General features: G+C 67.5%; 40 protein-coding genes. 21 read left to right on the plus strand and 19 right to left on the minus strand.

Annotated elements, in window-relative coordinates; genetic code table 11:
- The 3 genes from Q0627_RS00905 to Q0627_RS00915 all read right to left on the minus strand — a co-directional run.
- Positions 1–558 (minus strand): amidase family protein (locus Q0627_RS00905; RefSeq protein ID WP_298807187.1); only part of this gene is annotated, 558 nt, incomplete at its 3' end.
- A 106-nt stretch (positions 559–664) separates the two neighbouring features.
- Entirely contained in the window at positions 665–1,216 is a 552-nt protein-coding gene (locus tag Q0627_RS00910) for a hypothetical protein (RefSeq protein ID WP_291016589.1), read from the minus strand.
- A 134-nt stretch (positions 1,217–1,350) separates the two neighbouring features.
- On the minus strand, positions 1,351–3,756 hold the full coding sequence (locus tag Q0627_RS00915) for a DEAD/DEAH box helicase (RefSeq protein WP_291016591.1): 2,406 nt from the start codon (positions 3,754–3,756) through the stop codon (positions 1,351–1,353).
- Positions 3,757–4,075: 319 nt separating this feature from the next.
- On the opposite strand from Q0627_RS00915, the gene Q0627_RS00920 reads away from it, so the two are divergent.
- From Q0627_RS00920 to topA, 3 genes are all read left to right on the plus strand, one after another.
- Positions 4,076–4,279: a cold-shock protein gene (locus Q0627_RS00920; protein WP_005193408.1), complete on the plus strand. Its 204-nt coding sequence runs from the start codon at positions 4,076–4,078 to the stop codon at positions 4,277–4,279.
- 128 nt (positions 4,280–4,407) lie between these two features.
- Complete coding sequence (locus Q0627_RS00925) at positions 4,408–5,028, plus strand: hypothetical protein (protein WP_291016604.1); 621 nt, start codon at positions 4,408–4,410, stop codon at positions 5,026–5,028.
- A gap of 262 nt (positions 5,029–5,290) precedes the next feature.
- Complete coding sequence (gene topA / locus Q0627_RS00930; protein ID WP_298807200.1) at positions 5,291–8,422, plus strand: type I DNA topoisomerase; 3,132 nt, start codon at positions 5,291–5,293, stop codon at positions 8,420–8,422.
- A gap of 17 nt (positions 8,423–8,439) precedes the next feature.
- Here the strand turns inward: topA and Q0627_RS00935 are convergent, their stop codons facing one another.
- From Q0627_RS00935 to Q0627_RS00945, 3 genes are read right to left on the minus strand one after another with little or no spacing between them, the layout of a single operon-like run.
- The gene (locus tag Q0627_RS00935) at positions 8,440–8,826 is read right to left on the minus strand and encodes a PIN domain-containing protein (RefSeq protein WP_291011222.1); all 387 of its coding nucleotides are present in this window, start codon (positions 8,824–8,826) and stop codon (positions 8,440–8,442) included.
- Entirely contained in the window at positions 8,813–9,076 is a 264-nt protein-coding gene (locus Q0627_RS00940) for an AbrB/MazE/SpoVT family DNA-binding domain-containing protein (protein ID WP_291011220.1), read from the minus strand. Before Q0627_RS00940 ends, Q0627_RS00935 begins: the two co-directional genes overlap by 14 nt.
- A gap of 52 nt (positions 9,077–9,128) precedes the next feature.
- Complete coding sequence (locus tag Q0627_RS00945) at positions 9,129–10,601, minus strand: adenylate/guanylate cyclase domain-containing protein (RefSeq protein ID WP_291011227.1); 1,473 nt, start codon at positions 10,599–10,601, stop codon at positions 9,129–9,131.
- A 173-nt stretch (positions 10,602–10,774) separates the two neighbouring features.
- On the opposite strand from Q0627_RS00945, the gene Q0627_RS00950 reads away from it, so the two are divergent.
- Entirely contained in the window at positions 10,775–12,079 is a 1,305-nt protein-coding gene (locus Q0627_RS00950) for a DNA polymerase III subunit delta' (RefSeq protein WP_291011217.1), read from the plus strand.
- Between the two features lie 10 nt (positions 12,080–12,089).
- On the opposite strand, the gene Q0627_RS00955 is transcribed toward Q0627_RS00950, so the two are convergent.
- The 5 genes from Q0627_RS00955 to Q0627_RS00975 are packed head-to-tail and all read right to left on the minus strand — an operon-like array spanning position 12,090 to position 15,859.
- Positions 12,090–13,700, minus strand: coding sequence for a polyamine aminopropyltransferase (locus Q0627_RS00955; protein WP_291011214.1), 1,611 nt, complete (start codon positions 13,698–13,700; stop codon positions 12,090–12,092).
- Entirely contained in the window at positions 13,700–14,125 is a 426-nt protein-coding gene (locus Q0627_RS00960; RefSeq protein WP_291011212.1) for a DUF350 domain-containing protein, read from the minus strand. Before Q0627_RS00960 ends, Q0627_RS00955 begins: the two co-directional genes overlap by 1 nt.
- A gap of 9 nt (positions 14,126–14,134) precedes the next feature.
- A complete protein-coding gene (locus Q0627_RS00965; protein WP_291011210.1) occupies positions 14,135–14,641 on the minus strand; it encodes a DUF4247 domain-containing protein in 507 nt (168 codons plus the stop codon).
- 13 nt (positions 14,642–14,654) lie between these two features.
- On the minus strand, positions 14,655–15,230 hold the full coding sequence (locus tag Q0627_RS00970) for a DUF2617 family protein (protein ID WP_291011208.1): 576 nt from the start codon (positions 15,228–15,230) through the stop codon (positions 14,655–14,657).
- Positions 15,230–15,859, minus strand: a complete 630-nt coding sequence (locus Q0627_RS00975) for a DUF4178 domain-containing protein (protein WP_291011205.1) — start codon at positions 15,857–15,859, stop codon at positions 15,230–15,232. Before Q0627_RS00975 ends, Q0627_RS00970 begins: the two co-directional genes overlap by 1 nt.
- A gap of 45 nt (positions 15,860–15,904) precedes the next feature.
- Between Q0627_RS00975 and Q0627_RS00980 the strand changes: the two genes are divergently transcribed.
- On the plus strand, positions 15,905–16,222 hold the full coding sequence (locus Q0627_RS00980; protein ID WP_291011202.1) for a hypothetical protein: 318 nt from the start codon (positions 15,905–15,907) through the stop codon (positions 16,220–16,222).
- A 40-nt stretch (positions 16,223–16,262) separates the two neighbouring features.
- On the plus strand, positions 16,263–16,385 hold the full coding sequence (locus Q0627_RS00985; RefSeq protein ID WP_291011199.1) for a hypothetical protein: 123 nt from the start codon (positions 16,263–16,265) through the stop codon (positions 16,383–16,385).
- Here Q0627_RS00985 and Q0627_RS00990 read toward each other — a convergent pair.
- On the minus strand, positions 16,364–16,876 hold the full coding sequence (locus Q0627_RS00990) for a hypothetical protein (protein ID WP_291011197.1): 513 nt from the start codon (positions 16,874–16,876) through the stop codon (positions 16,364–16,366). The two genes, Q0627_RS00985 and Q0627_RS00990, sit on opposite strands and share 22 nt — an antisense overlap.
- A 531-nt stretch (positions 16,877–17,407) precedes the next feature.
- Here Q0627_RS00990 and groL point away from each other — a divergent pair.
- Complete coding sequence (gene groL / locus Q0627_RS00995) at positions 17,408–19,033, plus strand: chaperonin GroEL (protein WP_291011194.1); 1,626 nt, start codon at positions 17,408–17,410, stop codon at positions 19,031–19,033.
- A 194-nt stretch (positions 19,034–19,227) separates the two neighbouring features.
- Positions 19,228–20,331 carry an oxygenase MpaB family protein gene (locus Q0627_RS01000; protein ID WP_291011192.1) on the plus strand — a complete coding sequence of 368 codons (1,104 nt, stop codon included), beginning with the start codon at positions 19,228–19,230 and terminating at the stop codon, positions 20,329–20,331.
- A gap of 25 nt (positions 20,332–20,356) precedes the next feature.
- On the opposite strand, the gene Q0627_RS01005 is transcribed toward Q0627_RS01000, so the two are convergent.
- Complete coding sequence (locus Q0627_RS01005; protein WP_291011190.1) at positions 20,357–20,722, minus strand: PLDc N-terminal domain-containing protein; 366 nt, start codon at positions 20,720–20,722, stop codon at positions 20,357–20,359.
- A 97-nt stretch (positions 20,723–20,819) separates the two neighbouring features.
- On the opposite strand from Q0627_RS01005, the gene Q0627_RS01010 reads away from it, so the two are divergent.
- From Q0627_RS01010 to Q0627_RS01020, 3 genes are all read left to right on the plus strand, one after another.
- Positions 20,820–21,665, plus strand: a complete 846-nt coding sequence (locus Q0627_RS01010) for a tyrosine-protein phosphatase (RefSeq protein ID WP_291011189.1) — start codon at positions 20,820–20,822, stop codon at positions 21,663–21,665.
- 162 nt (positions 21,666–21,827) lie between these two features.
- Positions 21,828–22,505, plus strand: a complete 678-nt coding sequence (locus tag Q0627_RS01015; protein ID WP_291011226.1) for a DUF4166 domain-containing protein — start codon at positions 21,828–21,830, stop codon at positions 22,503–22,505.
- A gap of 55 nt (positions 22,506–22,560) precedes the next feature.
- Entirely contained in the window at positions 22,561–23,457 is an 897-nt protein-coding gene (locus Q0627_RS01020; RefSeq protein WP_298807212.1) for a hypothetical protein, read from the plus strand.
- Positions 23,458–23,460: 3 nt separating this feature from the next.
- Here Q0627_RS01020 and Q0627_RS01025 read toward each other — a convergent pair whose 3' ends face one another.
- On the minus strand, positions 23,461–24,213 hold the full coding sequence (locus Q0627_RS01025) for a class I SAM-dependent methyltransferase (RefSeq protein WP_291011185.1): 753 nt from the start codon (positions 24,211–24,213) through the stop codon (positions 23,461–23,463).
- 170 nt (positions 24,214–24,383) lie between these two features.
- Between Q0627_RS01025 and sfnG the strand changes: the two genes are divergently transcribed.
- From sfnG to Q0627_RS01045, 4 genes are all read left to right on the plus strand, one after another.
- Positions 24,384–25,559: a dimethylsulfone monooxygenase SfnG gene (gene sfnG / locus Q0627_RS01030; protein ID WP_291011183.1), complete on the plus strand. Its 1,176-nt coding sequence runs from the start codon at positions 24,384–24,386 to the stop codon at positions 25,557–25,559.
- A gap of 33 nt (positions 25,560–25,592) precedes the next feature.
- Positions 25,593–26,795: an acyl-CoA dehydrogenase family protein gene (locus tag Q0627_RS01035; RefSeq protein WP_291011181.1), complete on the plus strand. Its 1,203-nt coding sequence runs from the start codon at positions 25,593–25,595 to the stop codon at positions 26,793–26,795.
- Positions 26,796–26,836: 41 nt separating this feature from the next.
- Entirely contained in the window at positions 26,837–28,012 is a 1,176-nt protein-coding gene (locus tag Q0627_RS01040; RefSeq protein WP_291011179.1) for an SfnB family sulfur acquisition oxidoreductase, read from the plus strand.
- 91 nt (positions 28,013–28,103) lie between these two features.
- Entirely contained in the window at positions 28,104–29,279 is a 1,176-nt protein-coding gene (locus Q0627_RS01045) for a glycosyltransferase family 4 protein (protein WP_291011176.1), read from the plus strand.
- Here Q0627_RS01045 and Q0627_RS01050 read toward each other — a convergent pair.
- On the minus strand, positions 29,189–31,171 hold the full coding sequence (locus Q0627_RS01050) for a hypothetical protein (RefSeq protein ID WP_298807217.1): 1,983 nt from the start codon (positions 31,169–31,171) through the stop codon (positions 29,189–29,191). The two genes, Q0627_RS01045 and Q0627_RS01050, sit on opposite strands and share 91 nt — an antisense overlap.
- Positions 31,172–31,191: 20 nt before the next feature.
- The gene (locus tag Q0627_RS01055; RefSeq protein ID WP_291011172.1) at positions 31,192–32,118 is read right to left on the minus strand and encodes a CoA ester lyase; all 927 of its coding nucleotides are present in this window, start codon (positions 32,116–32,118) and stop codon (positions 31,192–31,194) included.
- Positions 32,119–32,396: 278 nt separating this feature from the next.
- Between Q0627_RS01055 and Q0627_RS01060 the strand changes: the two genes are divergently transcribed.
- Positions 32,397–33,683: a polysaccharide biosynthesis protein gene (locus Q0627_RS01060; RefSeq protein ID WP_291011170.1), complete on the plus strand. Its 1,287-nt coding sequence runs from the start codon at positions 32,397–32,399 to the stop codon at positions 33,681–33,683.
- Here Q0627_RS01060 and Q0627_RS01065 read toward each other — a convergent pair.
- Entirely contained in the window at positions 33,623–34,774 is a 1,152-nt protein-coding gene (locus tag Q0627_RS01065; RefSeq protein ID WP_291011168.1) for a DUF3068 domain-containing protein, read from the minus strand. The genes Q0627_RS01060 and Q0627_RS01065 overlap by 61 nt on opposite strands.
- Before the next feature lie 278 nt (positions 34,775–35,052).
- Here Q0627_RS01065 and Q0627_RS01070 point away from each other — a divergent pair, with 278 nt between their 5' ends.
- The 3 genes from Q0627_RS01070 (at position 35,053) to Q0627_RS01080 (ending at position 37,096) form a co-directional block, all read left to right on the plus strand.
- Positions 35,053–35,274 (plus strand): hypothetical protein, encoded by a 222-nt coding sequence (locus tag Q0627_RS01070; protein WP_291011166.1) that lies wholly within the window; start codon positions 35,053–35,055, stop codon positions 35,272–35,274.
- A 40-nt stretch (positions 35,275–35,314) separates the two neighbouring features.
- Positions 35,315–36,529, plus strand: a complete 1,215-nt coding sequence (locus tag Q0627_RS01075; protein ID WP_291011164.1) for an acyltransferase — start codon at positions 35,315–35,317, stop codon at positions 36,527–36,529.
- A 270-nt stretch (positions 36,530–36,799) separates the two neighbouring features.
- A complete protein-coding gene (locus tag Q0627_RS01080; RefSeq protein ID WP_291011162.1) occupies positions 36,800–37,096 on the plus strand; it encodes a hypothetical protein in 297 nt (98 codons plus the stop codon).
- Between the two features lie 83 nt (positions 37,097–37,179).
- Here Q0627_RS01080 and Q0627_RS01085 read toward each other — a convergent pair whose 3' ends face one another.
- Positions 37,180–41,805, minus strand: a complete 4,626-nt coding sequence (locus tag Q0627_RS01085) for an alpha-(1->3)-arabinofuranosyltransferase family protein (protein WP_298807221.1) — start codon at positions 41,803–41,805, stop codon at positions 37,180–37,182.
- Between the two features lie 65 nt (positions 41,806–41,870).
- Entirely contained in the window at positions 41,871–42,065 is a 195-nt protein-coding gene (locus Q0627_RS01090) for a DUF2613 domain-containing protein (protein WP_291011158.1), read from the minus strand.
- A 196-nt stretch (positions 42,066–42,261) separates the two neighbouring features.
- Between Q0627_RS01090 and Q0627_RS01095 the strand changes: the two genes are divergently transcribed.
- The gene (locus Q0627_RS01095; RefSeq protein ID WP_291011156.1) at positions 42,262–43,494 is read left to right on the plus strand and encodes a glycoside hydrolase family 3 N-terminal domain-containing protein; all 1,233 of its coding nucleotides are present in this window, start codon (positions 42,262–42,264) and stop codon (positions 43,492–43,494) included.
- A 99-nt stretch (positions 43,495–43,593) separates the two neighbouring features.
- The coding region (locus Q0627_RS01100; RefSeq protein WP_298807226.1) for a TetR/AcrR family transcriptional regulator at positions 43,594–44,006 on the plus strand (413 nt) is incomplete at its 3' end.

Consider the following 44,006-nt stretch of genomic DNA (forward strand, 5'->3'; position numbering starts at 1 on the left):
CCCCCGGGGGCGGTGGCGGGGGGGGGAAACCGGGACCCACCCCCCGCCGCGGGGGGCCCCGGCGGGGGGACCGACCCGGGCGGCCCCCGCCGCACCCGACCCGCCCGACGAACCTCCGGGCGTGTGGCCCGGATTCCAGGGATTGCGGGCGGGGCCGAACAGCGTGGGTTCGGTGATCCCCTTCGCCCCGAACTCCGGGGTGTTGGTCTTGCCGAAGATCACCAGCCCGGCGTCGAGGAAACGCCGGGTGACGTGTGCGTGTTCGGCGACGGGGAGTTTCGACAGCGATCGGGAACCGCACGAGGTCGGATACCCCTGATAGTCCTGTGCGAGGTCCTTGATCAGGAAGGGCACCCCGGCGAACGGGCCGCTCAGCCCGGGATCGGCCGCCTGGGCGTCGGCCTCGTCGATGTCGATGACGATCGCGTTGAGAGCCGGATTGACATCGGCGGCGCGACGTCGTGCGAGTGTCAGCAGCTCAACCGGCGTCACTTCCTTCTCGACGACGAGTCTTGCCAATTCGGTGGCATCGAACGCACGGTATTCGTCGAGGTTCATGGAATTCAGGGTAGGGCGGTGACGGACCCGGGGGACGGCATAGCGAGATTTTGGTGATAGCCACAGACAAGACTTCGTTTGCCGGTCGGCGAAGCGCGTACCGTCGTCAGCCGATGCGGTCGGCGTCCTCGTCGACGACGATCCGCCGCGGATAGACCCGGCGCGAGCGCATCGGGGTGAACCATAACTGCCCGAAGCGGGTGGTGGTATCGCCGCGGTAGGCCAGACCGTAGTCGCTGCCGACGTCGGCGATCGGGATGAACGGTTCGACGGCCCGTACGAATGCCGACCAGTGGATGACCTCGCCCTCGGTGAGGAAGCCGCCGGCGACTGCCTGGTGCTCGCCGGTGTCGTCGCGGGTGGCCAGGTACACGTCGCCCAGCGCCGGCGCGAGCCTCGGCCCCACGATCGCGCTCTGCAGATACCACTGTGCGGTGGTCACGACGGTGCGGTCCAGGCGCGCATCGCACCACGCGTAGTGGATGTCGAGGGCGTCGAGGGCCTCGTCCTCGGTGTCGAAAACGTCCAGCTCGCCGATGGTCGAGGGCAGGGCGTCGGTGTTGGTCGTGGGCCGGGCGAGGAGAAAATACACCTGCTGACGGGTGGTGATCAGCCGCGCCGAATCGACAGGCGGTGATGCCTCTGATTCGTCGTACATGGTGTGTCCTCGTCAGCGGTGGTGGCGTGCCGCATGCCCGAAGGCCGCCACGTGGAGCTTTTACGCAGACCTTACTGTACAGCCGAGTGGCGGCGCCCACACCGGCGCTCGGTCGGGGGTCGGTGCGGAGGTCCTCAGCCGGTGCCGATGAGCGATTCGATCAGCGTGAGCACCGCGATCGCACCCGCCTTGTCGAGGGGTTCGTTTCCGTTGCCGCACTTGGGCGACTGCACGCACGACGGACAACCCGACGCGCATCGGCAGGCACTCACGGCCTCGCGTGTCGCACCGATCCAGGCGGCGAACGCCTCGTGGCCGCGTTCGGCGAATCCGGCTCCGCCGAGGTGGCCGTCGTAGACGAACACCGTCGGGAGCCCGGTGTCGGGGTGCGCGAGGGTGGACACGCCGCCGATGTCGCCGCGGTCGCAGGTGGCCACCAGCGGCAGCAGACCGATTGCGGCGTGCTCGGCGGCGTGCAGTGCGCCGGGCACCGCTGCCGCGTCGACGCCCGCATCGGCGAGGGCTTCCGGAGTGAGGGTGTACAGCACGGCCCGCGTCGGCAGCGTCTGCTCCGGCATGTCCAGGGGGACCGAGTCGAGGACTTCCCCGGTGAGTAGGGTGCGCAGATAGCCGATCACCTTACCGGTCACCTCCACCTCCGCGAAGGCGACGGTCAGGGGTCCGTACCGGTTCTCGGCGATCACCCGGCCGACCGATATCCCGGTGGTTTCGCGTGCCGACGTCGTCCAGTCGGGTTCCTCGGGATGGGTCAGGGCCAGCCCGTCGTCGAGGTCGAGTTCGTCGACGACGAACGTCTCGCCCTGATGGATGTGCACCGCGCCCGCGTAGACGGTCGACATCGCGCGGACGGCGTCGACGGTGCCCAGCAGCCGCCCGGTGCTGGTGTCGACGATCAGTACCTCGGTACCACTTCCGCCACGGAGGTTCACCTGGGCGTGCGGATCTATTCCGGCACCCACGTACCAGCCGGCGCGGCGTCGCTTGAGCGCTCCCTGAGCGGTGAGTTCGTCGACGACGGCACGGGCGTCCCACTCATCGACATCGCTTTCGGTCAGCGGCAATTCGGCTGCCGCACATAGTAGATGCGGTCCCAGGATGTACGGATTGCCCGGGTCGGTGACCGTCGCCTCGACGGGCTTGTCGAGCAGCGCCTCGGGATGGTGCACCAGGTAGGTGTCGAGCGGGTCGTCGCGCGCCACCAGCACCACCAGTGAATCACCGGAGTGGTGCTGGCGTCCCGCGCGTCCGGCCTGCTGCCAGAACGAGGCGACGCTGCCCGGATAACCGGCGACGATGACGGCGTCGAGGCCGCTGATGTCGACGCCGAGTTCGAGCGCGTTGGTGGTGGCCACGCCGGTCAGTTCGGCGTCGTTGATGGCCCGTTCGAGGGCGCGGCGGTCGTCGGCGAGATATCCGGCCCGGTAGGCGGCGACCTTGCCGACGAGTTCGGGGGCGGCCTCGGCGAGGATCTGCCGGGCTTGGCGGGCGGTGAGTTCGGCGCCCACCCGGCTGCGGGTGAAGCAGAGCGTACGGGCCCCTTCGATAACGAAATCGGCCAGGAGCCGGGCGGATTCGGCGCCGGCCGCGCGACGGACGGGCGCGTCGTTCTCACCGGTGACGCCCGGGATGAAGCCGGGCTGCCAGAGGGCGACGGTGCGCTCGCCGTGCGGTGAACCGTCGTCGGTCACGGCCACCGCGGGTTCACCGAGGAGCCGGGTGAGCGATTCGGCCGGCCGGGCGACCGTCGCGCTGGAGGCGATGACCACCGGGTCCGCGCCCGCGGCCCGTGCCACCCGGAGCAGCCTGCGCAATACCAAACCGGTGTGCGAGCCGAAAACCCCCCGATAATGGTGACATTCGTCGATCACGACGTAGCGGAGGTTGCGCAAGAAGTGCCGCCAGCGGGTCTGGGTGGACAGAATCCCGAGGTGCAACATATCGGGATTGGTGAAAATCCAGCGGGAATGCGCCCGCGCCCACTGCCTGATGTCCGGTTCGGTATCGCCGTCGTACGCGCACGGCTGCAAATGGCTGAATTCGGGCCGGGTAGCCGTCAGGGTGGCGACGGCGCGGATCTGGTCGGCCCCGAGTGCTTTCGTGGGTGCGATGTACAGCGCCGTCGCACGGGGTTCGGTGAGCAGTGCGGTGAGGATCGGCAACTGGTATGCCAGCGACTTTCCCGATGCCGTCGGCGTGCTCACGACGACGTGCGAGCCGTCATGAGCGAGGGACGCCGCTCGTGCCTGGTGGACCCACGGCCGCGAAATCCCTTGCTGCGCCAGGGCTTGCACAAGGGCCTTTGGTACCCATCCCGGCCAGTCGGCGAAATTTGCTGTGGTGGAATCGATTACAGATAGGTGAGTCAGCGTTGGGTCTTTGGTCCCGACGTCGTCGGTGGTGTGGCCGGAGCCGGTGACGTGACTGTCGACCGCTATACCGGACCCGGAGAGGACGTGGGAGAGGAGTTGTTCGCCGTAGGAGGGGCCCCGGCTGCCGCCCGATTGTTGTGTGATCTGCATTACTCGATCGTCAGTGTGTATGCTGTTCGGTTTCGTGGACGCCGATATTACGCCCGTGCACGAAAAGCCCGCCAGATGGCAAGGTTTATGCACAGTTTGGTGCGCCGACTATCGCCCGGGCCCGGAACGTGATTGACTAGGTGACGGTCGCAGCTTTCGAGACCGCCGGAGCACGGGGGTAGCGAGATCGATGTTGCGGTCGTGGTACTGAAGTTGGTTTGCGGTTCTCCGCGGGGCTCTTACGTATGGCGGTCGGAACCGGCCACGGCGCGGTACATCTCGCGTCGGCTCAGTTGGAATGCATGAAAAGGATTCAGTAATGGCACAGGGGACTGTGAAGTGGTTCAACGCGGAAAAGGGCTTCGGCTTCATCGCGCCTGACGAGGGTAACGATGACGTGTTCGTCCACTACTCGGAGATCCAGGGCTCGGGCTTCCGCACCCTCGAGGAGAACCAGCGCGTCGAGTTCGAGGTCGGCCAGGGCACCAAGGGTCCGCAGGCCACCGGCGTCCGCGCCGTCTAGGAAGCAATTCGCACCTGCGAAGCCGCTTCGAGCAGCCGCTCCCGACCTTCGGTCGGGGGCGGTTCTCAGTATCTGGGTCAAGCACGGTGTCTGGGTGGGATGAGCGTCAGGGCAGTAGGGTCGGTGAGGTGGTGCAGTTGTCGTTATTCTCGGCGGACATCGACGAGCCGGCTGACTCCGATCTCGCCGGTTTGCTAGCGGCGCACGGCCAGTCCCAGCACACCGACACCGGCACCCGCATCTCGATCGCCGTCATCGAACCATGGCGTGCCCAGGCAATCGTCCGCGAACTTCTCGCCACGGGGCTGCCGGCCGAGATCAGCGCCTCGTACGAGGGACATCCGGTGGCCCGAACCATGCCCAGCAGCGAACTCGACGACTTGGCCGGCCGCTGGACGTCGGGCGCGGTCAAAGCGGTGCCTGCGGGCTGGGTCCCGTCACCGCGGGCGCTGCGCCTATGGGTGCTGGCCGCCGGCCGACCGGAGGGCGACCGCTACCTGCTCGGGCTCGATCCGCACGTTCCCGAGTCGCACGCCCCGCTCGCCACTGCGCTGATGCGGGTGGGGATCGCGCCCACTCTCGTCGGCACGCGAGGTCCCACGCCCGCGCTGCGTATCGCCGGTGGCCGTCGTCTGCAACGGTTGCTCGAATACGTGGGACGTCCACCCGCCATCGCCGGTGCGGCCGCGGCGTGGCCGCACGGCTCGGGCGATACGCACGGTCTCGACGCCCATACCGCCGCGCACTGATAACCTGGCGCGGGCGGCCCTCCGGACGCGGTAGGGACTTTCGTCCCAATCTTGCGACCAGGGTTACCGTTTTGACCTGCGAAAATCCCGGACACAGGAATATTGTTCGCGTCGATTGGCGTCACACACGACACGTCGCCGGGTAATGGTGATGTGCACACGACGCTATACATAAGGTACAAACCGTTCCAGACGACCAACGTTCGTATCGGTGGGCTCACCGCCCGCCGACCTCCCCCAGATGACCCGAGAAGGACCCCCGGTGGCAGAGACCAGCACCGCTTCGCCCGCGAGCGGGAAAGCGATTCGACGGCTTGTGATCGTCGAGTCACCGACCAAGGCTCGCAAGATCGCCGGCTACCTGGGGCCCAACTACGTCGTCGAGTCCTCCCGCGGTCACATCCGCGACCTGCCGCGCGGCGCCGCCGACGTCCCCGCCCGTTACAAGGGCGAGAAGTGGGCGCGCCTCGGGGTGAACGTCGACGACAACTTCGAGCCGCTGTACGTGGTGTCGCCGGACAAGAAGTCGACGGTCACCGAACTCAAGTCGCTGCTCAAGGACGTCGACGAGCTCTACCTGGCGACGGACGGTGACCGCGAGGGCGAGGCGATCGCCTGGCATCTGCTCGAAACGCTCAAACCGCGGATCCCGGTCAAGCGGATGGTGTTCCACGAGATCACCGAACCGGCGATCCGCGCCGCCGCCGACAACCCGCGCGACCTCGACAACGACCTCGTCGACGCCCAGGAGACCCGGCGCATCCTCGACCGCCTGTACGGCTACGAGGTCTCGCCGGTGCTGTGGAAGAAGGTCATGCCGAAGCTGTCGGCGGGCCGCGTGCAGTCGGTGGCCACCCGCATCATCGTCGACCGTGAGCGTGAGCGGATGGCATTCACCTCCGCCGACTACTGGGACATCGCCGCGACCCTGGACGCGGGAGAGGACGCCACTCCGCAGACCTTCTCCGCCCGGCTCGTCGGCGTCGATGACGCCCGTGTGGCCACCGGCCGCGACTTCGATTCCACCGGTCGGCTGAAGAAGACCGACGGTGTCGTCGTCCTCGACGAGGCCCGCGCCCGGGCCCTGGCCGCGGGCCTGCAGGGGGCAGCGCTGACGGTGGCCTCCGTCGAGGAGAAGCCGTACACCCGCAAGCCGTACGCGCCGTTCATGACCTCGACGCTGCAGCAGGAGGCCGGCCGCAAACTGCGCTTCACCTCCGACCGCACCATGCGGATCGCGCAGCGTCTGTACGAGAACGGCTACATCACCTACATGCGTACCGACTCGACGACGCTGAGCGAGTCGGCGATCAGCGCCGCGCGCGCCCAGGCCGCCGACCTGTACGGAGCGCAGTACGTGCACGCCACCCCGCGCCAGTACACCCGCAAGGTGAAGAACGCGCAAGAGGCGCACGAGGCGATCCGTCCGGCCGGCGAGACCTTCCGTACCCCCGGCCAGGTGGCAGCGCAGCTCGACACCGACGAGTTCCGGCTGTACGAGCTGATCTGGCAGCGCACCGTCTCCTCGCAGATGGCCGACGCCAAGGGCACCACGATGAGCCTGCGGATCTCGGGCACCGCGGCGTCAGGGGAGACCGCGACGTTCGCCGCGTCGGGGCGCACCATCACCTTCCCCGGCTTCCTGCTGGCCTACGTCGAGACGGTCGACGAGCAGACCGGCGGCCAGGCCGACGACGCCGAGTCCCGCCTGCCCAACCTGGTGCAGAGGCAGGGCCTGACCGCGGCCGATCTCACCGCCGACGGCCACTCCACCAACCCGCCCGCCCGGTTCACCGAGGCATCGCTGGTGAAAGTGCTCGAAGAGCTCGGCATCGGCCGCCCGTCCACATACGCCTCGATCATCGGCACCATCCAGGACCGTGGCTATGTGGTCAAGAAGGGCAGTGCGCTGGTCCCGTCATGGGTGGCGTTCGCCGTGGTCGGGCTGCTCGAAGGCTATTTCCACAGCCTCGTTGACTACGACTTCACCGCCTCGCTGGAGGACGATCTCGACCAGATCGCCTCTGGCAACGAGAACCGCACCGACTGGCTCACCGAGTTCTATTTCGGCCGTGACACCGCCAAATCCGACATCGCGCGGACCGGCGGCCTCAAGAAACTCGTCGGTGTCAACCTCGAGGAGATCGACGCCCGCGAGGTCAACTCCATCAAACTGTTCGACGACGACCAGGGCCGCCCGGTGTTCGTGCGGGTCGGCCGGTTCGGGCCGTACCTCGAACGCAACGTCGCCGGTCCCGATGCTCCGGAGGAGTTGCAGCGGGCCAACCTGCCCGCCGAGATGACCCCGGACGAGCTGACCATCGAGGTCGCCGAGAAGCTGTTCGCCACCCCGCAGGAGGGGCGGGTGCTCGGCGTCGACCCGCTCAGTGGTCATCAGATCGTCGCCAAGGAAGGCCGGTTCGGGCCGTACGTCACCGAGATCCTGCCGGCCGACGACGACGATGACGGTGACAAGGGAGAGGGTGGCGAGCCGCTCACCATCCCGGCCGGACCCACGCCGCGTGACGGCGGAACCGGTGCCGACGTGGTGCCGCTCGATGCGCCCGCCGGCACGGGCGCGACCACCACGGCCACCAAGACGGTCCGCAGGACCGCCAAGAAGGTGGCCAAGAAGGCCGGCCCCAAACCGCGCACCGGATCGCTGTTCAAGACGATGGACATCGCCACGGTCACCCTCGACGACGCGCTCAAGCTGCTGTCGCTGCCGCGGACCGTCGGCGTCGACCCGGCCTCGGGTGAGGAGATCACCGCGCAGAACGGCCGCTACGGCCCGTATCTGAAGAAGGGCACCGACTCGCGTTCGCTGGCCGGCGAGGACCAGCTGTTCACGGTCACCCTCGACGACGCGCTCAAGCTCTACGCCGAACCCAAGCGACGTGGCCGACAGGCCGCCGCACCGCCGCTGCGTGAGCTGGGCAACGACTCGGTCAGCGAGAAGCCGATGGTCATCAAGGATGGCCGCTTCGGTCCGTACGTCACCGACGGCGAGACCAACGCCAGTCTGCGCAAGGGTGACGAGGTCGCCACCATCACCCCCGAGCGGGCGATGGAACTTCTCGCCGATCGTCGCGCCCGCGGCCCGGTGAAGAAGGCCGCCAAGAAGACAGTCACCAAGAAGACCACCGCGGCTAAGAAGACCACAGCGGCCAAGAAGACGACAGCAGCCAAGAAGACCACAGCGGCCAAGGTGACTGCGGCCAAGAAGACCACGGCTACGAAGACCACGGCCGCGAAGACCACCGCGGCGAAGAAGACGACCGCAACCAGGAAAACGACCGCTACCAAGACCGCGGCGGCGAAGAAGACCACTACCGCGAGGAAGACGACAGCGGCCAAGAAGGCCGTCGCCGACGACACGACGCCACCCTGGTGAACCGGCGTTGATCGGAGTCAGTGCAGTAGTTGAGCGGCACTGGTCTGGTTCGCCAGCTTGCGGTCAAACGTGTACAGCGGGGTGTTTCCGGTCAGGTTCGCCAGGGAGGCCAGGTAAGTGTCGGTGATCGAAAGTTTGGGTCGCGTGCGGTAGCCGGTGAGTGCGTCCTGCCAGACAGCTCGGTTCACGTCGAGGTTGGCGATCGCGAGAACCGCGTCGATGGAATCGGCGATGGTGTCCCGAGAGAGCCGCATAACGCGTTCCAGGACGTAGACGGTCTCGGTCAGCACCACGTCCGGAACAACACAGTTGCTGCTGTCGAGTAACCGCTGCGCCGCAGCGGTGTGCTCGGGAACATCGTCGAGCAACCAGCGCAGGATGATGTTGGTATCAATTGTCGGCACGGAAGTCCTCGGCGCGTGCGGTCCAGCCATCGCCCGCGGTCGGGATCGTGCCCCACGTGCCGTGCTCGACAGCTTCCTTCCGGATCCGTGCGCGCAATGTATCGATGCTCTGCGGTGCGTCGATCACGAGCGAGTTGCCTTCCACCCGGACACTGACCTTCTGCCCCGCGTGTAGACCCAGCGCGCGCCGGGCCTCGGCGGGCAGCGTGATCTGTCCTTTCGAGGTAATAGTCGCATACATTGATGTCATGTAAGGATTCTAAGTAAAGTAAGGAGTGCCGGCAACGGTAACGCCGGCCTGGTCAATTCTCGTCTGCGGTCGGGTCGGTGGGCACCTCGTGGGGCCGGGCGAGGAGGGTTTCGATGCCGCGGCCACGCAACTCGACGCCCTCGCCGATCTCCCAGTGCGTCGACTCCTCCGCCGAGGCCAGGAACACCGCGCGCGCCGAACCGAGGACCCGCGTCGGCTCGTCCTTGGCGAGTTCGGTGAGCCGGGCGGCCTCGTTCACCGGGTCGCCGATCACCGTGTACTCCAGGCGTTGCTCGGAGCCGATGTGCCCGGCGATGGCCTTGCCCGCCGAGACGCCGATACCGATGTCGGTGTCGCCGAGTGAGTGGTACAGCTCCTCGCGCAGTTCGCGGGCCGCGGCGAGGGCGCATCCGGAGAAGTCGTCGAGGTCGAGCGGGGCGCCGAAGATGGCGAGGGCGGCGTCGCCCTGGAACTTGTTGACGAAGCCGCCGTGCTTGCCGACGACCGACACCACCACCCGGAAGAACTCGTTGAGCAGTTCCACCACTTCACGCGGCGGATGGTCGACGGCCAGCCGCGTCGAGCCGACGATGTCGACGAACAACACCCCGACGTAGCGTTCCTCGCCGCCGAGTTCGGTGCCCGTCTCGATCGCCCGGCGGGCCACGTCCTCACCGACGTAGCGGCCGAACAGGTTGCGCAGGTCCTGGCGTTCGCGCAGGTCGGCGACCATGTCGTTGAACCCGGCCTGCAACAGGCCCAGGTCGCTGCCGTCGTAGATCTTCACCGACGCGTTGAGGTTGCCCGCCGACACCTCGTTCTGTGCCTTGCGGAGCTGTTTGATGGGGTCGTTGATAGCCCCGACCACGCGGGTGATGGCGATTGTGCTGAAGATGAGCGCGGCGGTGGCCATCCACACGATCGGACGCTGGATCCCGACGGCGTCGGTGTTGACCCAGTCGAGTCGTTCCAGCGTGATCAGCAGCACGATGACGGCCAGCGGAACCCCGACGCTGACCGCCCAGAACACGGTGATGCGGGTGGTGATACTCGGCGCCGACGCGCTGTCCGGGTCGTTGGCCATCGCGGCGACCGTGATCGGTCGCAGTACCTTCTCCACCTGCAGATACCCGAGCACGCACGTCACGAGCGCACCGATCAGGGTGGCGACCGCCCCGATGAACGCGTTCTTCTGCGACACCGCCAGATTGGTGATGGCGAAGACGCTGCCGCCGACGATCCACATCGCCAGGTTCAGACGAGTCAGCAGTGCCGGCAGTTGCAGGGCGCGATGCCGGGCGAACTCGTCGTCGAGACGCGAACGCCGTCGTTGCCAGATCAGCACCGGCAACGACAGCCGGATGGTGAAGTAGCCGCCGACGATGGTCGCGATCAGCAGGTAGCCGATGAACACGGCCTGCGATGTGCCGGCGACGTCGTTGAAGGTGAGCGCGTCCTGGGTGGGCATGCCGAAGCGCAGGAACGCGAAGGTGAACAGCGCGCCGACAAGGTTGGCGCGCAGCATGTCGAGGGCGAGCAGAGGCCAGGGCGTGTGCACCAGCCAGCGGGCAAGGTGTACGCCCTTCGACCATTGTGATCGGCGCTCTACCACGTCACCACGTTAGCTGGATGCTTGCAAAAGTTACACACTCTTCGGTCGTTCAGCGGAGTCTGACCAGGAGATTACAGTGAACAACTGTGACGAATGTCTTTGATCGGCTGATCGGGCAGCGTGCCGCGGAGGTCGACCTGCGCGCCGCCGCGCGTGCGGCACGGGGTGTCGCGGCCCGGCTCGACGAGGCCGCCGCCGGTGCGGTGTCGATGTTCGCCGACCCCGACCCCGACCCCGGCGCCGACGGCGCCGCGACCGATGCGTTCGATGCCGCGTCGCGGGCGTCGATGACGCACGCCTGGTTGTTCACCGGACCACCCGGATCGGGCCGGTCGGTGGCGGCCACCGCCTTCGCCGCCGCCCTGCAGTGCCAGGCCGGCGACCCCGCCGATGTCGGCTGCGGCGAGTGCCGCGCCTGCGTGACCGTGATGGCCGAGACCCACGCCGATGTCCGCCACGTCGTCCCCGACGGCCTGAGCCTGTCGGTGGCCGTCGTCCGCGACATCGTGCAGCTGGCCTCGCGCCGTCCCGGTACCGGCCGCTGGCAGATCGTCATCGTCGAGGACGCCGACCGGCTCACCGAGTCCGCGGCGAACGCGCTGCTCAAGGTTGTCGAGGAGCCGCCCGCGCGGACCGTGTTCCTGCTGTGCGCGCCGTCGGTCGATCCCGAGGACATCTCGGTCACCCTGCGCTCGCGCTGTCGGCACGTCGCGCTCGGCGCTCCCGCGGTCGACGCCATCGCCCGGGTCCTGATCGAGCGCGACGGCATCGACGAGGCCAAGGCCCGCTGGGCGGCGTCGGTGTGCGGCGGTCACGTCGGCCGTGCCAAACGTCTGGCCACCGACGACGACGCCGTCGCCCAGCGCGAACAGGCTCTCGGTCTGGCCCGGGCCGCCACCCGCGACTCCACCGCCTACGCCGCGGCCGAGGCGCTCGTCCGGTCCGCCGACGAGGCCGCCAAAGCGCTCAGCGCCCAGCTCGACGCCGCCGAACTCGAAGAGTTCAAGACGGCACTCGGTGCCGGTGGTGAGGGCAAGGGCACCGCCCGCATGCCGCGCGGCAGCGCCGGCGCCCTCAAGGACCTGGAGAAACGGCAGAAATCCCGTGCCACCCGCGTCGGGCGCGACGTCCTCGATCGGGCCCTCGTCGATCTCGCCGCCCTGTTCCGTGATGCGCTGTTGCTGTCGATGGGTGCCCACGTCACCGCGATGCACCCCGACAAGACCGACTCCATCGTCACCGGAATGGCCGGATATGCGAGCCCCGAGCAGCTCCTGCGCTGCGTCGATGCCGTCCTGGAGTGCCGCGAGGCCCTGGACCAGAACGTCAAACCCAAATTCGCCCTCGACGCGATGGTCGCGAAGGTGAATCTGGAGATGCGGCGGCCATAGGAGACACGCCCTAGTACAAGCTCCATTCGGATTGGGCGTACCGCAGGATCCTGGGGTCCATCAGCGTCGACGCCGGCACGTCCAGTTTGTCGCGGTCCTTCGGGAACGTGGTGGCGGCGGTCAGCACGTCCTCGGTGAGAAATCGCAGCGGTGGATGCTTCTGGTACATCGTCGGCCAGACGGGACTGTCGCTCGCCAGCACGAAACCCCAGTCCCCGAACGACGGCACATCGACGTGGTACGGGATGGTGTGCAGGTCCGCGGCCCGCAGGGTGGCCACGATGCACCAGAACGAGCGCGGCGCGAAGTACGGTGAGCCGGCCTGCACCACCATCCGCCCGCCCACGGCCAGGTGAGCCTTGGCCAGCGCGTAGAACTCCACCGAATACAGTTTGGCCGTCGCCGATTCATCCGGGTCGGGCATGTCGATGATGATCACGTCGTACAACTGCCGGCTCTTGCGCAGCCACGAGAACGCATCCGCGGCGACGATGGTCGCGCGCGGATCGGACATCGACCCCCGGTTGAGTGTGCGCAGCCGTCGATCGTGGCGGGCCAGCGAGATCATCTCGGGGTCGAGTTCGACGAGCGTGGCGGCGCGGACATCCGGGTAAGCCAGCACCTCCCGCAGCGCCAGACCGTCGCCGCCGCCCAGGATCAGCACCGAATCGCCCGGGTGGATCTGCGCCGGATGCACCAGCGCCTCGTGATAGCGGTACTCGTCGATCGAGGAGAACTGCAGGTCGCCGTTGAGGAACAGCCTCGTGTCGGGTCCGGCCGAGGTCTGACGTTCGGTGATGACGATGTCCTGGTACGGGGTGCGTTCGGCAGCGACGATCGGGTCGCGGAACAGCGCCTGACGTGCGGTGACCTCGAACCGCCCGGACAGCACCAGTGCCGCCACGAGCACCACGATCACCGCGGCAGCACCGGCTCCCAGCATGGTCGCGACGGGCGGTCGCAACGACCGCCGGAACACCACGAACACCAGAAAACAGCCCGCGACGGCATTGACGAGTCCGACGATGATCGCCCCGCGAAGCTGCCCGAACCACGGCAGCAGCAGGAACGGGAAACACAGCCCGCCGACGAGCGCGCCGATGTAGTCGACGGCGAACATGTCAGCCACCGCCGACCCGGCGTCCTGCCTGCGGATCTTCTGCAGCAGCACCATCAGCAGCGGGATCTCGGCGCCGATCAGCAGACCGAGCACGAACGCCACCACCACCAGGGCCGGCGTGTACAGCTCCAGATAGGCGAACGCCCAGTACAGCGCCATCACCGACAACCCGCCGAGCAAAGCCAGCGACAGCTCGATCACCGCGAACGCGATCGTCGCGTGTCGCTGCAGCGGCTTGGCGGCGAGCGACCCGACACCCATCGCGAACACCATCACCGACAGCACGATCGAGGCCTGCGTGGCGGTGTTGCCGATCAGGTACGAACCGAGCGACACCAGCGCGAGTTCGTACACCAGACCGCACGCGGCGCACACGAAGACGACGGCCAACAGGGCGGCACGGGCGAATCCGCGACCCCCGAGCCACCCCCGCGGCGGTTGAGGTGCGAGGTCGCCCGGCGACCGGGCCTCGAAACCCGGTGAGCCGACGTCGCTGCTCACTACAGGATCGACACGGCGACGATCACACCGATCGCCACATGCAGGGTGGCGTGCACCCAGACCGCCGGATGCGGGTTCTCCTCCAGCAGGATCTCACCGAGCTTCCCGGGGGTGAGCAGGTCGACCAGCACGAACGCCAGCGCCATGACGGCCAGCCCGATCAGCGCGTACACGATCGTGTAGATAAGCCCCTCACCGAGACCGCCCTCGCTCGCGACGATGGCCGCAGCCACGATGATCGCCTCGCCGGCCAGGTTGGAACTGACCAGCACCGCGGCGTTGCGGTTGCGCGCGCCCCACAGGTGGTCGCTCAGTCTGCCCGGCGTGAGCGCGTCGATCACGACGAACGACACCGCCATCAGCACCACCCCGACACCCGCGTACGCGGCAGCCGAATACGAGTTCTCGATCAGATTGTCGAGCATTGTTCTCCTCTACTTGCCGCTGCCACTGCCGCCGCCTCGATTGCTGCTGCCGGACCCCGAATACGCCGGTGTCGGCACCCAGTGCCTGCCCACGTAATTGTGATAGTGGGTGTATCCCGTGGTGTAGTCCTTGCTGACCATCACCCGCGTCTGGTCGGTCCCGTAGTCGAAGAGGCCGATCACGTAGTCGGGGTACTGCAGGAAGGTGCCGGACTGTCCGCCGGTCGTCAGTGTGGCAGGGGTGGCCGTGCGCTGGTCGATGGGTTTCTCCGCATTGCGGATCTGCGCGGCGACCGTCGCCGGTGAGCCGTCGGCGACGTACGCTTTCACCGCACCCTCATCGAGGGCGGCATGGTGTGAATAGTGCGACGTCACGTAGTTGCGTGCCCCGCTGCGCGTGACGTCGGCGGTGCAGGTGGCGGTCATCGCCAGCGCCGCGACCACGATGATCACGCCGATGATGATGTTGCGGATCCGGTTGAGCCGGTGCCTGGGATCCGGGGTGCCCGGGGTCATCGCTGCGCCCGGTTCACGACTGTGCCTCGCTGTGTGCCGGTCCGCCGCGCCACAGCGAGCTCGACGTGACGACGACCTCGCCGGTCTGCGGATATGTGTGCCAGGTGCGCCAGACGACCAGTGCCTGCGACCCGGGCGTGTCCGCGCCCGGGCCCGCGAGTACGGCGGTGAGCGCGAGCGGCGATCCGGGGAATCGTCCGACAAGCGCGGGCAGGCCGCGGCTGTGATGCTCGTCGGCCTCGCGGACAATGGTCTCCACGATAGTGGCCAGGGCATCGGCGCCCACTATGTCGGTGCGGGCATTGAAGTAGTAGCCCGATTCCTGGAACGACAACGGCAGATCCGAGGTGACATCGGGCAGGCAGGCGACGGTCTCCAGCAGATGCGCGGACTGCCCGACAAGCACCTGATGGCTGGCGCCGAGCAACCGTAACGACACGGGCAGACCGGCCACCATGCCGTCGACCTGGGCCAGCGGTTCCTGCAGGGGTGTGGTGAGGGAGAACCCGAGCGCGCTCGCGCACGTATCGGCGTAGGCGACGGGCAGTTCGGTTTGCGGGGGCGGTGTGCCCGGTACCAGGGGAGTCATCACATGCCCCGGGTGGTCGACGGATAGATGCGGTAGTCGGTGTGGTGCAGCACCTCGCCGCGCGCGGCCTCCCAACCGCTGCCGAAGTTCTCGAACGACAACCGCCGGTCCCCGCTTTCATAGTCGTGATAGGCCATGAGACCGCTCGGCGCTACGCCGGTGGTACCGGTGGAGGTGAACCGCGCCTGGCCGGACTCGGCGGAGGCGTAGCGGCGGCCGTCGAGGTCGAGGGTGTATGGGCCCGGGCTGATTGTGTGCGGGCCCAGTTCCTGCCAGAGCACCACCTCGAGGTCGGGATCGTCCTCGACCGAGATCCAGCTCTTTCGGCCGGTCCCGGTGTCGACGAAGTTCTCGGTCCACTCGTAGCCGTCCTGGCTCAGCCGCAGCGTGCCCCGGACGGCGTAGGTGGTGCCGCGGATGTCGATCATGTCGCCCGGCACGAGGTTGCGCGGGTTGCCGTGGACCGCGTCGTCGTCGGCGCCGGCGAAAGGGTCGCGCGGAGCGTACGCTCGTGCGGCCACCGAATCGGCCTGTGCCTGCCGGGCCTGACGGTTTCCCAGATAGTTGAAGATGACGACGACCGCAATGATCGCGAGCAGTGCCACGGCGACGATCAGCAGGTACTCCATTGCGTCGACAATACTGTGGGTCCGAGAGGCAGTAGCCTGGCGCTTGTGCGACTGTGGAGACGACAAGCCGAGCCCGCCGGGACGGCCGCGCTGACCGTGCGGACAGTGGTCGACTCAGGGCGGCTCTCGGTGACTTGGGCGGCCCCGGTCGCTGACGCAGGCGAGTACGCACACGCCCGCGTCTTCCTCGCCGCCGCCGGCTGCGCCCCGGAATTCCTGGGCGTGATCGCGCCGTCCGCGACCCTGACCGTCGACATCGGTCCGGGCACCTATACGGCGATCGCCGAGTCCTACAGCAGCGGAAGCTGGGGCGGCGGCCGGCTGTCGGGCATAGGCCGCAGCGACGAGTTCACCGTCGGTTGAGGGTTGCGCCGCGCCGTAAACCTGAGGCGCGATTCAACTTGTGACCGGCAACACCGATTTCACCGTCGGCCTCGGCTGCTACGACGAGGTGTTCACCTACGACGAGCTCGACAGTCTGCCGGCCGACGCCCCGCACATGGGCTATCCGAGATGCTGCCGATAGACCGGGGACGAGTCGCTGACCGTGATGACGTCGGTCAGCCCACCGCGCGTCCCTGTGTCATCGACGACCATGAGTAGGTAACGCCGGCCGGGAGTCAGACCGCGTACGACGAAGGTGTACTCGGAGAAATCTCCCATCGACCCGGGGCCGATGCCGACGCTCGTGACCGGGACCTCTCCCGCACTCCGGTAGCAGCCCCTCCGGGCCTTGTCAACGAATACTTCGAAGTACCGTTCACAGCGCGGTGCGGTCGAATCCCGAAACAGAGCCGCCCTGGGTGTTGATGTTCCCGTGACCTTTATCTCGGCGCGGTACTTGGAATAGCCGGGGAGGTGGACGACCTGACAGTTCTTCACGGTGCACACGCTCGGGAAGGTGGTGAGTCCGGGGTTGAGCTTCATCGGCGCCGCATCCGTAGCACCGGCCCACGGTCCGGTGGCACCCGAAGCGGACGCCATGATCGCACATGCGACGACGATCTTTCGTATCACGATTGCTCTCCTTCGTATGGAGGTCCGGGGAGTTTCTGCGGACGTCCGGCCTCCTGATTGTCATAGCTGGGATCAGCCGGGCGGATGGAACGGTTGGATCCCCGAGTCCGGCCACATCGCGGCCTGCCGATGCCGGTCCCGGCAGCCTGGTGAACTGCCGTGTGCTCAGTGTCGGGTCACCTGGTCGCGTGGACACGAGTAGTCGACTACTCGACTTTCGGGCTGCATGTGGCTCGGGGCTGCGAGGTGTTCAAGCCGGACCCCGATGTTCGCGTCGTCGCGTGGCTGTCGTCGCGTGGCTGTCGTCGCAGACGGGGCAGGTTTCGGTCACGGCCATCGCCGTTCAGCTGTCGGCGGATATCTTGCACTCGCCGGGGCCGAGTGCTAAAACGGTCTTTGGCACTCGCGGACCGTGAGTGCCAGGTCGGGACGGTGAGATCGGTCCTTTTTGACACGCCGGTCGTCCGTCGCGGGCACCGAGTTCCGGCCATAGATACCTGGTGTCACCCCCTATCGGAGGATCACTTACCCATGGCCAAGCAAATCGCGTTCGACGAAGAGGCCCGTCGCGGCCTCGAGCGTGGGCTCAACAGCCTCGCCGACGCAGTCAAGGTCACGTTGGGACCCAAGGGCCGCAACGTTGTCCTGGAGAAGAAGTGGGGCGCCCCCACCATCACCAACGACGGTGTGTCCATCGCCAAGGAGATCGAGCTCGAGGATCCCTACGAGAAGATCGGCGCCGAGCTCGTCAAAGAGGTCGCCAAGAAGACCGACGACGTCGCGGGCGACGGCACCACCACCGCCACCGTTCTGGCTCAGGCACTCGTCCGCGAGGGCCTGCGCAACGTCGCTGCCGGCGCCAACCCGCTGGGTCTCAAGCGCGGCATCGAGAAGGCCGTCGAGGCCGTCACCGAGTCCCTCCTCAAGAGCGCCAAGGAGGTCGAGACCAAGGAGCAGATCGCTGCCACCGCGGGCATCTCGGCCGGCGACCCGTCCATCGGCGAGCTCATCGCCGAGGCCATGGACAAGGTCGGCAAAGAGGGCGTCATCACCGTCGAGGAGTCGAACACCTTCGGCCTGCAGCTCGAACTGACCGAGGGCATGCGCTTCGACAAGGGCTACATCTCGGGCTACTTCGTCACCGACGCCGACCGTCAGGAAGCCGTTCTCGACGACCCGTACATCCTGCTGGTCTCGGGCAAGGTCTCGACCATCAAGGACCTGCTGCCGCTGCTGGAGAAGGTCATCCAGGCCGGCAAGCCGCTGCTGATCATCGCCGAGGACGTCGAGGGCGAAGCCCTCTCGACCCTGGTCGTCAACAAGCTCAAGGGCACCTTCAAGTCCGTCGCCGTCAAGGCCCCGGGCTTCGGTGACCGCCGCAAGGCCATGCTGGCCGACATCGCCATCCTCACCGGTGGCGAGGTCATCAGCGAAGAGGTCGGCCTGTCGCTGGAGACCGCCGGCGTCGAGCTGCTCGGCACCGCCCGCAAGATCGTCGTCTCCAAGGACGAGACCACCATCGTCGAGGGCGCGGGCGATCCCGACGCCATCGCCGGCCGTGTGGCCCAGATCCGCGGCGAGATCGAGAACAGCGACTCCGACTACGACCGCGAGAAGCTGCAGGAACGGCTGGCCAAGCTGGCCGGTGGCGTTGCCGTCATCAAGGCCGGCGCCGCCACCGAGGTCGAGCTCAAGGAGCGCAAGCACCGCATCGAAGATGCCGTGCGCAACGCCAAGGCTGCCGTCGAAGAGGGCATCGTCGCCGGTGGTGGCGTGGCCCTGCTGCAGTCCGAGCCCGCCATCGACGCCCTCTCGCTCGAAGGTGACGAGGCCACCGGCGCCAACATCGTGAAGGTCGCCCTGTCGGCTCCGGCCAAGCAGATCGCCTTCAATGCGGGCCTGGAGCCCGGTGTGGTCGCCGACAAAGTGCTGCACTCGCCGCTGGGCACCGGCCTCAACGCCGCCACCGGCGTGTACGAGGACCTGCTGGCCGCCGGCATCAACGACCCGGTGAAGGTCACCCGCTCGGCGCTGCAGAACGCGGCCTCGATCGCGGCTCTGTTCCTCACCACCGAGGCCGTCGTCGCCGACAAGCCGGAGAAGAACGCCGCACCGGCGATGCCGGGTGGCGACGAGATGGGCGGCATGGGCTTCTGAGAGCCCCTCGCTCGACTCGGGTTCGCGCCTGATCGCGACAACGAATACACCGGATGGCCGGTCACTCTCGCGGGTGGCCGGCCATCCGGCTTTTTATCTGTGACGGGGGGTTACATGTGACAACGAGTAATGGTAACTTCGGCAGTGAGACGGCGCTCACAGATGAGCGTTCGCAAACGATGAAATAGGAAGCCATGTTCGGTCTCAAGACACGAGAGCAGTTCGCGAAGCAGTACCAGCCCGCCGACGACTACGGGTTCTTCGGGCCCGGGTCGGTCACCTGGAAGGTGTGGTCTTACCCGACCTCGTACATCCTCGGTTTTGTCCGGTCCGTCACGATCGAACACTTCGACCCCAACCTCGCCGCCGCCGTCGTCGAGTCGGGCGGCGTCAAGTACCGTCCCAGCACCCGCTACGGCCGCACCCTGCGCTACTTCGCGATGGTCGCGTTCGGCGCCACCGAACCCACTGCCAAGGCCGCCGACGTGCTGGTCAAGGTGCATTCCAAGGCCGTCGGCCGCGACCCGGTGACGGGCGGGGAGTACGACGCCAACAGGCCGTCGTCGCAGCTGTGGATCCACATGACCGCCTGGCACTCCATCCTCTACTGCTACGAGAAGTTCGGCCCCGGCAAGCTGTCGCCGGAGGAGGAGAACCAGTTCTGGGCCGAATGCGCCCGGGCCGCCGAACTGACCACCGCCGACGTCTCGGAGGTGCCCCGCAGCCGCGACGAGGTGCGCGAGTACTTCGCCGCCTGGCGCCCACACCTCGCGGCATCCGAGGCCGCCCAGGACATGATCCACTTCATCATGCCGCTGAACGTCGCACTGCCGCCCGACATGCCCGAATGGCAGAAGAAGGCGCTCGCTCCGGCGATGTGGCTGATGAGCAAGGCCGTCATCTCCACCTACCCCAAGCACCTGCGGCAGATGGCCGGACTGAACCAGGGACCGCTGCTCGACGCCGCCGTCCGGCTGCCCAACAAGCTGATCCACAGCGCGCTCGCCCGTTCGATCAACGCCAAGCTCCTGACGTTCGATCTGCTCGCACCGCAGACCCTCCCGGTGGCCGCACCGATGCTGCTGGGCATCCCCGCCCGCAACCCCATCACGATGACCCCTCGTCAGGCGCAGGCAAAGTACGGCTACGACATCCCGAGTCAGGCGCATCAGGGACTGCGGATGAAGCAGCGTCAGCGGGTGCTCGTGGACGGCCAGAAGCCCAGCGACGAGGGCCTCGTCGAGTCGCAGCAGCACATCGGCTCGATGGACGTGCGCACCCCCGCCAAGGTCGGCTAGCGTCCCGGCCCGACAGACCCCCGCATCAGGATCCGGGGGTCTGTTCGTCGGTGCCGCGTTGTTGCTGCTCGCGGGCTTTGCGGCGCTGCTCCTCGGCGCGGGCACGCACCTGGCGCAGGAACTCGCGGTCGGCCTCGGGGTCGGAGGCGCGGGCCCGGTGCGGATGATCGTATTCGGGGAACTCGCCGCGCGGCCGGGCCGGCTCCGCGACGTCGTCCGCGGTGGGCCGGCCGAACCCGATCCACAGCAACGCACCGATGATCGGGATGATCAACACGAGGATGATCCACGTGAACTTCGGCAGCCCGTGGATCGACTTCTCGTCGGCGCGGACGATGTCGATGAGCGCCAGAATCAGCACGGCCAGGGTGATCAGACCCAGATAGGGCATGTGTTCCTCCCCTTGGGTGTCCGGTTTTGCTCTCCCCGAGGGTATCGTTCCCGTTCTCCGGCCGAGCGCGTGTCGTCCGTTTGAAGGAGCGCATGACATGATGACCGACATGGCCGGTGAGCAGGTAACAGCGGGTGAACAGGCACAGCCGGGACAGCTGATCGAGCTGGCGACTCTGCCCAATCTGCGCGATGTCGGCGGCTGGCCCACCGCCGACGGCCGGATCGTCCGTCGCGGCATGGTGTTCCGGTCGACGGCGCTGCACTCGCTCAGTGACGACGACAGCGAGCATCTGCAGTCGCTGAACATCACCACCATCTACGATCTGCGGACTGCGAAAGAGCGGACCGAAGCTCCCGACGCCCCGATCGGTGAGCAGGCCAATCTGTCGCTCGACGTGCTCGCCGACGCAGACAAGGACATTCCGGCCAAGTTGCACGAGGTGCTCGTCGACCCGGCGGTGGTCGCGCAGATGAACATCGAACTCGCCGGCGGCAAGGCCGTGGGCCACATGAGCGAGTCGTACCGGCACTACGTGACGCTGCCGAGCGCGATCAGGTCCTACCGACGCATGGTCGACGGGCTGCTGGGCCAGGACTCCGCCGCGCTGCTGATCCACTGCACCACCGGCAAGGACCGTACCGGCTGGGCGACGGCCGTGCTGCTCAGCGCACTCGGCGTGGCCCGCGAGGACATCTACCGCGAGTACCTGCTCACCAACGACCATCTGCTGCCGACATTCGACGGCCTGTTCGCCAAGTTCGAGCAGGCCGGCGGCGATCCGGACCTGCTGCGTCCGCTGCTCGGCGTCGACGCGAGGTATCTCGACCAGTCGTTCGCGGAGGCCGAGCGCGTGTGGGGTGGGATGGACGGCTATCTCACCGGATGTCTGGGCCTCGACGATCAGGCCCGCGGAACGCTCCGGGACCGGTTCCTGGCGTAGCGGCCTGATCGTGCACGATCGACGGTAGTCCCGGTTTTGGTGACGGTTACCGGCCGCCCTGTCGGTGTGCCGTAGTAGATTCGGTACCGATCCGGGGGACATACGTGCGGTGACATTTTGACGCGCAGGGACATCAACGCGCAGGACAAGAAGGGAGTAGTGGTGGCGCCGGTTTATCAGGCAATGCTGGGGTCGGACTTCGCGCGTCTGCATCCCAACGTCGCCTGGCGGTACAGCGTCGACTCCACGTCGGGGGTGGCGCAGATCGCGTCGGGCATCTACGAGTCCGTGTACACCAACAATGCGCTGTCGCCGATGTTCTTCAAGCACTACGCCAGCCGGCACGCGATGCCGGCCAAGTCCAGCCGCATGGTTCCGTTCGAACAGAGCCAGTACTGCTATGTCGACGAACTGGGCCGTGAATGTCTGGCCGTGCTGCGCGAGTTCCAGTACACCTCCGGCTCCCGCAACGTGAACTCGTTGCTGGTCTCGGGCCGCGACGGCCTCGTCGACTACTTCGGCGACGGACCCGAATTGCTGTATCCGATCGAACCGTCGGTCACCAAGGCAGGGGAGTTGCTGCTCGAGAGCGGCCCTCTGCGCTGGCTGGGCCGTGGCCCCAACTTCGGGATGCGCGGACCGTTCTCGACCCAGATGAAGTACATCGAGGGGTGGGACGAGCGACATCAGCGGTTCCGGTGCGATGCCACCGTGCACAATCCCGTCATCGGCGAGATCCTGCATTTCCGCGGCTGGTTCACCGCCGTCGACCAGGTCTGCACCCTGCAGCAGATCCCCGACGAGGCGTGGCCGGTCAACCTCATCGAACGCGAGCGGTAGCTGTCCGTCGGTCGACCGGCGGATATGCGGGCTACGATTTGCCACAATCGGAGTTATGACGCAACCACCCGACGACCCACGCCAGTACGGCGATCCCGGCAATACCCCAGGTGGAAACGGCGGCGGGTCGACACGCAGGTTCGACGAGCTGCCGCCCACCTCGGCCTATGGTGACCCCGGGTATCAGGAGCCGTACCTCGCGCCCCAGCACAACGAGGAGTATCCCGGACAATTCGGGCAGACCCAGTACGGACCACAGGGTTACGGGCAACCGCAGAGCTATGGGCAGCCGCAGAGCTATGGGCAGCCGCAGAGTTACGGCCAACCACCGAGCTACGGGAACCCGCAGGGTTACGGGGATCCACAGGGCTATGGGCAGCAACCCCCGGGACAGCAGCCGCCGGGCAACCATGGCGTGCCAGACGGTGGGCGGCCGGGAGGTTCCCGGGGCCGCACCATCGCGCTGGTGGCGCTGGTCGTCGTCGCGCTCGTCGTGATCGGCGTGGTGGCGGCGCTGGCACTGACCGGTGGTTCGGACGACGAGTCCGGGGGCACGTCGGCCGCCGCGTCGTCGACCACGAAGACCCGCACGACCACGTCCCGCCCCACGCCGACCAGCACCGCCGAAAGTACAACGACGAAAACCTCGGAGGCGCCGGAGTCCACCACGACTACGCGGAGGGCGTCATCGGGGGTGACCTATCAGATCACGGGCCGCGGCGACGTGGTCGGACTGAACTACACGGACGGTGGTGGGATCAATGTGGTCGCCACCACCAGTGCACCGTGGTCGCAGCGGGTTGACATCACCGGCGGCCAGGCACGGCTGACAGCGGTGGTGATCCGCGGTCCGCTCACCTGCAAGATCGAGTTCGACGGTGAGACGCTGGCCACGCAGACCAGCAACGGCGGTCTGCTCACCTGCGCGGCGTCGATTCCGTCGGGACGGTAACGGTCACCGCTTACGCAGGACCAGAACGAGATTGGTGCCCAGCACCTCCCGCAGCCCCGGTACCCGCATGATCGGCCACAGCCACGACGGCAGGTACCGGGGGAAGGCCAGGGTGGTGTCGGCGGCACCGGCCACCGATCGCGACCAGGCGAGCCCCTCGGCGGCGGTCACCTTGAACAGTGAGGTACCGTACAGGTTCTTGGGCGGGTGACCGTGGTGGCGGGTGTACCAGCGCGCGGCGCGGTGCCCGCCGGCGTAGTGTGTCAGACCCATCTCGTGACCGCCGAACGGGCCGTACCACAGTGTGTAGCTGACGATGACGGTGCCGCCGGGCCGGGTCACGCGCAGCATCTCTTCGCACATGGCCCACGGTGCCGAGGTGTGCTCGACGACATTCGACGACAGGCAGATGTCGAAACTGTTGTCGGCGAACGGAAGCTGCTGTCCGGACGCCCGCACGCTCGCCCGCTGGTCCAGGCCGCCGGCATGCATCTCCGACGGGTCGGGTTCGGCGGACAGATAGGTCGCGCCGCGTTCGGCGAAGGCGTCGGCGAAGTAGCCGGGACCGCCGCCGACGTCGAGCATGGTGGTGCCCGACAGCCCGCCGGGGTGCACCGAGTCCGCCATCACCGCGGTGTCGGTGGCGATCGCGCCGTAGAACCGGGCCGGATCGGTCTGCTCGAACCGGAAGTCGTTGAGCAGACGGGCGGCGCGGCGCAGCGTCGCATAGCGGGCGAAGGCTGATCGGGAACTCACCGCACCATCTTGGCTGTCGCCGGTCCGTAGCCCGAACTGCGGGTCGGGTGCGGTATGACCGGCAGCGGGAAAATAGGTCACAATACCTACACAAAAAGGGCTGCCTGGGCTTTGCGTTCGGATTGATTCCAATGGTTGTCGACGGCGTCGGTACTTTGCACACTCGATTCATGTCCTCAAATACTGCCGAGCACAATGCTCTGGAAGTGGCGCACCGGCCGCTGCAATTCGCCTACTGGGTTCCCAATGTCAGTGGCGGACTGGTTGTCTCGAAGATCGAGCAGCGCACCGACTGGAGCTACGACTACAACAAGCGCCTCGCCGTTCTCGCCGAGAACAACGGCTTCGACTACGCCCTCTCCCAGGTCCGGTACATCGCCTCCTACGGCGCCGCCTACCAGCATGAGTCGACCAGCTTCTCCCTCGCGCTGCTGCTGGCCACCGAACGCCTCAAGGTGATCGCCGCGGTGCACCCGGGCCTGTGGCAGCCGGGTGTGCTGGCCAAACTCATCGCCACCGCCGACCAGTTGTCCGGGGGCCGCGCCGCCGTCAACGTCGTCAGCGGCTGGTTCAAGGACGAATTCACCAAACTCGGCGAACCGTGGCTCGAACACGACGAACGGTACCGCCGGTCCGAGGAGTTCATCACCTACCTGCGCGAGATCTGGACCAGCGAGCACGCCGAGTTCGCCGGCGACTTCTACCGCCTGCACGACTTCGACCTCAAACCCAAACCCACCGAGGTCGCGGGCCGCCCGCATCCGGAGATCTTCCAGGGCGGCAACTCGACGGCCGCCCGCGCGATGGCCGGCCGCGTCTCGGACTGGTACTTCAGCAACGGTAAGGACTTCGACGGCATCACCGAGCAGGTCATCGACGTCAAAACTGAAGCAGCTCTGCATAATCGGACTGTCCGGTTCGGTCTCAACGGGTTCCTCATCGGCCGCGACACCGAGGCCGAAGCCCGCGATGTGCTGCGCGAGATCGTCGACAAGGCCGACCGCGAGGCCGTCGAAGGCTTCGGTTCGGCCGTCAAGCAGGCCGGAAAGTCCGCAGCCGACGGCAAGGGCATGTGGCAGGACTCGGAATTCGCCGACCTGGTGCAGTACAACGACGGTTTCCGCACCGGCCTCATCGGCACGCCCGAGCAGATCGCCGAGCGGATCGTCGCCTACAAGACACGCGGCGTCAACCTGCTGCTGCTCGGCTTCCTGCACTACCTCGAAGACGTCGAGTACTTCGGCACCCGGATCCTGCCGCTGGTCCGTGAGCTCGAAGCCGATCTCGCCGCCAGCGGCAAGCTCGAATCCGAACTCGCCCGCAACGGCATCCTCGTCAACTCCTGAATCTCGCATCCACACAGAAAGTTTCACATTCAGATGACCGCAACGATCACCGCCGATCAACAGACCCGATTCGCCGACGCGCTGCGCCGCGCCGACCTGGTGGCCGCCGAACTGCGCGCCACCGCCGCCGAACGAGACCGGGCCAATGCCGACCCCGTCGCCGAGATCGAACTCCTCCGTAACGCCGACCTGCTGCAGGTGGGTGAGCCCGTCGATTTCGGCGGCTCCGGACTGAATTACGCACAGTCGCAGGAGATCACCCGGCGTATCGCGCGCGGTGACACCTCCATCGCCCACCTGCTCGGCTATCACTATGCGCAGCAGCGCATTCCGCACCTGTTCGGCACTCCCGAGCAGGCCGAGGAACTGTCCCGGCAGAACGCGTCGGAGAAGTCGTTCTGGGGTGGCGTGCAGAATCCGCGCGGAGCGTCGGGTCTGGAACTGACCCGCGACGGCGACGGCTTCCGCCTCAACGGCCGACGCACCTTCGCCTCCGGCGCGAGCGTCGCCGACCGGCTGTCGGTGACCGCGATCTTCGAGGGCGATCTGGTGTTCCTGGCCATCCCGCGCGACAAGGAAGGCTTTACGCCGCTGGGGGACTGGGACAACATCGGCCAGCGCCTGACCGACTCGGGCGGTGTCGAATTCGTCAACACCCCCATCGCCCGCAGCGAGATCCTGGGTGATGATCCGCTCACCGGCAAGACCTTCTCCGACTACCAGACGCTGGTCACCCCGCACTGGCAGCTCGCGTTCGTCAACTTCTACATCGGCACCGCCGAAGGTGCACTGGAGGAGGCCCTGGACTGGACCCGCATCAACGCCAGTGCCTGGGAGACATCGGGCGTCGACGCCGCCACCGACGACCCGTACATCCTGGAGTTGGTCGGTGAACTGAAGGCGAAGGTCACCGCGGCATCGTTGCTGGCCGACCGGGCCGGTGAGGCCCTGCAGTGGGCCCTGGACTTCGGACCCGAGCTGAGCGCCGAGCAGCGCGCCGACACCGCGGTCAAGATCGCCGAGGCCAAGTTCCTCACGACCAAGGTGTCGCTCGAGGTGGCCTCGCGGTTGTTCGAGATCCAGGGTGCTCGCGCCACCACCGCCGCCTACGGTTTCGACCGGCACTGGCGCAACCTGCGCACCCATACCGTGCACGATCCGGTGGCCTACAAGGCCCGCGAGATCGGTGACTGGGTCCTCAACCAGCGCGCCCCGCAGTTCACGCTGTACAGCTGATTTCCGTGCCGGAACAAGGGTTTTCACCTACGCTGGTCGGCGTGCCCGTACCGGTTGATCATGATGCGGCAGTGAACGCTGCCACCGCACTCGCGTCCGCCTTCGCGGCGGGCGCGAGTGCGCGGGACGCCGAACGGCGACTGCCGGTCGAGGAGATCAAGCAGTTGTCGGCGTCGGGGCTGCTGGCGATCACGGTGCCGCGCGAGTTCGGCGGGCCCGGCTTAGGACCGTCCACGCTTGCGCAGGTGGTGGCGATCATCGCCGCCGCCGACCCGAGTATCGCGCAGATCCCGCAGAGCCACTTCACGTTCCTGGAGGCGTTGCGCCGCAGCGGTTCCCGTGAATTGCGGGAGTGGGTGTTCGGACGAGTGCTGGCCGGCGGCAGGCTGGCCAACGCGCAGAACGAGCGCACCGGCAAGACGGTCACCGACGACTCCACCACCGTCACCTCGACGCCGGATGGCTTACGGCTGGGCGGAACCAAGTACTACTGCACGGGTGCCTACTTCGCGGACATCCTCGCCGTGCGCGCGGTGGTCGCCGATGAGCAAGGCCCGCAACGGAAAACGCTCGTGTACCTACCTGCCGACACCCCCGGCATCGAGATCGTCGACGACTGGGATGGTTTCGGCCAGCGCACCACCAGCAGCGGCACGGTCACTTTCACCGATGTCGCCATCGATGATTCTGCGCTGCTGGACTTTTCGGGTCTGCTCAGCGAACCGTCGACGTACGGGGCCCGGGCGCAACTGGTGCATGCCGCCATCGACGTCGGCATCGCCCGTGGCGCACTTGGGGCGGCGGCCGAGGTGGTCACCGTCGCCCGCCCCTGGTTCGAGTCCGGACTCGACCGCGCCGTCGACGACCCCTACCTGATCGCGCAGGCAGGTGAGCTGGAACTGTCGGTGCGGGCGGCGGAATCCCTGCTGGAGACCGCGGCCCGGCGCATTGAGGAGGCCCAAGAACCGGCCGGTGTCGCCGAGGCATCCCTGGCCACGGCCGCGGCCAAGATCGCGGCCGGCCGCGCAGCCAGGGATGCGGCGGCCCAGTTGTTCGACTTCGGCGGCACCCGCTCGGCGTCCGGCAAGGCCAACTGGTCCCGCTTCTGGCGTGACGCCCGAACCCACACCCTCCACGACCCCGAACGCTGGAAGGTCCACCACCTGGGCCGCTGGGCACTCGCCGGCCAACCACCCCCATCCCACACCTCGCTGTAGCCGTCCCAAACCCCACCGCTGCGGCCCGGCATCACAATAATTGCGATGCCGACCCGCTGCGGTGGGGTTTGTGCCCGTAAACTGGCCCGCGATGAGTATCCCGTCGAAGGTCCTGCTGCTGTGCTGGCGTGACACCGGCCACCCGCAGGGCGGCGGCAGTGAGCGCTACCTCGAACGTGTCGGTACCGAACTGGCTTCACGTGGGGTCGGGGTCACACTGCTTACGGCGCGCTATCCGGGGTCGGGACAGCAGGAGTACCGCGACGGTCTGCGGATCATCCGTGCAGGTGGCAGGCTCGGGGTGTACCCGTCGGCGCTCGCGATCATCGCCGCAGGACGGCTCGGCATGGGTCCATTGGCGGGCTTCGATCCGGACCTGGTCGTCGACACCCAGAACGGGGTGCCGTTCTTCGCGACGACCATCAGCGGCGCCCCCACCGTCGTGCTGGTGCACCACTGTCATCGCGAGCAGTGGCCGGTCGCCGGACGGCTCCTAGGGTATGTCGGCTGGTTCATCGAGTCGCGGCTCTCGCCCTGGGTGCACCGCCGCAACCGCTATGTGACGGTGTCGCGGCCGTCGGCACGGGAACTGGCCGAACTGGGCGTGGACCCCGAACGGATCACCGTGATCCACAACGGCATCGACCCGGTGCCTGCCGACCTGCTCGCGCCCCCCACCCCGTCGACCGACTCCCCGTCGACGGCGCGGCTGTGCGTGCTGTCGCGGTTGGTCCCGCACAAGCAGGTCGAACACGCCCTCGACGTGGTCGACGATCTGCGGCACACCCGCGACGACGTGCACCTGGACGTGATCGGCGGCGGTTGGTGGGACGACAGGCTCCGGGCGTATGCCCGAGAGCTCGGTGTCGACGACTACGTCACGTTCCACGGCCACGTCGACGAACGCCGCAAACACGAACTCCTCGCGGCGGCCGACGTGCACCTGATGCCGTCGCGCAAGGAAGGTTGGGGTCTGGCCGTCATCGAGGCCGCCCAGCACGGTGTGCCCACGGTCGGCTACCGCTCCTCTGTCGGCCTGGCCGAATCCATCACCACCGGCGAGACGGGTCTGCTCGTCGACGGTCCCGATGAATTCATCAGTGCCACAAGAAAACTCGTCGACGATCCGGCGGCTGCCCGACGCCTCGGCGACAACGCCCGGCGTAAGGCCGCCGGCTACTCCTGGTCGTCCACCGCCGACGGCTTCGCCGCCCTCTGCGCCGCGAACACCATGCCTGCGAGAAGCGCGGCAAACCAGAGCAGGTGAGCGGCCCAGGCGGCAGTGCGGACGATGCCGCTTGCTCCGGTGGCGGCGATGTCGCCGGGAATCCGGTAGACGGTGAGGTCGTCGTGTTGCATTGCCGGAGTGAGCTTTCCGAGTTCAGCGGGGAGATCCCCGCCTTCGACGACCACCCATCCGACTCCCAGCGCGGCCAGCCTGCCGGGGTCTCCGCCCTCTACGAGCGCGGCGTCGACGTCGGCACCCCGGCCGGACGGGGCGTCGACGTCGATGCCGTCGACGGTCAGCGCACCGGCGTCGACGACCGGTGCGCGCAGCATCCGGGGGAGTGGGTCGAGTGAGGTTGTGCCGGTGAACGAATACCGCCGAATCTGGCCCGGCGGATAGATCGCCACCATTCCGTGATCGGGTGTGATGACCTGTGCCGCCTGCCGGAACGAGTCGGGCAGTGCGACGGTGCGGATCGAACCGCCCACTCCCCAGGCGAGGTCGGGCAGTGGTGCGACGACCAGCAACAGGCCGGCGGCAACGGCGAAAGCCGCAGGCACCCAACGTTTGACGGCACTGATCGCGGCGCCTGCGGCGATCGCGTAGAACGGGACGGCCAGCGCCACATACTTATGGGTGTCGCGCAGCAGCCCCGCACCCGGGATCTCCTCGACCAGCCAGGTCAGCACGCTCTCACCCGGACCGGCCACCGCGATCAGCGCCACGACGGCGCACCCGGCAAAGACCTTCCAGACACGCGAATCCCGTTGGTGGCGCCATAATTCGACGACACCGATCGCCACGATCACCATAAACGCGATGGTCGCGACAGACGCCCACCACACGCTCCGACTGCCCGGCACCGCATCGGCGTTCCAGATGCCGCCCAACCCGGCGACGGTACCCAACGTGCCCAGGCCAGGCTCGGCACGCACGCCGAAAGCGTCCACCCCCGCCCCCGACGACGTCGCGTCCGCACCCCCGACCAGCGACGCCACCACCCACGGCAACGCCCCCACCACCCACGCCGACGCGATAGCGACTCCCCTGTTGGGAGCCCCATCTCGCCGGACCCTTCGAGACGCTCGCTCCTTCGTCGCGTCGCCCTCAGGGATCAAGAAGGTGGTCGGGTCCGCCCCCTTCGTCGTTTCGTTGTCGGGGGTCGAGTAGGTGGTTGGGTCTGCCCTGTTTGTTGTTTTGTTGTTGGGGGTCGGGGAGGTGGTGGGGTTCGCCCTCCTTGCCGTTTCGCGCTCAGGGGCGTGCGCGGGTTGGTCGCGACCAAACATCTTGATCCCTGAGGCCGAAGCGACGAAGAAGCGAGGGTCGCGAAGGGTCCGGTGACCCGGGGCACCTGACGCCACCACAGCCGTCACCGCCACGACACCGGCAAACACCGACCCCGACGGCGTGAACCCCGCCCACGCGAACAACCCCGCGAGCACCACCCACCCACGAAACCCGCACGGGCGGTCCATCACCGCGACGGCCACCCAGCCGAGCGCCGCATACGACATCAACAGACTCCAGTGGCCTTGCAGAAGACGTTCGGCCACAAAGGGATTCCACACCGCGACCACCGCCGCGAAACACGCCCCGGCATGACCGGCGGCGGGCACCGCCCGGGCGGCGAGCCGGCCGAAACCCACCCCGGCCAACATCAACCCGAGACCCAGCAACGCGACCACCACGACCCCGCCGTCGACCACCGGCGTGAGCATCGCGAGCAGCCAGTCCTGTGGGACCGCCCGCGCAGGAACCCCGCCGACACCGACCGCGGAATCGGTGACATACGACCGCGGCGTCGACACCGCATCCCGGTACAGCAGGTACCGCCCGTCACCCAGTGATCGGAGCATCGGCCCCAGGATCACGACGGCCACCGCCGCGCTCACCGCGTACAGCTTCAGCAGCAGCGAACGGTCCGTCGACATGGTGGGGTGAGCGAAGAAGCTCAGTGGTGGTAGGTGTCCGACGGCGCCGGCGGATGCCCGGGCTCGTCGTCGTCGAAGTCGGAGGTGGTGATGCCGTAGGAGCGGGCCAGTTCGAGGATCTTGGTGGCGCGGGCGATGCGCGGCAGGTCCGAACCGTTGCGGATCTCCCCACCGTCACGCTCGAACTCACTGAAAAACTCTCTCGCCCAGCTGATTTCCTCCTGCTGTGGAGACAGTCCCTCGTTCACCGGATGGCACTGGTCGGGGGTGAGACAGATCTTGCCTGTCATACCGAACTCGACGCTGACGGCGGTGGCCTCGCTCAGCTTGTGGGTACTGGACCCGACGGTCGGTCCGTCGATCGCCGACGGCAGATGCGCGGCCTTCGCGGCGATCGTGAACCGCGACCGGGCGTACGCCAGGGTCAGCGGATCGCCGCCGAAACCGGTGTCGCGACGAAAATCGCCGATGCCGAACGCCAGCCGGAAGGTGTTCTTCGACGACGCGATCTCGCTGATCCGTTCCAGCCCGCGGGCCGTTTCGACGAGCGCGACGATCGGCACGTTCGGCAGCCGCGTCGCGGTCTCGGTGACGTGGTCGGGCGATTCGACCATCGCCAGCATGACGCCGCCGACAGGCACCTGCGACAACGCGGCCAGGTCGTCGGCCCACCACGGCGTGCCGAAACCGTTGACTCGCACCCAGTCGCCCCTGCCCTCCTCGGAACCGAGCCAGCGGATCACGTTGTCGCGGGCGGATGTCTTGTCCTTGGGGGCGACGGCGTCCTCGATGTCGAGGACGACGATGTCGGCACGTGAGCGGCCCGCCGAGGCGAACTTCCCGTACTGCGCACCGTTGACGAGCAGCCAGCTCCGCGCGAGGACCGGGTCGATCCGGAAACCGGCTTCGCTCGGGTCGATCTCTGTGGTGGTCGGCTGGTCGTACATCGGTGCCTTTCCTTCGCGTAAGCCTCCATCGTCGCCCATCGGGCACACCGCCCGCAAAATCTACGAGTTTCGTTTCCCCCGCCGCTTCCTGATCCCTGAGGTTCCGTCGGCACTTGGCGGACCAACTTGATCCCTGAGGGCGGTGCGAGGCACGAGCGAGCGTCTCGAAGGGTCCGGTGACATGCGCGCATGAGGTGACCAACTCCTTCGCGACGACCGCCACCGACGGCATGGACCTGCGACATCGGGACCGTTGCATCACTGACAGACTGGAAGCCATGCCCGACACCTCACAGCGCACCCTCGCCGCTTCGGTGGGTCTGGTGACGGCCGGGTCGATGGTAGCCAACATCTGTGCGTACCTCGTGCACGTTCCGGCGGGCCGCTGGCTGGGCGCATCGGCGTACGGCGAGTTCGCGGTGCTCATGGCGGCGATGCTGGTGCTGGCAGTACCCGCGTTGGCATTGCAGGCGGTGGTGGCCCGCGACACGGTGCACGGCAGGCCGGTCGGCGAGCTGATCCGGCTCACCGTGTTGGTGACGGTGGTCGTGGCGGCGCTGATGGTGCCCGCTGTGCCGCTGTTCATGTGGCTTGCCGACACCGGTTTCGCGACGACCGTGGCCGGTCTGGCGGCAGCCCCGATCCTGGTGCTGATCGCCGGAGTGCAGGGCCTGCTGCAAGGTGGGCGCGACTTTCCCGCATTGGCTACCGTGCTCGCCGGCGTCGGTATTCTGCGGTCGGTGCCAGTGGTGATCGCGCTCGCGTTCGGAGGTGGGGCCGGGACGGCTCTGGCCGCGGGGACGGCCGGGGCGGTTGTCGCAGCGGGCGCCGCGTGGTTCGTGGTGCGTGCGGGCATCTCCCGGATGCGCACGTCAGCGGACGGGTCCGGCACGGGGACCGGTGCACTCAGCGTGATCCGCGCCTCGCAGGTGCAGTTCGTGCTGGTGGTGGCGGTGTCGCTGGATTTGCTGGTCTCGCGTGGGGTGCTGGGCGCCGACGACGCCGGCGTGTACGCGCTCGGCGCCGTGGCCACCAAGGCCGCGTTCTGGTTGCCGCAGGCCATCGGCGTCGTCTTCTATCCGGCCCTGGCCGACCCCACCACGTCGCGCAGGTCGCTGGGGCGTGCGGTGCGGGTGGTGGCGCTGGTGGGTGCGGTACTCACCGTCGGGGCGGGAATCGCGGGACCGCTGGTGCCGCTGGTGTTTTCCGGCGAATATCGCCCGCTGGTGCCGATCCTGTGGATCTTCGCGTTCACCGGCTCGATGCTGGCGGTGCTGCAGGTCACGCTGCTGTGGGCCATCGCGCGAGATCGAACCCGCGTCGCTCTGGTCGCCTGGGTTGCACTCGCAGTCGAGGGCGTCCTGGTGGTGACGATTGCCGACACGGTGCTCGGCCTCGCACTGGTGGCGGCGTCGACGGCGACGGCCGCGACCGGGGTCACGGTGCTGTGGGTGTGGCGCTCACACCTCGGTGCCGATACCGTTGCCGCTCCGGAGGTACCTGCTCAGTCCGTCGCGACCACAGGCGCGGGCTCCTCATCCGACGATTCGCGCCGTAGCCAGTAGACGCCTGCGCCCACTGCGAGCACGCCGACGACACCCGCTCCGATCGGCACCAGACGCCCCCACACGGTGACCGGCCGGGCCAGTGATCGGGCCCGCGCTACCGCGGCGTCGCGGGTGTGCTTGGTGTAGCTGAGCGTCGTGACCAGGTTGACCAGCGAGAACCCCCCGCTCGGCTGAGTCGCAGGGCGGTAGCGCTCGTCGATCGTGATCCGCTCGTCGAGAATCGTGCCGGTGTCGGGGTCGACGGAGATCTCCCAGGTGCTGCGATGATGCAGATGTAGTGCGATTGGGGTGGTTCCGGGGAGTCCGAACCACGACGCGGGCCGCACGATCACCGTGGGTCTGCCCGCGGTGTCGGCGCCCGAATGCCGCTCGTACAGGTCGGTGTCGGGAACCTCGGCGACGAACCGGATGGCCTCGGCGCCCTCTACCGACGCGTCGCCGTCGTAGCGCAGCGGCACCGAGATCCGGGTGACCGGGTCGAAGAAGGCCGCATCCCGGCGTGGCATGTCGAACGCAAACGCGTAGGTGAAGCCGGTCCGGTCGGACACCTGGAACGGGGCCTGCTCGTCGTCGTACTGGATTTCCGACGACCCGTTGCGCCGGAACGTCGCCGTCTGCCGATCGAGGGTGACCCGGTCGCGGATCGCGCTGATCGTGCCGTCCGAACAGTCGTTGAGTTTGTCGTCAGCACGCAGCGAGGTACCCGCCTGCAATGTCACCTTGCTGCGGCCGGCGGGCCGCACCGCGACGATCCGCTGTTGCCTGGTCACCTCGGTGGTGACGACCCGTGCTGCCGGGGTGTCGAGCGAACACTGATCAAGCACCTGCGCGGGCGCGGTGGAGCGGGCGACGATCGTGTCGTCGGTATCGAGCGGCAGTACCTGCAGTTTGCCGACGAACAACGCGGGCAGCGCGATCGCCGCCGACAGCAGGAACGCACCGACGAAGATCATCGTCGGCCCGGCCAGTTCGCGACCGCTGAACCTGGGACGGACCGTTGCCGGGTCGGCCGAGCGCGCTGCCGCGGTGTCGGTGGTGGGGTCCGGGCCGGCGGGGTCTCCCGGGTTGTTCGCGGCGTCTGACGGCATACCGCTGACCTTAGGGCATCGCCTCGTTTCGTTGCCGGATCATTCGATGGTGGTATATGCGCACCTGCCAATGATCTCCATCGACACTGATTCACCTGGTCTACCTGGGATTTCGTCTCAGTCACCGATCCGTGACCGATTTCCTATGCCATGCTCAGGAACTGCGGCGCGTCTCCTCTTATCGTGGGCGGACCGAACACAACGTCTGTGACCGAGAAGAAGGTGATGGAACACACGCCGCACGTCAGAGATCGTCGGCGCACCGAAAGGGGATTCCCATGTTGATCTTCGTAATCGTGGCGATCATCGTCATCGTCATCGCCGGTTTCGCCATCTTCGGCGGGGCACTGCGCGGCCGGGGGACAGGCTGGACCGGCGACTCCGGAGGCGGTTTCCTCGCCGGCAGTTGGAGCCACGGCGGCTGGGGTGGCTGGGGTGGTGGTGACGGCGGAAGCTGTGGCGGGGACAGTGGAGGAGGAGGCGGCGACGGCGGCTGCTGATCGGCACCCCCGTGGTCCGGGCGTACGCTGATTTCCCGACATGAGCAGCAGCCCGGACGAGCAGGTACAGCCGACGCCGCGGTCGGCGCACTCCGATCGTCCCGCCGGGGTCGCACGCAGATTCTTCCCGCAGTTGGAGGGGATGCGTGCGGTCGCGGCGATCGCGGTGCTCACCACGCACGTGTCGTTCCAGACCGGCGCCGTCGACACCGCCGTACTCGGCCCGATCGTGGGCAGGCTCGATCTGGCGGTCGCCCTGTTCTTCGGCCTGTCGGGCTTCCTGCTGTGGCACCCCTGGGCCCGGTCCGCCCGAACCGAAGCCCCCCGACCCGACATCGGCCGCTACTTCCGGCACCGCATCGTCCGGATCTGGCCCGCCTACATCGTCGTCGTCGTGCTGGTGCTGACTCTGCTTCCCGACGCCAAGGGTGCCGACCTGACGGTGTGGCTGGCCAATCTGACGCTGACGCAGGTCTTCGTGTCGCTGTCGTTGACGGCCGGCCTCACCCAGATGTGGAGTCTGTCGGTGGAAGTCGCGTTCTATCTGCTGCTTCCACTGATCGGTCTCGCACTGGTCCGTCTGCGGGGAGACCTTGCACGCCTGCGTATCCCGGCGATCCTCGCGATGGGAGTGGTCAGCCTCGGCTGGGCCTGGTTCGCGGATACGCTGCCGCTGTCCGACGGCATCGAAACCAAGAACTGGGTGTTCGGGCACCTCCCGTGGTTCGCGGCGGGCCTGGTGCTGGCCGAGATCTCAGCGAGCACCGAAGCGGCCCACCACGATCGGCAGTCGTATCCCAGGTGGCTGCGGATCACCGTCGACTTCAGCGCGAACCGCCGGCTGATGGGTGCGGTATTCGTGGTGGCCTATGGGCTGGCCTGCACCCCGCTCGCCGGACCGACGGGCCTCGGCGAGGTCACCGACCTCCAATTCGCCACCAAAATGGTGCTCGGCGCGATCGTCGCCTACGCACTCCTCGCCCCGCTGGTATGCGCGCAGGGCCCGTTCCGGTTCCTTGACTCCCCGGTGATGCAGGCCCTCGGCCGCTGGTCGTACGGCATCTTCATCTGGCACCTCGCCGTACTCGCCATCGTCTTCCCCCTGTTCGGCATCATCCCCTTCAACGGCAACATGCCCCTGGTCCTGCTGATCACCGTCACCCTGACGATCGGCATCTCGGCCGCAAGCTACACCTTCATCGAAGACCCCACCCGCCGCTGGCTCAACGAGCGTGAGGGTCGTCGGCGACGGTGACGTGAGCCGACGGGCTATGCCGGCGACGCTGCCGCGTCATTCGGTGGTGGTATCCCCGGACCCACCTGTCGACGCCGATTCATACTGTCTACCTGGACTTTCGTCGCCGGTCACCGATCTGTGACGTCCTTGTCGAGCTGCGACCAGGATCGGCAAGCGTTCTGCCGACTATCGTGAGCGGACCAGAAACAACCCATGCGAGCACGAAGAAGGTCATATTTCACACCGCCGCACGGGGCGACCGTCGGTGCACTGAAAGGAACGTTCCAAATGTTCGACCACAATTTCGTATCATTCGTCGTCATCGTCCTTATCCTCGCCGGTTTGATTGTTTTCCGCAGATCGCGCGGTGGCGGTCGCTCCGGGGGCCGCGGAGGCGGAGGTGGCTGGCACGACGATCAATCAGCCAACTGGCACGGCGACTACTCGGGTGGCCGGCACGACGACCATTCAGGTGGCCGGCACGACGATCACGGGGGCAGCAACTGCGACGACGGAGGTAGCTGGGGCGACGACGGGGGCGGCAGTTGCAGCGACGACGGCGGTGGCGGCGGAGGCGACGACTGATCCGCGGTACGGATGAACCGTCGTAGAAATTGCCGGACCCATCCTTGCGCGACGGTGTCGGGCAGCCTACCGGCCGAACCCGGCTAGGTTCTGTCGCCCGCTGTGCGAACGGAGAACAGGGCCGACCACACGAGGATCGTGACCGCGACCAGGGCGGGAAGTTGGGTCCACCAGTCGTCGCCGTGGTAACCGGTGGGCGAGTGCCACGGCCCCGAGGCGAGGGCCACGGTGGCGGCGAGCATGGTGGCGAAGACCGCGACCACCCGCGCGGACGGACCCCGCCGATAGGTGAGAATTGCTGTCGCGCAGCCGATGCCAAGACCCCACCAGCCCGTCAACAGCCACACCGTGCCCAGCACCGCAATCGCGGCAGTGCTCGCCGCAACCACACCTCTTGATTCCCGAGACCAGGTGACCACACCTCTTGATCCCTGAGGCCCGGCGGCCACACCTCTTGATCCCTGAGGTGAAGTGACCACACCTCTTGACCGGTGAAGTGAAGTGACCACACCTCTTGACCGGTGAAGTGAAGTGACCACACCTCTTGATCCCTGAGGCTGAAGCGACGAAGGAGCGAGGGTCTCGAAGGGTCCGGTGACGCCGTCATCATGACGCGACCACTTCGAACGCGCGAGAACCGGCGGGAGCCACGCCGACGCCAGCAGTAAGGCCATCAGTAACAGCCCGACAACCAGCACCCAGCGATACGGAGTATCGAGACCGTAGCGCAGCGTCACCGGTCCCGACAGGTTCTTCGGTACCACCCACCCCTGCTGCCATCCGTTCACCGTAATCTGATGCAGAGTTGTTGTGCCGCTGGAAGTTTCGATCGTCGCACGCCAGCCGGAGTTGGTGCTCTCGGCGACGGTCAGGATCCGGTCCGCCGCCGACGCCTGCACCTCGACCACCCGATGGGTCGCAGACCACTTCTCCACCGGCGGCAGCACCGATGAGGTCGACGGGATCTGTTGTGCCGTAGATAGATTGACGTCGAGGACGCTGAACGCCGATCCGGGGTTGACCGACAGTTCCTGCTCTCCCGCGGTCAGCGGAATCGGGGTGGAATGGCATGGCCGCGCCGTCACCGCCTCGCCGTTGCGCAGAGCGCCTGCCGTGGTCCGCAGGCCGAGCCCGATCACGCGGCCCGCCACGGTGATTCCGATGCCGTCGCCGCAGCCGACGGTGATCACCCGGTCGGGATCGAACGGCCGGGCGTCCGGGTCCGGTGAGATCTGCACATCCGCGATCCCGGCAGGTGCTTTCTTGGCGAAGCCCAGCGCATTTACGTCTATGAGGTCGGCGGATTTGTCGACCCGCAGCCGGATCCTGTCGGTGCGGGTGCCGGGCAGCGTCACTGTCCCGTCGCCGGCGACCTTCCGGGTGATCCAGCGGGTACCCAGGTTGACCGACACATCTGTGGGCGCCGCCGGATAGGTCGATGGTGCGACGATGCGAAGCCTGTCGACGCGCTGCACGCGGGGCAGCCGGATGGTCAGCGTGGGTCCCGAAGCCCGTTCCCTTACTGAATCCTTGTCCGCGCCGTCCCGATCGCGGGACTCCGTCTTCGTGCCGGCGTCGCCGTATCCGCCCGTGTTCAGGGTCTTTTCATCACCGGCAGGATTACCGGCGGGTTCGCGACCGGATTCCGCATCATCATCATCATCATCATCGTCCTCCTTCTTGTTGCCGTCCTTCTTGTCGCCGCCTCTTGCATCGCCGGTGTCATCGTCGTCATCACGGGCGCCGTCCTCGGGCGCGGTCCACACGGTCGCCGGATCGCCGTCGACGGCGGCTTGCGCGGTGCCACGTGGGTCGGTGACGTCCGACGGTCCGTCTGCGACAACGGATCCGGGTTCGTGCAGGAGTGCACGCAAACCGTCGCCGGGGGTGGGCATGAGGGTGACGGCCGGTGAGACGGCCGTGTCCGACGGCACTGACAGGGCGCGGGTGAATACCCCCCGGGTCTCCGGTGGCAGACTCAAACCGGAAGCGCACCTGAATAATTCATCGCTCGAACTGGTGTCCCGCACACACGCCGATCGTCCGGTGAGTTCCTGCGTCAGAACCCACTGTGCGACGTCCGGTCCTTTCCGCAATTCGGGCAGTGTGACCCGCTGCCGGATAGACAATGGTGTCCCCGTCGACAGATCGGTGAGTGCGACCTCGGCGATCGCGAACTGGTTGCCGGCCTTGCCGGTAGCGGTGTGCGAGGCCCGGATCTCGATCCACGAGGTGGATCCGCCCGGAAGGGTCACCGTGAACGGTTTTCCCGGTGAAATACCTTGGGCAACAGAACTTCCGGTGTTCGTGGTAACGACGACGGTGTCAACGTCGGGTCCGATTGCCCGCGCCGTGGTCAGCGTCAGCGACAGGCCGGTGCGTGGCCGGGTGAAGCTCAGCCGCAACCACTTTCCGGCCGCTGCCGCCAAACCGCCCGACACCCAGGCGGTTCCGGGCTTTCCGTCGAACGCCGCGGCCGTCGAGTTGGTCGGTGAGGTCTGCCCCGGCTGTGTCGCGTCGGCCGCCGAACCCGAACTGGACACCCTGACCTGTCCGGGCCGGTTGTCGAGCAGCCATTGCGCACGCACCAGATCGTCGGCGTCTATGCCGTCCCAGGCGGGGTAGTCGGCGGACGCATTCTGGGTGCGACGAGGGTCGTCGGCGGTTCGGATCGCCGAACTGTGGTCGTCGACCCTGCCGAAGTCGATCTCCCGGTCGGTGGGTGTGTCGGTGATGATCCTCGGGGCGGACGGCAGCGGCTCCCGCGGGTGTTCGGCGTCGAAACGCTGTGCGTCGGCATCCAGAACGGCCGGCCCGAGCGCGGGAAGCCCCGCCCGCACCCGCTGTGCGTTGAGTGCGGCGAGGGCTTCCGGGCCACCCGAAACCCGCGGTACGGACGCGGCGTCGACGAGCACGGGACCTGTACCGCCGGACCGGGCCGCATCGGCGACGGCGTAGACGGTGATCGCGGGCAGGGCGGGCCGCAGTCCGTTGTCGCGGACCACTCCCTCGACGGTGGCCGGGCCGACCAGCGGCCCGAACCGGGCAGCGACCGACAACCCAGGCGAATCGTCGAGCGCCTGCTGGGCGACCAGTGGCCGCGCCGAGCGCGAGGTGTCCGGGTTGAGGTCGGCCCGCAGGACGACGAATCCTATGCCCTGGCCGGCGAGGGTCGCCGCGAGTCCGGGTGAGCCGCGTCCGGACGCGATCTGCCGCTGCACCGAATCCATCGCCCGGATCGCGCCGGGCGGGACCAGCGGGATCGCATCGCGCACCGCCCACGGCGTGTCCGACAGCGCCTGCAGCGGCTCGTCGCGGGTCAGCCCCCACAACTGGTCGGCGAACGGCGCGCCCGGCACCACCAGCGACCGCAGGGCCGGCCTCCCGGGTGGTGCGCTGTGTTGCTCAAGCCAGTCTGCGGCCTGCGTCCAGTACGACGGCATCGACCGATAGGTGCCGACGGGCGCGAGCTGCCCCGTCCACATCAACGACCCCGACCCGACGACGGCAACGGCCAATGCGAGGGCGGCTGCCGACCCGCGCGACATCGTCGGCCGCAGGAATGCCCGCGGATCGCTCAACGGCACCCGCGCCAGCAGATGCGCGATGCCCAGTACCACCGGAATCCGGACGAACGGCTCGAACTTGTGGATGTTGCGCAGCGGTGCGCCCGCACCGTCGAGAAACTCGCGCACGGATTCGGCGATGGGCGAGCCGAGCGCCCCCGCGTAGCCGACGCACATCACCAGCAGTCCCGTGAGCAGGATCGTGACGAGTCTGCCGCGGCCGGGCATCGCGCGCATAGTCAGCCCGGCCAGACCCGCCGCGACGAGCACCCCGGTCGCCAGGACCGCCGCGGGCTGTGTCACCAGCACCGCCCCCGCCACCCGCTCCGGCGACACGAACGGCGTCCACGCGCTCGTCCCGCGCAGCACCTCGGTCAGCGACGACCATTGCGTCGTCGTGCGCGAGGACTCGATGAAATCCAGGAACGGGGGGCTGACCTGCGACATCATCAGCAGCGGCAGGATCCACCAGGCGCACGCCAGCACCAGCCCCAATACCCACCAGAGGGCGAACCACACGGCGCGCATACCAGCCCGGCGGACCGTCAGCAACCACCACAGCAGTGCGACGCCCAGCGCCGCGACGGTCGCGACCGCGTTCACCGCCCCCATCAGCGCGACCGCCGCAGCCGACAGGAACCCCTGCCGCCACAGCGGTTCGTCACCGCGATCGAGCGCCCGGATCACCGGGATGAGCACCCATGGCGCCAGCATCATCGGCAACGTCTCCGACGAGATCGACCCGAGTGTGGTGAGTACCCGCGGACTGAGCACGAATACCGTCGCCGCGACGATCCGTGACGCCGGCGACCCCGCACGCAGTGCCTCGGCCAGCCGCACGATCCCGACGAACCCGACTGTCAGCAGCACCGCCCACCACAGACGCTGGGTGATCCACGGCGGTATGTGTGCGAGGTCGCCCGCGGCGAAGAACGCGCCGTGCGGGAAGAAGTAGCCGTATGCCTGGTTCTGGACCTGCCCCATCGGCGCCTCTGGTGACCACAGGTGGGTGGCCCGGCCGAGGAAACCGAGCGGATTGGCGGTGAGGTCGAGTTTGGTGTCGGCCGAGATCCGGCCGGGGGACTGCGCGAACGAGACGATCAGCGCACATAGCGCGGCGATGACCACACCGCGCGCCGACATCAGGTCACGGTTCTCAACCGGCCGCGGGCACACCCCAACCGGCGTTGGGGAGCATGAAGGAGAGATCAGTCCGCTTCGGCGGCGGAACGGGAGCCGTACTCGACCGCACCCTGAACGAAGCCGTCCTCGGGGGAGATGCTGTTCAGGTCGGTGGCCGGCTTGGTCTCGGTGGCCACGACGCCCCCGAGGAGCACAGCGCCGAGTCCGATGACAATACCCGCGACAGCGGCGACGCCACCGGTGACAAGACGGTTCTCCATGGCATGTGAACTTACCAGAGCGCACCTGGTGTCAGCAGCGGCACGCGTGTATCGGCGTCTCTGTGGTCGATCCACCACGCGCGATCGGTGGCACTCGGTGGCCTCCACGGCCGCAGGTTATGAAAACACCAGGTCGGTGGGTGTGGTCGGTGTTCGTCGATGTGCATGACCGGCCGGACATGACAGACTGGCGGGTATGCGTTTTCTGACGACTCGTTCACCTGCCGGCGCGGTCCGGGCCGCCGCTCTCGCATCCATCATCGCGCTGAGCGCGGGGCTGACCGCCGGATGCGGTGACGAGGGCGCCACGGTCGCCGGTTCGTCGCAGGCTACCGCCACCCGGACGTCCGCGGCGTCGTCGTCAGTTCAACTGCCGAGCGGTTCCGCCACGCCTTCGCTGACCACGCTGACCAACCGGTGCGGCGCCACGACGCTCAAGAACATGACGCAGCGGCAGAAGCTGGCGCAGTTGATCATGGTGGGTGTCACCGGCACCGACGACGCGCGGCAGGTGGTGAACTCGGAGCAGATCGGCGGCATCTTCATCGGCAGCTGGACCGACAAGTCGATCCTGACCAGCGGTGCCGCGGCAAGCATCTCCCGGGGTGCGAAGATCCCGCTGATGGTGTCCGTCGACCAGGAGGGCGGCCGGGTATCGCGGCTGTCGGGGCTGGGTATCGACGCGCTGTCGGCACGGCAACTGGCGCGGACCTCGACGCCCGCGCAGGTGCGGGCGATCGCGGCAAAGATGGGCCGGGAGATGAAGCGCCTAGGCGTGACCGTCGATTTCGCGCCATCGATCGACGTCAGCAACGAGTCCGACGACGAGGTGATCGGCGACCGCTCGTTCAGCAACGACCCGAATGTGGTCACCCGATTCGGCGGTGCGTTCGCCCGCGGGCTGGCCGATGCCGGGATCATCCCGGTGTACAAGCATTTCCCCGGCCACGGGCATGGTTCGGGTGACTCGCATCTCGGGGTGGTGCAGACTCCGCCGCTGGCGTCGCTGCAGAACAACGACCTGGTCCCGTTCCGCCGGCTACTGGCCAATCCGGGCCCGGCCGCGGCGATGGTCGGTCACCTCATCGTGCCGGGGCTGACGTCGCCGGATATGCCGGCCAGCCTCGACGCGAAGGCGATCCGGATGCTGCGGACCGGCAAGGGCTACAACGGGCCGGCGTTCAACGGGGTGATCTTCTCCGACGATCTCGGGTCGATGGCCGCGATCAGCTCCAAGTACCCGATCACACAGGCGGCGGTCCTGTCGATCCGGGCGGGTGTCGATGTGGCGCTGTGGACCACGACCGATCAGGTGCCGGCGGTGCTCGACGCGCTTGAGGCCGCCGTGCGGGACGGGCGGATCAGCCAGTCCGCGGTCGATAAGAAGGTGGTTCGGGTGCTGCGGGCGAAGGGCATCGTGACCTGCTGATTCGCGCTACGGTTGGCCACCGTATCTTACCGACTGGTAAGTTGGGGTGGTGTGGGTGGCGTTTCGCTGCCCCGCGTAACCACGAATCGAGGCATGACAATGGTCGGCGGAACCAAGCGACTACCCCGCGCGGTGCGTGAGCAGCAGATGCTCGACGCCGCGGTGCGAGTGTTCGCCGACCACGGCTTCCGGGACACCTCGATGGATGCGATCGCCGCCGAGGCGGAGATCTCCAAACCGATGCTGTACTTGTACTACGGCTCCAAGGAGGAGCTGTTCGGCGCCTGCATGAGCCGTGAATCCGGCCGCTTCATCGAGGCGATGAGCGTCGGGTTCAACCCGAATCTCCCTCAGCGAGAACAGGCCCACACCGTGGTACGCGAGTTCCTGCGCTACGTGCACGAGAACCGCCGGTCGTGGCGGGGGTTTGAACTGGCGGTGTTCCGGTCCGCCGGTTTCGCCACCCTGGACTCCCGCCAACGCACCCTGTCGCGCGAAACAGTAGGCGGATA

Source organism: uncultured Gordonia sp. (assembly GCF_937858515.1).
Taxonomy (GTDB): Bacteria; Actinomycetota; Actinomycetes; order Mycobacteriales; family Mycobacteriaceae; genus Gordonia.

Bases quoted from the DNA above. Each gene is read 5' to 3' on its own strand.
- Q0627_RS00910 (WP_291016589.1), bottom strand. From the start codon at position 1,216: ATGTACGACGAATCAGAGGCATCACCGCCTGTCGATTCGGCGCGGCTG.
- Q0627_RS00915 (WP_291016591.1), bottom strand. From the start codon at position 3,756: ATGCAGATCACACAACAATCGGGCGGCAGCCGGGGCCCCTCCTACGGC.
- Q0627_RS00920 (WP_005193408.1), top strand. From the start codon at position 4,076: ATGGCACAGGGGACTGTGAAGTGGTTCAACGCGGAAAAGGGCTTCGGC.
- Q0627_RS00940 (WP_291011220.1), bottom strand. From the start codon at position 9,076: ATGACATCAATGTATGCGACTATTACCTCGAAAGGACAGATCACGCTG.
- Q0627_RS00945 (WP_291011227.1), bottom strand. From the start codon at position 10,601: ATGCTGCGCGCCAACCTTGTCGGCGCGCTGTTCACCTTCGCGTTCCTG.
- Q0627_RS00960 (WP_291011212.1), bottom strand. From the start codon at position 14,125: ATGCTCGACAATCTGATCGAGAACTCGTATTCGGCTGCCGCGTACGCG.
- Q0627_RS00965 (WP_291011210.1), bottom strand. From the start codon at position 14,641: ATGACCCCGGGCACCCCGGATCCCAGGCACCGGCTCAACCGGATCCGC.
- Q0627_RS00970 (WP_291011208.1), bottom strand. From the start codon at position 15,230: ATGACTCCCCTGGTACCGGGCACACCGCCCCCGCAAACCGAACTGCCC.
- Q0627_RS00975 (WP_291011205.1), bottom strand. From the start codon at position 15,859: ATGGAGTACCTGCTGATCGTCGCCGTGGCACTGCTCGCGATCATTGCG.
- groL (WP_291011194.1), top strand. From the start codon at position 17,408: ATGGCCAAGCAAATCGCGTTCGACGAAGAGGCCCGTCGCGGCCTCGAG.
- Q0627_RS01000 (WP_291011192.1), top strand. From the start codon at position 19,228: ATGTTCGGTCTCAAGACACGAGAGCAGTTCGCGAAGCAGTACCAGCCC.
- Q0627_RS01005 (WP_291011190.1), bottom strand. From the start codon at position 20,722: ATGCCCTATCTGGGTCTGATCACCCTGGCCGTGCTGATTCTGGCGCTC.
- Q0627_RS01010 (WP_291011189.1), top strand. From the start codon at position 20,820: ATGATGACCGACATGGCCGGTGAGCAGGTAACAGCGGGTGAACAGGCA.
- Q0627_RS01020 (WP_298807212.1), top strand. From the start codon at position 22,561: ATGACGCAACCACCCGACGACCCACGCCAGTACGGCGATCCCGGCAAT.
- sfnG (WP_291011183.1), top strand. From the start codon at position 24,384: ATGTCCTCAAATACTGCCGAGCACAATGCTCTGGAAGTGGCGCACCGG.
- Q0627_RS01035 (WP_291011181.1), top strand. From the start codon at position 25,593: ATGACCGCAACGATCACCGCCGATCAACAGACCCGATTCGCCGACGCG.
- Q0627_RS01045 (WP_291011176.1), top strand. From the start codon at position 28,104: ATGAGTATCCCGTCGAAGGTCCTGCTGCTGTGCTGGCGTGACACCGGC.
- Q0627_RS01050 (WP_298807217.1), bottom strand. From the start codon at position 31,171: ATGTCGACGGACCGTTCGCTGCTGCTGAAGCTGTACGCGGTGAGCGCG.
- Q0627_RS01055 (WP_291011172.1), bottom strand. From the start codon at position 32,118: ATGTACGACCAGCCGACCACCACAGAGATCGACCCGAGCGAAGCCGGT.
- Q0627_RS01060 (WP_291011170.1), top strand. From the start codon at position 32,397: ATGCCCGACACCTCACAGCGCACCCTCGCCGCTTCGGTGGGTCTGGTG.
- Q0627_RS01065 (WP_291011168.1), bottom strand. From the start codon at position 34,774: ATGCCGTCAGACGCCGCGAACAACCCGGGAGACCCCGCCGGCCCGGAC.
- Q0627_RS01070 (WP_291011166.1), top strand. From the start codon at position 35,053: ATGTTGATCTTCGTAATCGTGGCGATCATCGTCATCGTCATCGCCGGT.
- Q0627_RS01075 (WP_291011164.1), top strand. From the start codon at position 35,315: ATGAGCAGCAGCCCGGACGAGCAGGTACAGCCGACGCCGCGGTCGGCG.
- Q0627_RS01080 (WP_291011162.1), top strand. From the start codon at position 36,800: ATGTTCGACCACAATTTCGTATCATTCGTCGTCATCGTCCTTATCCTC.
- Q0627_RS01085 (WP_298807221.1), bottom strand. From the start codon at position 41,805: ATGTCGGCGCGCGGTGTGGTCATCGCCGCGCTATGTGCGCTGATCGTC.
- Q0627_RS01090 (WP_291011158.1), bottom strand. From the start codon at position 42,065: ATGGAGAACCGTCTTGTCACCGGTGGCGTCGCCGCTGTCGCGGGTATT.
- Q0627_RS01095 (WP_291011156.1), top strand. From the start codon at position 42,262: ATGCGTTTTCTGACGACTCGTTCACCTGCCGGCGCGGTCCGGGCCGCC.